Source organism: Pirellulales bacterium, from assembly GCA_035546535.1.
Classification (GTDB): domain Bacteria; phylum Planctomycetota; class Planctomycetia; order Pirellulales; family JACPPG01; genus JACPPG01.
Genome location: DASZWQ010000144.1, coordinates 1 through 50064, shown reverse-complemented (window position 1 = coordinate 50064; position 50064 = coordinate 1). Strand labels below are relative to the sequence as shown.

Annotated in this window: 43 protein-coding genes; 22 read left to right on the top strand and 21 right to left on the bottom strand. The window is 63.1% G+C overall.

The window, feature by feature from the left end:
• Positions 1-322 precede the first annotated feature (322 nt).
• The 4 genes from VHD36_17330 to VHD36_17315 all read left to right on the top strand — a co-directional run bounded on the left by VHD36_17330 (position 323) and on the right by VHD36_17315 (position 5589).
• Positions 323-1645, top strand: a complete 1323-nt coding sequence (locus tag VHD36_17330) for a formylmethanofuran dehydrogenase subunit B (protein ID HVU89090.1) — start codon at positions 323-325, stop codon at positions 1643-1645.
• Between the two features lie 138 nt (positions 1646-1783).
• Positions 1784-2641 carry a cyclase family protein gene (locus VHD36_17325; protein HVU89089.1) on the top strand — a complete coding sequence of 286 codons (858 nt, stop codon included), beginning with the start codon at positions 1784-1786 and terminating at the stop codon, positions 2639-2641.
• 53 nt (positions 2642-2694) lie between these two features.
• Positions 2695-3081, top strand: a complete 387-nt coding sequence (locus VHD36_17320; GenBank protein HVU89088.1) for a hypothetical protein — start codon at positions 2695-2697, stop codon at positions 3079-3081.
• A gap of 210 nt (positions 3082-3291) precedes the next feature.
• The gene (locus VHD36_17315) at positions 3292-5589 is read left to right on the top strand and encodes a redoxin domain-containing protein (protein HVU89087.1); all 2298 of its coding nucleotides are present in this window, start codon (positions 3292-3294) and stop codon (positions 5587-5589) included.
• A gap of 55 nt (positions 5590-5644) precedes the next feature.
• On the opposite strand, the gene VHD36_17310 is transcribed toward VHD36_17315, so the two are convergent.
• The 11 genes from VHD36_17310 to VHD36_17260 form a co-directional block, all read right to left on the bottom strand.
• Positions 5645-6748, bottom strand: coding sequence for a tetratricopeptide repeat protein (locus VHD36_17310; GenBank protein HVU89086.1), 1104 nt, complete (start codon positions 6746-6748; stop codon positions 5645-5647).
• A gap of 401 nt (positions 6749-7149) precedes the next feature.
• Complete coding sequence (locus VHD36_17305) at positions 7150-7716, bottom strand: hypothetical protein (protein ID HVU89085.1); 567 nt, start codon at positions 7714-7716, stop codon at positions 7150-7152.
• Between the two features lie 221 nt (positions 7717-7937).
• On the bottom strand, positions 7938-8933 hold the full coding sequence (locus VHD36_17300; protein HVU89084.1) for a type II secretion system F family protein: 996 nt from the start codon (positions 8931-8933) through the stop codon (positions 7938-7940).
• Between the two features lie 3 nt (positions 8934-8936).
• The gene (locus tag VHD36_17295) at positions 8937-9908 is read right to left on the bottom strand and encodes a type II secretion system F family protein (GenBank protein HVU89083.1); all 972 of its coding nucleotides are present in this window, start codon (positions 9906-9908) and stop codon (positions 8937-8939) included.
• A 19-nt stretch (positions 9909-9927) separates the two neighbouring features.
• Entirely contained in the window at positions 9928-11244 is a 1317-nt protein-coding gene (locus tag VHD36_17290) for a CpaF family protein (GenBank protein ID HVU89082.1), read from the bottom strand.
• A 265-nt stretch (positions 11245-11509) separates the two neighbouring features.
• Entirely contained in the window at positions 11510-12736 is a 1227-nt protein-coding gene (locus VHD36_17285; protein ID HVU89081.1) for a response regulator, read from the bottom strand.
• A gap of 82 nt (positions 12737-12818) precedes the next feature.
• On the bottom strand, positions 12819-14642 hold the full coding sequence (locus VHD36_17280; GenBank protein HVU89080.1) for a pilus assembly protein N-terminal domain-containing protein: 1824 nt from the start codon (positions 14640-14642) through the stop codon (positions 12819-12821).
• A gap of 170 nt (positions 14643-14812) precedes the next feature.
• Positions 14813-15865, bottom strand: coding sequence for a Flp pilus assembly protein CpaB (gene cpaB / locus VHD36_17275; GenBank protein HVU89079.1), 1053 nt, complete (start codon positions 15863-15865; stop codon positions 14813-14815).
• 59 nt (positions 15866-15924) lie between these two features.
• Positions 15925-16299, bottom strand: a complete 375-nt coding sequence (locus tag VHD36_17270) for a TadE/TadG family type IV pilus assembly protein (protein HVU89078.1) — start codon at positions 16297-16299, stop codon at positions 15925-15927.
• 131 nt (positions 16300-16430) lie between these two features.
• Entirely contained in the window at positions 16431-16988 is a 558-nt protein-coding gene (locus tag VHD36_17265) for a prepilin peptidase (protein ID HVU89077.1), read from the bottom strand.
• A gap of 583 nt (positions 16989-17571) precedes the next feature.
• A complete protein-coding gene (locus VHD36_17260) occupies positions 17572-17757 on the bottom strand; it encodes a Flp family type IVb pilin (GenBank protein HVU89076.1) in 186 nt (61 codons plus the stop codon).
• A gap of 625 nt (positions 17758-18382) precedes the next feature.
• Between VHD36_17260 and VHD36_17255 the strand changes: the two genes are divergently transcribed.
• Both VHD36_17255 and VHD36_17250 read left to right on the top strand, forming a co-directional pair.
• On the top strand, positions 18383-19297 hold the full coding sequence (locus tag VHD36_17255) for a hypothetical protein (GenBank protein ID HVU89075.1): 915 nt from the start codon (positions 18383-18385) through the stop codon (positions 19295-19297).
• Positions 19287-20339 carry a DUF362 domain-containing protein gene (locus tag VHD36_17250; protein HVU89074.1) on the top strand — a complete coding sequence of 351 codons (1053 nt, stop codon included), beginning with the start codon at positions 19287-19289 and terminating at the stop codon, positions 20337-20339. Before VHD36_17255 ends, VHD36_17250 begins: the two co-directional genes overlap by 11 nt.
• Here VHD36_17250 and VHD36_17245 read toward each other — a convergent pair whose 3' ends face one another.
• Entirely contained in the window at positions 20340-21920 is a 1581-nt protein-coding gene (locus tag VHD36_17245) for an aldehyde dehydrogenase (NADP(+)) (protein HVU89073.1), read from the bottom strand.
• Positions 21921-22145: 225 nt separating this feature from the next.
• On the opposite strand from VHD36_17245, the gene VHD36_17240 reads away from it, so the two are divergent.
• Both VHD36_17240 and VHD36_17235 read left to right on the top strand, forming a co-directional pair.
• Positions 22146-22871, top strand: a complete 726-nt coding sequence (locus tag VHD36_17240) for a lysophospholipid acyltransferase family protein (GenBank protein HVU89072.1) — start codon at positions 22146-22148, stop codon at positions 22869-22871.
• A complete protein-coding gene (locus VHD36_17235; GenBank protein ID HVU89071.1) occupies positions 22868-23809 on the top strand; it encodes a phosphatidate cytidylyltransferase in 942 nt (313 codons plus the stop codon). Before VHD36_17240 ends, VHD36_17235 begins: the two co-directional genes overlap by 4 nt.
• Positions 23810-23907: 98 nt before the next feature.
• Here the strand turns inward: VHD36_17235 and VHD36_17230 are convergent, their stop codons facing one another.
• The 3 genes from VHD36_17230 to VHD36_17220 all read right to left on the bottom strand — a co-directional run bounded on the left by VHD36_17230 (position 23908) and on the right by VHD36_17220 (position 27120).
• Complete coding sequence (locus tag VHD36_17230) at positions 23908-25137, bottom strand: hypothetical protein (GenBank protein HVU89070.1); 1230 nt, start codon at positions 25135-25137, stop codon at positions 23908-23910.
• Between the two features lie 338 nt (positions 25138-25475).
• A complete protein-coding gene (locus VHD36_17225; GenBank protein ID HVU89069.1) occupies positions 25476-25898 on the bottom strand; it encodes a (deoxy)nucleoside triphosphate pyrophosphohydrolase in 423 nt (140 codons plus the stop codon).
• 25 nt (positions 25899-25923) lie between these two features.
• On the bottom strand, positions 25924-27120 hold the full coding sequence (locus VHD36_17220; protein HVU89068.1) for a Gfo/Idh/MocA family oxidoreductase: 1197 nt from the start codon (positions 27118-27120) through the stop codon (positions 25924-25926).
• A gap of 238 nt (positions 27121-27358) precedes the next feature.
• On the opposite strand from VHD36_17220, the gene VHD36_17215 reads away from it, so the two are divergent.
• The 5 genes from VHD36_17215 to VHD36_17195 all read left to right on the top strand — a co-directional run bounded on the left by VHD36_17215 (position 27359) and on the right by VHD36_17195 (position 32377).
• A complete protein-coding gene (locus VHD36_17215) occupies positions 27359-27877 on the top strand; it encodes a hypothetical protein (protein HVU89067.1) in 519 nt (172 codons plus the stop codon).
• 59 nt (positions 27878-27936) lie between these two features.
• Positions 27937-28203, top strand: coding sequence for a sulfur carrier protein ThiS (gene thiS, locus VHD36_17210; protein ID HVU89066.1), 267 nt, complete (start codon positions 27937-27939; stop codon positions 28201-28203).
• A gap of 4 nt (positions 28204-28207) precedes the next feature.
• A complete protein-coding gene (locus VHD36_17205) occupies positions 28208-29086 on the top strand; it encodes a thiazole synthase (GenBank protein ID HVU89065.1) in 879 nt (292 codons plus the stop codon).
• Positions 29087-29131: 45 nt separating this feature from the next.
• Positions 29132-31114: a helicase C-terminal domain-containing protein gene (locus VHD36_17200; GenBank protein HVU89064.1), complete on the top strand. Its 1983-nt coding sequence runs from the start codon at positions 29132-29134 to the stop codon at positions 31112-31114.
• A 339-nt stretch (positions 31115-31453) separates the two neighbouring features.
• The gene (locus VHD36_17195) at positions 31454-32377 is read left to right on the top strand and encodes a hypothetical protein (GenBank protein HVU89063.1); all 924 of its coding nucleotides are present in this window, start codon (positions 31454-31456) and stop codon (positions 32375-32377) included.
• 103 nt (positions 32378-32480) lie between these two features.
• Here the strand turns inward: VHD36_17195 and VHD36_17190 are convergent, their stop codons facing one another.
• Positions 32481-32759 carry a hypothetical protein gene (locus tag VHD36_17190; protein ID HVU89062.1) on the bottom strand — a complete coding sequence of 93 codons (279 nt, stop codon included), beginning with the start codon at positions 32757-32759 and terminating at the stop codon, positions 32481-32483.
• A gap of 429 nt (positions 32760-33188) precedes the next feature.
• On the opposite strand from VHD36_17190, the gene hisF reads away from it, so the two are divergent.
• From hisF to serC, 6 genes are all read left to right on the top strand, one after another.
• Entirely contained in the window at positions 33189-33962 is a 774-nt protein-coding gene (hisF, locus tag VHD36_17185; GenBank protein ID HVU89061.1) for an imidazole glycerol phosphate synthase subunit HisF, read from the top strand.
• A 42-nt stretch (positions 33963-34004) separates the two neighbouring features.
• Positions 34005-35153: a PilT/PilU family type 4a pilus ATPase gene (locus tag VHD36_17180; protein ID HVU89060.1), complete on the top strand. Its 1149-nt coding sequence runs from the start codon at positions 34005-34007 to the stop codon at positions 35151-35153.
• Positions 35153-36913, top strand: a complete 1761-nt coding sequence (locus VHD36_17175) for an ATPase, T2SS/T4P/T4SS family (GenBank protein ID HVU89059.1) — start codon at positions 35153-35155, stop codon at positions 36911-36913. Before VHD36_17180 ends, VHD36_17175 begins: the two co-directional genes overlap by 1 nt.
• 4 nt (positions 36914-36917) lie before the next feature.
• Entirely contained in the window at positions 36918-37541 is a 624-nt protein-coding gene (locus tag VHD36_17170; protein HVU89058.1) for a hypothetical protein, read from the top strand.
• A 127-nt stretch (positions 37542-37668) separates the two neighbouring features.
• Positions 37669-38415 carry a hypothetical protein gene (locus VHD36_17165; protein ID HVU89057.1) on the top strand — a complete coding sequence of 249 codons (747 nt, stop codon included), beginning with the start codon at positions 37669-37671 and terminating at the stop codon, positions 38413-38415.
• A gap of 229 nt (positions 38416-38644) precedes the next feature.
• On the top strand, positions 38645-39730 hold the full coding sequence (gene serC / locus VHD36_17160) for a 3-phosphoserine/phosphohydroxythreonine transaminase (GenBank protein HVU89056.1): 1086 nt from the start codon (positions 38645-38647) through the stop codon (positions 39728-39730).
• Positions 39731-39905: 175 nt separating this feature from the next.
• On the opposite strand, the gene VHD36_17155 is transcribed toward serC, so the two are convergent.
• The 4 genes from VHD36_17155 to VHD36_17140 all read right to left on the bottom strand — a co-directional run bounded on the left by VHD36_17155 (position 39906) and on the right by VHD36_17140 (position 44683).
• A complete protein-coding gene (locus tag VHD36_17155) occupies positions 39906-40961 on the bottom strand; it encodes a nucleoside hydrolase (protein HVU89055.1) in 1056 nt (351 codons plus the stop codon).
• Complete coding sequence (locus VHD36_17150) at positions 40958-41995, bottom strand: ABC transporter permease (GenBank protein HVU89054.1); 1038 nt, start codon at positions 41993-41995, stop codon at positions 40958-40960. Before VHD36_17150 ends, VHD36_17155 begins: the two co-directional genes overlap by 4 nt.
• A 62-nt stretch (positions 41996-42057) precedes the next feature.
• Entirely contained in the window at positions 42058-43575 is a 1518-nt protein-coding gene (locus VHD36_17145) for a sugar ABC transporter ATP-binding protein (GenBank protein ID HVU89053.1), read from the bottom strand.
• A gap of 61 nt (positions 43576-43636) precedes the next feature.
• On the bottom strand, positions 43637-44683 hold the full coding sequence (locus VHD36_17140; protein ID HVU89052.1) for a sugar ABC transporter substrate-binding protein: 1047 nt from the start codon (positions 44681-44683) through the stop codon (positions 43637-43639).
• A 375-nt stretch (positions 44684-45058) separates the two neighbouring features.
• Between VHD36_17140 and VHD36_17135 the strand changes: the two genes are divergently transcribed.
• Positions 45059-46006 carry an SMP-30/gluconolactonase/LRE family protein gene (locus VHD36_17135; protein ID HVU89051.1) on the top strand — a complete coding sequence of 316 codons (948 nt, stop codon included), beginning with the start codon at positions 45059-45061 and terminating at the stop codon, positions 46004-46006.
• Positions 46007-46024: 18 nt separating this feature from the next.
• Here VHD36_17135 and VHD36_17130 read toward each other — a convergent pair whose 3' ends face one another.
• Positions 46025-46933, bottom strand: a complete 909-nt coding sequence (locus VHD36_17130; protein HVU89050.1) for a hypothetical protein — start codon at positions 46931-46933, stop codon at positions 46025-46027.
• Positions 46934-47189: 256 nt separating this feature from the next.
• Between VHD36_17130 and larC the strand changes: the two genes are divergently transcribed.
• A complete protein-coding gene (gene larC, locus VHD36_17125; GenBank protein ID HVU89049.1) occupies positions 47190-48365 on the top strand; it encodes a nickel pincer cofactor biosynthesis protein LarC in 1176 nt (391 codons plus the stop codon).
• Positions 48366-48417: 52 nt separating this feature from the next.
• Complete coding sequence (locus tag VHD36_17120) at positions 48418-49773, top strand: nicotinate phosphoribosyltransferase (GenBank protein HVU89048.1); 1356 nt, start codon at positions 48418-48420, stop codon at positions 49771-49773.
• Positions 49774-50064: the final 291 nt, after the last annotated feature.

The following is a 50064-nucleotide window of genomic DNA, read 5'->3' as shown; positions in this document are numbered from 1 at the left end:
GAAATACTTGAAACCCTGCAACTTCCCCGCAACCACCGCCGGCGTCGACCTCCGTGTCATTGCAAGCCCTCCCTCGGTTGAGATGGCTTCAACAAATAACACACCCACCCATGGCGCAAAAAGCGTGCCGAACAGTATTGGCCCTCTCCCGAAGGGAGAGGGATTCGCGGCGCGCGGGAGAAAGCCTGCACACATTAATCACCCATAACCGACGCGAGGTGTCTTCGGCGTTTGCTCGTCATCTTCGCCCGCATCGGTTCACCATCACTTGGCGCTCGTTCCGATCGGGCGTTTAATGGCCGGAAGAATTGAGGAGATGCCGATGCAAATTTCCGACGCGGTTTGCACCGCGTGCGGCTGCCTGTGCGACGATATTGAGGTCACCGTCGATGGCCGCCAGATCGTCGCGGCGGAGCATGCCTGCCCCTTGGGACGCGAATGGTTTCTGCGCGGGCCTTCCGCGCTGCCGGTGGCCACCAAGGCTGGCGAAACCGTTCCTGTTGAGCAGGCCATCGAAGATGCTGCGCAACTCCTGGCCGGCGCGCGCTACCCGCTTGTGTTCGGACTCAGCCATGCCACGTGCGAAGCGCAACGCGTGGCCATCGCCATCGCCGATTGGCTCGGCGGCTGCGTCGATTCGGTGACGAGCATCCATCACGGACTGTCGGGCACTTCGTTCGCGGGCGTCGGCGAGGTGACCTGCACCCTGGGCGAAGTACGCCATCGTGGCGACCTGGTCATCTTCTGGGGCACCGACCCGGCGGTTTCCCATCCGCGGCACGCCGAGCGATACAGCCTGCTGCCGCCTGGCATGTTTGTGCCCGGTGGGCGCGCGGACCGCACCTGCGTGGTGGTCGACGTGCGGAAAACTGAAACCGCCGCGGCCGCCGACTTGTTTCTCGAGATCAAGCCAGGGGCCGATTTCGAGGCGCTGTGGGTTCTCCGCGCGCTCGCGCAGCAGGTTCCTCTTGATGCGGAACAGGTGGCCGCCACGACTGGAGTCGAACTGGCAGCTTGGCAAGGCTTGCTGGAGCGGATGAAGCAGGCCCGGTTCGGCGTAGTGTTTTACGGCGCAGGGCTCGGCGCTACGCGTGGCCGTTATGTGAACGCCGACGCCGTGATGGCGCTGGTGCGCGACATGAACGTCTTCACGCGATTCGTCTGCCTGCCGATGCGCGGACGTGGAAACGTAGCGGGCGCCGACGAGGCGCTCTTGTGGGCCACCGGTTATCCGTTCGGCGTGAACCTGTCGCGAGGATATCCGCGCTTCGCACTCGGCGAGTTCACCGCGGCCGAGGTGCTGTCGTGTGGCGAGCCGGACGCGGCGTTAGTCGTCGGCGGCGAGCTCGTGTACGACTTGCCAGACGCGGCCCGCGCGCACCTGGCCGCGATTCCGACGGTCGTGCTCGATCATGGCGAGGCTGCCTTCCCTTACGCGCAAATCGTCTTTCGCACTGCGCCGCCAGGGCTCAGTGCCGCCGGCACGATGTACCGCACGGACGACGTGCCGCTGCCGGCACGATCTCTTGTTTCAGCGCCGTACCCAAGCGACGTCGAGATCCTCGCGGCGCTCGAAGCGCGGATCAAGCAGCTCCGGCGTTACGGCCGGCCGTTGGTTGCCAAAGAGCGATCCCGCCGCGTCTGATGCGCTGGGCGAAAAACGCCACCTTCTTGTCGGCGTTTGTACAGCGAATCGCGTGACGTACACTTCTGTACGCGCCGCGCGGCGAGATATGGCCGGCGCCAGAGTGCGCAAGAAGGGCGTTTCTTGGCGAGGGACAACATGCTACGAGTTGCCGGCTTCGCGTCATTAGGCGCCCTTTTGTTATTTGCCGGAACCCGGCTCTCCGGAGGCGCGGGCCAGCGCGCGTCGGACCGTGCGAACGACACCGCCGCTGAATCGACGGTTGTCCTCGACCAGAAAGTGCGCGCCGTCGATCTCACGCATCGCTTCGACGAGCAGAACGTCTATTGGCCGACCGAGATCCCGTTTCATCTCGAGCGTGGTCCGTTCGGCGTGACACCCGGCGGCTGGTTCTACAGCGCCAATCGTTTTCGCACCGCCGAGCACAGCGGAACGCACATCGACGCGCCGATTCACTTCAGTAAGGATGCACACACCGTCGATCAGGTACCGCTTGATCGATTGATGGGGCCCGGCGCGCTGATTGATGTTTCGGGCGCTTGCCGGCAGGACGCAGATTACCTGGTGACGATTGCCGATTTTGAAGCCTGGGAAGAGCGCCACCGGCGCCGGCTCGACGAACGGATCGTACTCGTCCGCACCGGCTGGGCGCAGTTCTGGCCCGATCGCGCGAAGTACCTGGGCACCGCCGAAACCGGCAAGGAAGCGGTCGCCAAGCTGCACTTTCCGGGCATCGATCCCGCGGCCGCCACGTGGCTGGTCGAGAAGCGCCATATCCGGGCCATCGCCATCGACACGGCGAGCATCGATCGCGGGCAATCGCCCAACTTCGCCACGCATGTGGTTCTCTGCTCTCACAATACTCCGGCCTTTGAAAACGTGGCCGACCTGGCGGAACTGCCTGCGACCGGCTTTACCGTTGTCGCACTGCCGATGAAAATCGCGGGGGGGAGCGGTGGCCCTTTGCGCATCGTGGCGCTGGTCCCGCAAAAGTGATGTCAGCGACGGCCGGGTTGGCGAGTATCGGCATGCCTCTCGTACGATTTCGAATGCGCACCGTGCTTTTCGCGATCGCGCTTTTGGCGGCGGCCCTGGGCTGGTGGCTGCGGCCGCAAGTTATCGACCTATTGCGCGATGACGGGACGCTGGCGGCCCGCTTTCACGTGCAGCGCAATTGGCGCGGGCAACTTGTGGCCCGCGGCATGCAAGAATGGTTCCTGCCCGACGGACAATGCTTTCGCCGTCAGGAAATCGACGGGCCACGATTAGTGGACGGGCAGTTTTTGGGAAAAGGCCGCTTTGGCGAACCGGTTTACCCATCGCACATTCCGCCCGATCCCCCGTCGGCCGAATACGTCGGCTGGCTCCGCCACGACAATGTGCCGATCTCGACCGATTTGCCGAGCACGGCGGGCGAGCGGTTTTCGTATCCCTAGGGGTATCTCCGCGGGCGGCCCCTCCCCTGCCCTTTCCGGTGATTCACAAAATCCGAACTCGCCATTCGCTGCGGTTTGGGTTATCTTAGCCGGTGGCAATGTCCGGCCGATCGGTCGGGCTGGCGGTAACAAGTTGACACAAACAGGCCGCGTCCGGCGTTCTTCATCTTGCCGGCGCGGTTGTTACGCGCCCTCACAGGAGATTTCGCGATGCGACTGTCTTCGTTCGTTGCGTGCCTGGCACTTTTGGCGGCCACAACGGTCACTGCGGCTGATTCGCCGATTGGCAAGGAAGTGAAAGATTTCAAGGCGCGCGACTATCGCGGTCGTGAAACCTCGCTGGCCGAATTCGCCGACAGCAAGGCGATCGTCGTGGCCTTTCTGGGCACGGAATGTCCGCTGGCCAAGATGTACGGCCCGCGCCTGGAAGAATTGGCCGCCGAGTACAAGTCGCAGGGGGTCGCGTTCATCGCCATCGACTCGAACCGGCAGGACTCGATCGCCGAGATTGCCAATTACGCCCGCGTTCACGGCGTCACGTTTCCCATTCTGAAGGACGTGGGCAACACGATCGCCGACCAATTCGGTGCTCGGCGCACGCCCGAGGTGTTCCTGCTCGACAAGGATCGCGTGGTGCGCTACGCCGGCCGCATCGACGATCAATACGGTCTGGGCAATAGCTCAGCATACGCCCAGGCGAAGGTTCGTCACCGCCACCTTGTGACGGCCCTTGACGAGCTCTTGGCCGGCAAAACCATCAGCCAGCCGCGCAGCGAAACGCCGGGCTGCCTGATCGGCCGCGTGCGCGAGCCGGATTCCAAGTCCGCGGTTACCTACAGCAAACAGGTCGCGCGCATTCTGCAGAAGAATTGCGTCGAATGCCATCGCCCGGGTCAGATCGCCCCCTTTGCGCTGACCAATTACGAAGAAGTCTCGGGCTGGGCCGACATGATCGAGGAAGTCGTGCGTGACCAGCGCATGCCCCCGTGGCACGCCGATCCCAAGATCGGCAAATTCCACAACGATCGCAGCATGAGCGACGCGGACAAAGAGACGTTGTACGCCTGGGTGAAGGCCGGCGCGCCCGAAGGCAATCCGGCCGACGTGCCGGCGCCGATCGAATATCCCGAAACCTGGCAGCTCGGCAAGCCGGACCAGGTCGTCTATATGAATGACAAGCCGTACGACATTCCGGCCGAAGGCACGGTTGAGTACGAGTATTTCATGGCCGATCCTGGCTGGACCGAGGATCATTGGATCAAGTCGAACGAGTGCCTGCTTGGCAACCGCTCCGTGGTGCATCATATTTTTGTGTTCGCCATCGACCCCTCGAACCCGCTGGCCCAGCGCCATGGTCCGCTGGGCACCGGGATTCAACCCGGGCTCGGCGATAATTCCGTCCGCTTGATCGCGGGAGCCGCGCCCGGCACTCCGCCGGCCACCGGGCCGGAAGGCGCTGCCACGCTGGTGAAGGCAGGCACCAAGCTTCTGTTCCAGATGCACTACACGCCCAATGGCAGCCCGCAGCAGGACCGCACGTGCGTGGGCTTCTACTTTGCCAAGCCCGAGGAAGTGACCCGGGCCGTCGACGTGCAGATGGCGATCAATCCGTCGTTTACGATTCCGGCGCAAGCCGACAATTACCCGGTGAAGTCGGCGCATAAGTTCGGCAAAGACGCGATGCTGATCAACCTGACGCCGCACATGCACCTGCGCGGCAAATCGTTCCGCTACGACTTGAAGTATCCCGACGGCAAGGTCGAGACGATCCTCAACGTGCCGCACTACGATTTCAATTGGCAGGTGACGTACCTGCTCGAGACGCCGAAGTTCGTGCCGGCCGGCACCGAGATGCAATGCCTGGCACATTTCGACAATTCGGATACGAACCTGGCGAATCCCGATCCCAATTCGTCGGTCTCGTGGGGCGACCAGACCTGGGAAGAGATGATGATCGGCTGGTTTACCGAGACCGATGACGTCTATCCCAGCGATGTCAGCCCCGACCAGACGCGTGCGGCCCGGTTCGTGGCCATGCTGGGAGCGAATCCGCCGAAGCTGAGCAAAATCTTGTCGCGCGCGGCCGAGGGATCGCTCAAGTCGGACGCGGCGATGGAGAAATTTCTCGACCGCTTGAACCGCGAGCTGCCGCAGGTCGACCGCGTGTGCGTCAGCAAGATCGACGACGGCAAAGTTCACTTCCTGGCCGTGGCACAGCCGGCGGTCCTTGACTACCCGTTAGGCCGTGGCGACCGGACTTTTGCCGCCGCTGATGCGACGCTGGCCCGTTATATCGAAGGGGGCAAGCTGGTCACGAATGCGGCGCTGCCGGACGCCGGGGCGGACATGGCCGCCATGCGCCGAGCGCTCGGATCGAGCATCCATGTGCCGATCACGGTTAACGGAGCGCCGGCCGTCGTCAGCTATTGGAGCAAAGAGAAGGAGGCGTTCCCGCCGGCCGCCGTCGCGTTCCTGACGGATGTCAGCAAGAAGATCGGCGCACCCTGATCGACGGTGAATCGTCTCTTCACTGCCGTCTGCCTACTGCCCTCTGCCCGCTAAATTAGTACCGGCTGGGCGGGACATAGCCCGACGGCGACGCAGGGATGGTCTGCATGTCGACCGCCGGCGTGACGGCCGCAGGCTCGCTGGCCTGGGCCGTGGGTTGCTGCGCCGGCGAATCGACCGGCTTGGGTGGAACGTAGGCTTCCTGCCGCGAGGCGGCGCCTTGCTTCGGAAGTGCGGCCACGCGAGAGCCACGGCGGCTCGATTTGGCGTCCGCTCGCTCGCCATCAATTCGCTCGGTCTGCGCGGCCGGGCGAACCGAGCTCTCGACCGACTCGTCTTCGACCATCTGCGCGCTTGCCAACTGTTCGCGCGGGGCTTCGGCGTTGAGCCGGTCCAGCCACTCGCGGGCTTCCTCCATCGCCGGATCCTGCTGAATCGCGATGGCGAATTGCCGGATCGCCTGCTCAGGCCTGCGCTGGTGGTTCAACAATACGCCCACGTTGTAATGCGCGATCGGCTCGCCATAAACGGCCGCGATCTGTTGCACGGCTTCGTCCGGGCGGCCGATTTCGACCAGGACCGTGGCAATGTTGTTGCGATACAGTTCACGATCGGGCTGCAGCGAAACGGCCTTATCCAGGTATTCGAGCGCTAACTCGTATTTCCCCTGACGTGCGTAGCACAGGCCCAAATCGTTCGCCGCCGACGCATCCTGCGGGTGGGCCTTCACCGCGCGGACATAATATTCCGTTGCTTTCACCTTCTGGCCTTGCCCATCAAGCATGTGGGCATAGCTTACCAAGGCGTCCAGGTGATTCTTGTCCAGTGCGAGCGCCTTCTCGTATTGCGCCGCGGCCATGTCATGTTCGCCGGTTTGCTCGTGGACGCGCGCCAGCGCCACGAAGAACTCGGGGGTTGGCGGTGGATCCTTCTTTTTCACCGGCCACCAGCCGCCCGCGGAATCGCGCTTGGCGACTTCCTCGGATTTGGGCTTGGGCTTCAGCGATTGGCTGACTTTATCCGTGCCCGCCTTTACCGACTTGCTGACCGATTGCCCGATGGCGCTGGGGCTGAGCGCCGCCAACCCGGTGGGTTGCTGCCCGTAGTCTGCGTCGCCCGGCTTCGGGCTGACGCAGCCAACGAGGCTGAAACCGGCCATGGCGAGAGCGATCGACAAGGCACATAACGGCCCAGCGGTGCGGCGTCGCACACATTCAGAACGTCGCACTCGACGCTTGAAGATTTGGTAAACCATCGCAGTTATTCCGAGGAGAACGCTCTCGCGGTGTCGCAATATTGATCGGCCGACGACAATCATCGGCTGCATAGGAAGTGGCAGATTGGCGAACACGTAACACACGTAACAGGGGTGTGGGTTAGGCGGGGAGGACCAGGCAAATCGCGGCAGCCCTGGCAGATTTCCACGTGCTAGCAATCGTCGCGAGCAACGCGCGGCTCCGCCGTGAGGACGCCGAAGCTTGCTGCGCGTGTCGCTTTGCCCCGTGATATTGGCGGCCCTGTGTGGAAAGCAGGGCGTGAAAGGTTTCCAACCGCTGGCCCCTACTGCCCGCTGCTGCCGCTGCCACTACCGCCGCTGTAACCCGAGGACATCGAACTACTGCTGTCGTCCTCAGGCAAGCGCGGATCGGGAATCGTGGCCTGATAGCGGCGCGTCACCTCGTCGACATAAAAAGCGGGTGTGCCGCGCGGCTTGTCGTACGTCTCGAAGATCGGTACCGGCGGACGGTCGCCGACGACCGCGGCGATTTGTTCTTGCACGGCCACCACGCGGCCGGCGGTCTTTTCCGGATCCTCGTCGCGCAACAGGAAAACCGCTCGATAGCAGAGCGGAGTCTGGGCAATGATGGCAGCAATCTTCAGGCGCCCCGCCTCGGTCAATTCCGTGCCGTCATCGACGAAGTGGTGATCGCCGAGCGTGTTTTGCACGCGCCAGCCATTGGCGGTCGCTAAGTCGAAATGGATGCGCGTGTTCGCGCGATCCGCCGTTACGAACGGGTCGGGCCAATTGTTGTTTCGCTTGAAGTCGCGGCAGACCGAATACCACGCGCGTTTGAAGAAGTTCGGCTCGGGCTTGGCCGAATCCTCGGTGACCACATCACAGTTCATGTTGGCGTTCTGTGCCAACACGGACGCAGGCACAAGCGCGCACCCGGCGAAAGCGGCCAGCAGCAAGCATCGCATCGATCGATCCCCAGTCGTGGTCCGCGCGGCCATCGGCATCCCGTGCCGGGCTCGGGCGCGCATTTCGGCCCCTATCCCGGTATCGGACGGTAGCCGCCGAATTCCTGGCACCGGAACGAGGAACCGCCAGGGCTTGCGCAATCGCCTCAGCTTCCGGCTCCGGGCCCGCCCCCGGCCCCGGCCATCAGCGGGAACATTTCGCGGACCATGGTGATGGCGGCCGGCCCGACGAGCACGACGAAAATGCCCGGGAAGATGAAGATCACGAGCGGGAAAATCAGCTTTACCGCGGTCTTGGCGGCTTTTTCCTCGGCCAATTGCCGCCGCCGCGTGCGCATCGAGTCGCTTTGCACGCGCAGGGCTTGCGCGATGCTGGAGCCGAATTTATCGGCTTGAATCAAGATCGACGCAAGGCTGCGCAAATCATCGACGCCGGTGCGCACCCCGAGCTCGTGCAGCACGTCAGTGCGCGAGCGACCCACTTGCAATTGAAAGTTCGACAGCGCGAACTCTTCGGAGATCACCTTGTAGATCCGCTTCATCTCGTCCGAAACGCGGCGCATCGCCTGGTCCAGACCCAGCCCCGCCTCGACGCACACCACCATCAGGTCGAGCGCATCAGGCAGGCCCAGGAAGATCGCTTCCTTGCGTTTGCTGACGATCAGCTTCAGCACCAGGTCGGGCAGGTAAAACAAGGCGCCGGCGACGAACAGCGACGTCATGGTCGATTTCTGGCTGAAATTGCCGAGGATCATCATCGTCGTGCCGCTGCCGAACAGGCCGATGATCAGACCCAGGAATTTCAGACCCAGGAAGATCGTCGGCGCCGACTCGCCGCGGAAGCCACCGTTGGAAAGCTTCATTTTCAGCTTGCTGACTTCCAGCTCGCTTTTCGGTTGCAAGGGCGCGGCCAGAGCAGGCGAAGCCGCTTCCAGCACCTTGGTCATCGCGTCCTGCTTCTTGGTCAACGACGCCGCTTCACGGCGTCGCAGCGCAGGATTCTTGATTTCGTCCAGCCGCTGCAAAGTGCGCGGCCGCCCCGTCGCCACCAGATCCAACAGCCACCAGGCGGCCACGGCAAACAAGCCGAATACGGCCAGCGGCAGAATCTGCGTGAAGTCGATCAAGTCGGCAAGGATCACGACTTACACCTTGATATTGATGATTTTGCGAATGACCAGCGCGCCGAGCACCTGCAGGATGACCGCTCCGGCGAGCATCTTTTTGCCCATCGGGTCGGTGAACAGCATCATGATGTAATCGGGGTTCAGCCGGTACACGGCGAGAAACAGGACCGGCGGCAACCCCAACAGCACCACGCCCGACAAACGGCCTTCGCCCGTCAGCGCCTGCACCTGGCCCCAGATTTTGAATCGCTCGCGAATGATGTAGCCGATTTTGTCGAGAATCTCGGCCAGGTCACCGCCCGTCTGCCGTTGCAGGACGATGGCCGTGGCGAAGAACTTCAGGTCCAGGTTGGGGACGCGTTCGGTCATGTTCGACAGCGAATCGTCCATCGAAATGCCCAGGTTCTGCTCTTCGAAGACCCGGCCGAATTCCTTGGAAATCGGCGGCGCCATCTCTTCGCGTACCAGGTTGAAGCCCGACGCCAGGCTATGACCGGCGCGCAGCGCGCGGGCCGTTAGCTCCAGCGCGTCGGGCAATTGCACGGCAAAGGCCTTCATCCGTTTGCCGCGGCGAAACATCAGCCACAACAGCGGCAGCGTTGCCATCGCCAGCGCCCCCAAGGGCGTCATCGGCGCAGGAAAGCCCGCCACCATCGAGGCCAACGCACCGACCACGGCCAGCCCGGCCGAGATGCCGAAAAACCGCGAAATGGTGAGCGTCGTATCGGCCTGCTCGAATAACAGACTCAGCTTGTGATAACGGGCGACGAGTCCTTCGAGGATGCCGGGCTTTTCATTCAAGGGCGCGCTGAGCACGCTCCCTTTGAGCAGGTTCTCCTTGACGTTGCTGGCCGTGCTCAGCCCGGTCAGCACGTCCAGCCGCTGCTCGATGCCCTTGTCGCTTTTCTCGCGCAGGAACATGGCGATGCCGCCGACCAGCGCCGCCACGCCGACGAAGGCCGCGATCGAGATGAGCAGAGTCGGGTTCATGGTCGTATGGTCTCGGGGACTAATCCTCTAACATCACGCGCTGGCGGAAGGCGCTCGCCGGCAGACGGACGCCGGCAGCCTCGAGGCGGTCCATGAAGGCGGGGCGAATGCCGGTCGACAGAAAGCGGCCGCGCGCCCGGCCATTTTCATCAACGCCGTCCTTCGTGAAGTGATAGATGTCCTGCATCACGATCGTGTCTTGTTCCATTCCCAGGATTTCGGTGATGTGCGTGATCTTGCGCGGCCCCCCCTGCAAGCGGTTGGCCTGAATGATCAGGTCCACGGCGCTGGCGATTTGTTGCCGCATGGCCTTCAATGGCAGTTCGAAGCCGGCCATCGTGATCATGGTTTCGATACGGGCCACGGCGTCGCGCGGCGTATTAGCGTGAATCGTGGTCAGCGAACCTTCATGACCGGTATTCATCGCTTGCAACATGTCGAGCGTCTCGGCGCCGCGGCATTCGCCGATGATGATGCGCTCGGGCCGCATACGCAGGGCGTTCTTTACCAGGTCGGTAGCGGTAATGGCTCCCTTGCCTTCGATGTTCGGCGGCCGCGTTTCCAGCCGTACCACGTGATCTTGCTGCAATTGCAGTTCGGCCGCGTCCTCGATCGTGACGATGCGGTCCGCGTTGGAAATGAAGCTCGACAGTGTGTTCAACAGCGTCGTCTTGCCCGAGCCCGTACCGCCCGAAATGACGATGTTCAAGCGGGCCTTGATCGCGCCCTCGAGCAGCATCACCATCTCGGGCGTAAAGGCCTTGTAGTTCAACAAGTCTTCGAGTTTGAGTGGATTGGCGCCGAAGCGGCGAATCGAGACGGCCGCGCCATCCAGGGCCAAGGGAGGAATAATCGCGTTCACGCGGGAACCGTCCGGCAAGCGGGCGTCGACCATCGGGCAGACTTCGTCGACGCGCCGTCCTACCTTCGACACGATGCGATCGATGATCTGCATCAGGTGACCATTGTCACGAAACGTGACGTTGGTCTTTTCCATCTTTCCTTTGCGCTCGCAATAGATGTTCTTCGGGCCGTTGATCAGGATATCGCTGATCGTCGGGTCCTTGAGCAATAGTTCGAGCGGGCCCAGCCCGAATGTCTCGTCGAGCACCTCGTCGACCAGCCGCTCGCGCTCGCTGCGATTGAGGAGCGTGTCCTCGGTGTCGCAAAGATGCTCGACGACGAGCCGGATCTCGCGCCGCAAAACATCGCCAGCCAGGTCGCCGACGCGCGTCAGGTCGAGCTTGTCGACGAGCTTGCCGTGGATGCGGCGCTTCAGTTCTTCGAAGTCGTTCTCTTGCGTCTTCTCGCGCGTTGCCGTCAAAGGGGGTTTCACGATTGTGTGCCTGCGGTCTTTTCAGAGGAGTCGGTTACAGCGCCGGGATTGCCCAAGTCGGCCGAATGCCTGCGGCGCCGGCGGATCGCGATTAATTTCCACAAAAAGGATAGCTCACGCCGGCGCGACTCAGGCTGCCGAAACAGGCTTTCCCCGAGGGCTTGGAATGCCCCGGGACCGCGTGGTGCGATTACCCCAAAGGGATGGCCTGCCCGCGGGCGTCCGGAACGAAGACGCATGCAGCGGCCGGCGGAAGGCGGGCGCGTTACTTCGTCGGCGTGGGATTGTTCTTCGGCCAGAAGTTGAACAACCGTGTGAGGGCCGTGCGGCTGGTATCGCCCGCGTCCCCGTCAGTGCTTGGGCCGCCCGTAAGCGCGATGGCCAGGTTGACGATGGCCTGCGTGACGGCCGCCTTGGGCGCTTGATCCGTGAGCGGAACGCCGTTGTTGCGCACCTCGATCATCGTGCGATAGTCGTTGGGCACCTGCCAGAAGACTTCGCGGCCGATCGTTTCCTGCGCCTTTTTCAAACTGATGTGACCGCAATCCAGCCCGACGCGGTTGAGCACGATCTTGACCTTGTCGGACAATCCCTGATTGGCATGGAACGAGGTCATCAGCCGCACCACGTTCCGCAGGCAGGGCAGATCGAGTTGCGTCACCAGGAGCACGTGGTCGGCCATCTCCAGCGCCACCTGGTCGAGCGCGTTGTAGGACTTCGACAGGTCCAGCACCAGGTGCGTGAACGTGGCCTTCAAGAGACCGATCACGCGCTGCAAATCGTCGGGGGCGATGTGCGAGATGTCCTCCATCTGCACCGGGCGCGGCAGCAAAAATACGCCCGAGGAATGCTTCGTCAACGAGCGTTTCAGCAAGGCAAAATCGAGCCGTGTGATGTTTTGGGCCACATCCAAGAGCGTGTAGTCGGGTATCGTATCCAACAGCACGTCCGCGTCGCCCAGGCACAGGTCCAGATCGACGATCGCGACCGAGTTCTTCTCATTGGCCGCTAGCGCGCAACCCAGATTCACGGCCAGGCTCGTCGCGCCGACGCCTCCCGTGGCGCCGGCGACGGCAACCACCGTACTGCTGCGTGCTTTGGCCTCGCCGCGGCCGAACCGCCGTTCGCTAATCCGGCCCAACGCCTCGAGCAAGTCCTCGATCTTCACGGGCCGCGTTAAAAACTCCTTCGCCCCAGCCCGCATCGCTTTCAAGATCAAGCTGCCATCGGTCGAACTGCTGACGACCAGGATGCTGCACTCGGGCGTCTCTTCGCCCAGCCGCGCGATCAGGCGCAGCGCTTTCTCGGGATCCTGGTCCAGTGACACCAGGCCCATATCGGGATGCGTTTGCAGCACGACATCGGCGAAGAATTCGTAGCGCGAGCATTCGGCCTCGAGCCAGACGAGATCAAGTCCCAACAGCATCGACTTGATGGCGTCGCGCGTGGCGTCGTTGGGATCGACGACCGCTAGACGTAACACGTTGGCCATGGTGAATGAATCGAGCGCGGTGGATCGTGCGATTGGTGCGGACCGTCAGCCGTCCCGGCAACCGGGAAGGCAATTCTCCGCCTTAATTTTTTACGTCATATCCCACGGGCCCGACGATTCCCGGCGGGGATTGCGATCCGTTGCGTTGCGCTGTGGTTGGCCGCGATGTCCGATTGTTCGGTCTGTAAGAGGCGGAGCGATTATCGCCGTTGTAGCTCGCCGGCACCTGCCGCGCTCGGGGCACTGCTTCGCCGGTCTGCGACGTCGAACGTGGCCGGGCCGCGGCCGACGGGGGCGATCGCAGCAGCGTGTTGCGACGCGACGCCGAGCCAGGCTCGGGGGCGGGCGCCTCGATCACTTCGTCAGAGCCCTCCTGCGGAGCGAGCGCCGGCCCCGACGGATCGCCCGGGGGCCCACCGCCGCCCTTCGGCCGGGAGAATTCGTACAACGAGCCAGGCGATAGCGACGGACGGCAGGCATCGTCGGCCGGGCAGCGCGGTACCTCGATGTGGCCCTTGAAGTACATCTGGAAATCGGTCGGGCTCGAGGTCACCGTACCCGGGCCTTCCGTAGGCACGTCGCAAGGATCGAGCGCCTCGACCAGCTCTGGCGTCACCATGATCAACAGCTCGATTTCCTCATCCTGGCCTGTTTCGTTGCGAAACAAAGCTCCCACGTAGGGAATCTCGCCTAACAGCGGCACGGCACGCTTCGCGTAATCGCGCCGGTTCTGAATCAAGCCGGCGATCGCCAGGGTCTGTCCGGCGCGCATCTCGACGCCCGTATTGGCCTCGCGAATCTTCAGGGCCGGCACGGTCTGACCGTTGATCACGGCGGCATGGGTCTCGTCGATTTCCGTCACGCGCGGAAAGACTTCCAGGCGAATGGCGTTGCTCCCCAGGACGATCGGCACGAAATCGACCTGCGTGCCGTAGGTCTTCCATTGGACCGAGATCGTACCCAAGCTCTGCGGCACCGGCACCGGGAACTGACCGCCGGAGGAAAAGCTGGCCGGGCGGCCGCTGTAAGCCGTCAGGTTGGGTTCAGCCAGAATCGTCGCCAGTTGTTGCTTCTCGAGCGCGTCCAGGAAGCCCAAAAATGCGCTGTTCTGGTTCACGATGCCGAAGCTGAGGTGCAGCGTATCCGAGGAAGCCGTGGAAATCAGGCCGGGAATGGGGCCGGGTGGGGGTGTAAACTGCCCCGACGACGAACCCAAGATCTGGCTGATCGCCGATTGAAAAAAGCTTTGGCCACTTTGCGCCCGGAAGTCAAAGCCCAGTTGCCGCAACTTCGTGCGCGAAACTTCCAGCACCTTGACCTTTAACAGCACTTGTTGCACGCCCGCGATGGTGATGTTGTTGATCACCTTCGGGTAATAATCTTCGGCGATGGCGACGATGCGGCTGATCTGGTTCGGGTCGTCGACGTGTCCCGACAAAATCACGCTGTTGGCCGTCGGCACGACGCGCAGCGCCGTCGTGGGGAACTGCGACTGCAAGAGCATCGCCAGCTCCCGCGCATCGGGGAAGATGATGACATCGATCGTGTGAACCTTCTTTTCCTCGTCCCACAAGTTGACCTGGGTGACGCCGGCCTTCTTTGCCAGCAGTTGCACCTGCGTGGCCGATAGCGGCGTCAGCTCGACGAGGTCCTGATTCGCGGCCTGCACCTGCGGAATCTTCTGGTCCATGGTGAGGATGCGGCTGGAGTTGACGACCATCTCCAGACGCTCGTTGGTGTTTTGCACCTTGAAGACGACGGCCTGAGCCTGCGGCGGCTCCACGGCGGCCGTCGCGGCAGGTGGCGATGGCGGCAGAACAAGCGCCGCGATGACGGCCCAAAGGACCGCCTTTCGCGCCAAGACGCGCAGCGGCGCCGCACGTCGTCGTAAAGCCCGAATAGTCATCCGTGAACTTCCTTGCTTCGAATCGAACTCGGCGACCCATCCTTGGTCCCGCTGTCATCCTTGCACAGCGGTTTGCCCTTTGCCGAGACGGTGTCGGTGCTTCAGATTGTTTGCCTTAAGGCCGGCGGGTGTGGAAAACCGCGGGCCAGTGTGTCATGTTTCGTCGTGGCCTACGGGCCGTCGCCCGGAGCCGGTGTATAGGGTGGCGTGCTGGTGGTCGTTGTGGTCGCTCCCAGCGGCAGCGTTCCGGAGGCTCCTGCCGATGTCGAGCCAACTCCTGCGCTTAGCTGCCGCACTTGAATGGGTCCGCCCACGCGATCGCCATCTTCGAACTCGACCTCATCGACCGCGTCACCCTTGATCACGACCATCTTCCAGACGTTCGTGGGAGGCGCGGCGGGTTCCTCGGGAGGCGGCTCCTTGGGCTTTGCCGGCTCGATGATTTTCATCAGGGTTTCTGCCGCCGCCTGCTTATGAGACGTGGCGTGGTCGCCTCCGGTGAACAATTCGCTCTGCGTCACGCCGCCCGTCTCGTCATGCGCTTCGTCGTCGGCGCTGCGCATCACGAGCCGGATCTTCCCCATCTCGTTGGCCAGCGTCACGAGTTCCGCCTGTTGCGGCGTCACGAGCAACGAGATGGTCTTGGCCGTGATGGCTTCGGTGCCGTTGGCTTCGCGGCTGTAGACGTTATTGACGGCGAACACCTTCACGTTTTGCAGAAAGGTGTGCGTGCTGGAACGGTTTCCCTCGGAACCCGCCGCGGCGCTATTGTCCGCCAGGTGGACCAGTGCGTCGACGCGGTCGCCAGGCAGGATCAAACCGCTACCGCTGACGTCGTCGACTTTCACCGACACGACGCGAAAGCCCTTGGGGATCAAGTCCGTCGCGCCTGATCCCTGGTCGCCTTTGGCGAACAGCTTAGCTTCGATGATTGGTTCGCCGGCGTAGAACTTGGTGCGCGCGCGCCGGCCCTCGACATCTTCCAGATGCAGCAAGGCGCCGGGTGGCACTTTCATTTTCGGCCATTCCTCGAGTTTCAAGACTTGCGGCGTGAGCGGGTCGCCCAGCCCGATGTCCATGAGGGCCACGAAGATCGGTACGGTTTCTCCCATGTCCGGCGCCTGATCGACGGGGCGATTCGCCAGCACCTGGTTGATGCCGATGGCGGCCGCCAGTCCGCAGGTCAGTGCCAGGGCCAGAAGTATCAACGATTTCGGACGCATGATCCCCCCACGCCACTCCTGTTGCCGGCTGCGCGCTTACGTTTCACGGCGCAGCACCATCACTGGATGCCTTCGCGTTGCATGGTCGTGCTAGCGGTTAACGTCGCGCCATTAAGGAAGATTGGCGATGGCGACCAACTCACTTGACTGAAAGGTACGGATACCGTAACGGTCACCGGTCCGGAATATCCTGATGATGTAGGCAAAGAGGGGGAGTAGGTCACGGTTGTTCCTGCTGCGCTCACCGAAGCCGAGTTCAGATAGTTCGTAATAAAAGTCGTGACGGCGCTTTGTGTTGCGCCATCCAGCACCGCTTGCCGAGCTCCCTCACGCGAGGCCGTTGTCAGAATTTGCTGCACCATGACTCCGCGTCCCACCTCGATCATTCCCAAGGTGAAGGCGAAAAAAACCGGCGCCACGACGGCAAACTCCACGACAGCGGAGCCTCGTCGGTTCTTTCGGCACAACCGGTAGAGTCTCTGTAGTTTGAGCGACTTCGTTCGTCGCTTTCTCATCAGGGGGGCAGAGTTCTGATCTAGCAGTGCTGGCAAATCTTGGTGGCCCTTCATAGCAGCATCCCCTCCCAAGCGAAGTACAAAATCGTGCCGATGGCGATGGGAATTCCATACGGCAAGAGCAACATGCTGCTCTTGCGATCGGCCGCGATCGCCGACAACTGGTTCGGATCGCGCACGGTGAATATCTCGTGGAAGATCATCCAGAATTGCGCCTGGTGTTTGAACCAATCGCGCCGCACAAGCACCATCAACACCGCGATCACGGCGCCGACCACGGCCGACACGCAAAACGCGTAGAACGTCGTGGTCGCGCCGACCCAGGCGCCGACGCCCGCCAGTAGCTTCACGTCCCCGGCGCCCATGCCGCCGATGGCATACAGCGGTAACAGCAGGGCCAGGCCCGCGGCCGTTCCGGCCAGGCTCCAGCCGAGCCCTTCCCAGCCGAAGAACGCCGTGCTGTAGACCCAGCCGGCAATGATCATCGGAAAGGTCAGCCAGTTGGGAACCTTCAGTTTCCAGCCGTCGATGACCGCGGCCATCACGAGCAAGAACGTCACGACCCAACTGGGCCAGTTCGCGATGAAGCCGGTGCGTAGCGTTTCCATGTCAATCACGTTCGTTTCTCCGTGTGCGCGTGCGAGGGGAAATCGTGTTCCGCGGCCGAACGAAAGCGAGGTGTGCGAGATCTCTGCTCGCCTGTCGTCGCGTCCGCTGAAGGGCTCATGAGTTCCAAAATTCCAGGAGCGGTCCCATCGAGTAGTTCGATGGGCAACCCTCAACTCAATCGTATGTCAAAAAACTCAGGGAGGCGGTCGCCAGAGTGGCAGGCGCATTCGCAAGAATCGTGGCGGCCTGGAAGGTAACAATTTGCGCGCCTGCAGAAGCCAGCCGCCGCGCGGTGTCCGTTCGGCGGCACGGCGCACCGTCAAGTGCGCATGCAGAAGAGCAGGCACACGCTGGCCATGATGATCGCCAGGATGGCCGAGAGCGCCTCGGCACAAACGAATTCGAAGGGAATGCCAGGGTACATGGCTGTATCTCTTTGGTGCCGCTGGGCTGCTTGCCCTTGGAAACTCTAGGTCACAAAAAAACCCCCGGAAGCCGCCGGCGGCGGATTCCGAGGGTTGGGAGCAAAGCCGGCGGGAATCGGACGCGCAAGCGCCGCGATCCCCGCGCGATGCGATTCGATTACGAACCACCGCCACCGAGCTTGCCGGCGACGTTATTGAAAGTCGCGTTGGCGTTCGTGCCGATCGATTGAATCGCCGTCAAGCAGACGATCACGATCAACGCCAGCATCACCGCGTATTCCACGGCAGTTGGGCCATCTTCGGACGTGAGGAAACGTTGCACCTTCAAAGCGAGCGATTTCATGAGAATCCTCCATTCCTGTTGGTCGCCCTTGGCTACGAATCGTGTGTGGCCGAAATCAGGGCGAGCCGATTGCCAAAGGTGGTCGACAATCGCGACGGGCATCGACCACTGGGCTGTTTGTGCAGGCCCGCAGCCGATTACGTTCCGACGCGCTCGCAATGACTTGAACCTTTCAGCGTAAAGCACACGCAACTTACGTGATGCCCACGCTGGACCGGCAGCAAGTGTCGTGACGCTGCCCTTCGACGCTTTAGATTCGTTCTAGACGCGGAGAATATCCATTCAAGAAGGGAACGTCGGAATGGTCGCGAGACCCATTCCACGTGCAGGGTTGCGCGGTTGCGTTCACCCATGCACTGCAAACCTAGGTTGCTTTTTCAGGATGTCAAATTCTCGCGATCGCCCGGGTCCTCCGTGCCTTGTCCCCCGCGCGCATTAGCAGCGGATGCGCTCACAGCCGCCGGGGTTTCCGGTTATGTCGAGTCGCGCGGAGACAACCCCCCGGCGGCGCGCATCACGACGTAGGCTTGCGCGCCGTGGAAGCGTTATCGCTGCGCGCCTCCGAAACAGAGGTGGCCCGACGCAACGCTTACAAAGTGCGAAATGAGTTTTCGAAGAGCTTCATATGAACCCGCTTGCGATCGCGCTCGACGTTCTGGAATGTCAGTCCGCCTGGTGCTATCGCCCCGGGACGGCGCCGGCTGCGGAGCCCACGGCTTGGGCTGCGCTGGCGCTTGCGGCGCACAACCGTCATGATGCCGCCGATGTCGCGCGCAGGTGGCTACTGATCGCGCAGAACGCCGACGGCAGCGTAGGCATCCGGCAGGATGAACCGGCTCCCGGCTGGCCCACGGCACTGGCCGTGTTGGCCTGGAACTTGCCAGGCGAGCATGGTCCGGAAGACACGGCACGCGAAGCAAGCCGCAGGGCCATCGATTGGCTGTTGCGAAGCGCCGGCGATACGTCGGAAACTCGTCCCCTCGTCGAGCACGATCCGACCATCCCTGGGTGGCCGTGGGTTCTCGGTACTCACTCGTGGGTTGAGCCAACGGCGCTTGGCCTCTTGGCTCTGTGCAGCGTCGGGCTGGCCTCGCATTCGCGCGCCATCGATGCCGCAAGGTTGCTCGATGACCGGCTCCTGCCGTCGGGCGGCTGCAATTATGGCAACACCATCGTTCTTGGCCAGACTTTGCTTCCCCACGTCGAGCCGACGGGGCTCACGCTTCTAGCACTCTGCGGTCAGGCCGACGCGCACGGCCGCATCGCGGCGGCCGTTGATTACTTGCTCGCGGCCATTGGCCCCGATACGGCGCCAGCCTCGTTGGCTTACGGAATTCTCGGGCTGTCGGCTCATGGGCGCGAACTGCCACGGTCCGAAGAATGGTTGGCGAACGCCTTTGCCCGGGCCTACCGGCGCGAGTCGTCGCTGGAGTTGGCTTTGCTCGCGCTGGCGGCCCTCAAAGAAGACTGCCCCTTGATCACACAGATTGCCGTCCCTCAAGCGGCCTGGAAAGCACTCACGCGCATCGATGACCATTGAGCTGCAAACCTCGCCGGAGCGAGCCCCCGCCTGCCAGGTGAAACCTGCGCAGTTCGATCGCCGCGCGCTGTTGGTTGGCGCGGGCGCCGTGACGGCCGGCGCGCTCGCATTTCCGCTCGTCCGCGATGCCTTAACGACACCGCGGCCGGTTTTCCTGGCTCGCCATCAGCGCTACGACGGCCCCCTCGTGCAGTCGATTCGCGACGGATTGCTGGCCGTTGGTTTCGATCCCGCCACGATCCGTGGCCGGCTCGTGCTTTTGAAACCCAACCTGGTCGAACCCTCGAAAGCGCGCCCCCATATGACCACGCATCCGGCGGTCGTCGTGGCGGCAGCCGACGTGTTTCGCCGCTGGGGCGCCCTGGTCACCGTGGGCGAGGCGCCCGGCCACGTCCGCGATTCGCAGATGGCGCTTTTTGAATCGGGCCTGGGCGAGGCTTTGGATTCCGAGCGGCTCGAATTTGCGGATCTCAATTACGATGATCTCGCCTGGACCGACAACGCCGGACGCGCCTCGCCGCTGTCGAAAATCTGTTTTCCCCGAAGCGTCGCCGAGGCTGACCTCGTCGTCTCGCTCCCCAAGCTGAAGACGCATCATTGGGTGGGCATGACCGCAGCCATGAAAAACATGTACGGCGTGCTGCCCGGGATCGTTTACGGATGGCCGAAGAATGTGTTGCACCACGCCGGCATTCCGCAAACGGTGGTCGACATCAACGCTTCGCTCCCCAAGACGATCGCTATCGTCGATGCCATTGATTGCATGGAAGGAGACGGGCCAATTCTCGGCAGTCCGAAATCGCTCGGCGTGATCGCGATTGGGCTCAATCCAACGGCTGTCGACGCGACGTGCGCGCGCATGATCGGCCTCGAACCGCGCCGGATCAGCTATTTGAAGCTGGCACGCCGCCTCGGCCCTCTTGATGCGCGGCACATTCCACAGCGTGGCGAATCGTGGGAAAGCGTCGCCTCGCCGTTTCAGATCCTGGACGTCCCGCACCTGCAAGAGTTGCGCGTCCAGCAAAGCGTCAAAGTGACCTGATCAACTGCCGACGTCGGCCCGCGTCCAAGCGCCGTCGATGAAACGCCACGCGCCGGCCGCGTTCTTGTCCTGCAAAAGCCCAGGCAAGCGCGCCGACCGCACGTTGTCAAAGCAGGCCAGCATCGCAAAGCGGCGCAGAGCCGCCGGAATGCCCACGGCCGTGAAGCCGGGATGCCCGGTCGCCGGATAGGGCCCGCCATGATTCATGGCCTCGCTGACGGCGACACCCGTCGGCATCTTATCGTTCAATAGCCGACCGACCTTGGGGCGCAAATGCTCGGCCAGTTGGGTATACAAGGCGTCGTCGCTGCCACGCGTGTCGGAATAAATGCAGCCGGTGAGATTTCCTTCCAAATGGTCGAGCACCGCGCTGGCTTCGCTCGCATCGCGGGCCACAACCAGCAGCGATTCGTTGCCGAAGGCCTCGGTCTGCAGCTTTTCCGGCGCTTGCAGGAACTGTCCGCCGGAAACCCTCAAAAGCGTGTTCGCGTAACGATAGCCGCCCGTGTTGTCCGCGACCCCGCCGACAACGATATCCGCGCCGGCGCCCGCCAGTTCTTTGATTCCCTGCGCCAGGTTTCGCGCGACCGATGCCGAGAGCAGCACTCCCGCCGGTGCCGCCGTGAATCGTTGCGAGATGTCGACGATGAATTTCTCGGTCGCCGGGCCGGCCAAAAGCAGGACCAGGCCCGGATTGGTGCAGAACTGGCCGGTGTCCATCAGGCAGCTTCCAGCGAATTCTTCGGCGATCTTGTCGCCTCGCTCGGCGAGCGCGCCCGGCAGAATCACCACCGGATTGATACTCGATAGCTCGAGGTAAATGGGCTTGCCGGCCGCGTCGGCCGCCCGCTTCAGTGCCAGGCCCGCTTGCCGGCTGCCCGTGTATCCGGTCGCCGCCAGGCGCGGATCGGCCACCAATCGCTCGCCGTCGGCATGGCTGGTGCGATACAAAAGCTGCACGGTCGCCGGCGGCAGTTCGCATTCCGCCACGGCCTGCGCCGCCTCTTCGGCCAACAGCCGGGTCGTGCCCGGATGCGACGTGTTCGCCTTGGCGATCACCGGATTGCCGGCGGCGATGGCGGCGGCAAAATCTCCCCCAGCCACGCTGTTGAAGGCGAACGGAAAATTGTTGGGACCGAAGACCGCCACCGGCCCAAGCGGCATATAACAGGAACGGATGCTCAATTTCGTGTCGATCGTCGGCAGGGCCCACGAACCTTCGCGGGCTGCCGTGGCCGCCTGGCGTAGTTGACTGGTGGTACGGGGCAATTCGACATCCGCCAGGCGAGGTTTTCGTGGCAGGGCCGTTTCTTGATGGGCCATTTCGACCAGTTCACCGGCGCGCTGTTCGATGCGTTCGGCGAATCGATCCAGAAAGGCCGCCAACTTTGCCGTGGGCACACGCCTCAGTGCCGTGGCCGCGCTCGCCGCCGCCGCAAGGGCCCGTTCGCAGTCCTGCCAGCCGCTCACCGGATAAACGTCTGGAAGCGGTTGTCCCGTTGCCGGGTTGTCGGCCTGAAAGGTTGCCGACGTCGGGACGGTCTCCCATTTACCGGCGATCAAGATCGGTTGCACGCCCATCAAACGACAACTCCCACGAGAAACGGACAGGTGATTTAAAGGTCCTATACTGTAATATCCGCGGCATCCTAACATAGGAGACGCCCGGCCGCTGGGGCGGGAGCCTGGAACGATCACCGGCGGACCTTGAACGAGGCGCGACCAGGCGGACATCTGGACGTCGCCGGAGCGGCGACGATTTTACGCGCTCGGCAACCATTACAGGCTCGACAGGACGGGCCGACTTTGCGATCGTCTGAGGATTTCGACACCATCGCCATGCTGCATCGCAACCTTCAACCCGCTTCGGGCAGCGCCGCCGACGCCTCCGCGTCTGGCTGGGGAGATAATGTCGACCTGAAGACCGAAGGGATGCGCACGTCACTCGCCGCGCTCGCGCGGCTGATCAGCGGGGCGAGCGTGCGCTGGATCGATTGCCAGCCCGACACCTGCCAGCGCGTCTACTTCGCCAACCATACGAGCCATCTGGACGTGCTCGTGCTCTGGGCGTCGCTGCCGCGCAAGGTGCGCAACCTGACCCGGCCCGTGGCGGCCAAAGATTATTGGGAAAAGGGGTTCGTGCGGCGTTTCATCGCCATGAATATTTTCGACGCGCTGTTGATCGACCGTAAGGAAATCAAGGTCCATCAGAGCCCGGTCGATCTGATGCTCAAGAGCATGGGGGACCGGTATTCATTGATCGTTTTTCCCGAGGGGCACCGCAATACCGGACCGGACCTCGACGAGTTCAAGAGTGGGCTTTATTACCTGGCCAAAAAACGGCCCGACCTGGAGCTGGTGCCGGTGCATATCGACAATGTCAATCGCGTCCTGCCGCGCGGCGAGTTTTTGCCGGTTCCCTTGTTGAGCTGCATTACCTTTGGCCCGCCCATGTGGCTGGAAAACCAGGAACCGAAGATGGACTTCCTGCGCCGTGCCCGCAACGCCGTACGCCGGCTGAAGGATCTATGAGCAGCCTGATCAACGACGCGGTTACCTGGGGCCTGGTGCTGGGCGTGATCGGCCTGTTGGCCGTTGCGACCGGCGTGGGGCAGATTCTGCGCCGGCAGACCGACCCGCGCTTCGATCCGGCGGTGATCGAGCAGTTCAATCTGCGCGTCCGCGCCTGGTGGCTGATGTGCTCGGTGCTGGCGGCCGCCTTCCTGCTTGGGCAGACAGCCACCGTGATCCTGTTCTTTTTTCTGTCGTTTTGGGCGCTGCGCGAATTCATTACGCTCACGCCGACGCGGATCGCCGACCACCGCGCGCTGTTTTGGATTTTTCTTTTCTCGCCCGTCCAATACATCCTGGTCGGGATGGATTTGTACGGCCTGTACAGCATTTTCATCCCGGTCTACGCGTTCTTATTCGTGCCGGTCCGGGTGGCTCTGGCCGGCGACTTCAAACGCTACCTGGAACGCTGCGCCAAGATCCAGTTCGGGCTGATGATCTGCGTCTACTGCTTAAGCTACGCACCGGCGCTATTGAACCTGAAGCTACCGACCGGCGAGAACGCCAGCCTGCTCATGTTCTTCATCCTGGTCGTGACGATGGGCGACGCATTCCATTTCGCCGCCGAATACCTGGTCGGCCGCCGCGTCATTGCCCCGGCGATCAGCGCTAACCGCACCTGGGAGGGTTTTCTGGCCGGCGTCGCCTGCAGCTCGTTGTTTGGCGCCGCGCTTTATTGGGCCACCCCCTTCAATCCGCTGCAAGCCGCGGGCATGTCGCTGTTGATCACGACCATGGGCTTCTTCGGCGGCCTGACGATGTCGGCCATCAAACGCGATCGTGGCGTGCAAGACTACGGCACGCTGGTCACCGGTCACGGCGGCGTGCTCGACCGTATCGACTCGATCTGCTTCGCCGCGCCGATTTTTTTCCACGTCACGCGCTACGTGCTGCCGTGACGGGATCGGCAAGACTCGTGTCAGGGGAAACCATTGGCAGCATGCTTATCCGCCTTTGGCGAAAAAGCATGGCACAGCTGGTCCCGATTGATCGCGCTCTACGGCGCGGCCAGCGGCTGATTCGTGCGCGGCGCGTAAACCGAGGCGCCTGCCGGGCCACCCGTCGCGGTACCGGACGATCCTCCGACCGCTCGCTGGTTATTACTGGCGTCGTTGCCCCATTCGAGCAACACGTGCCGATTGGCGTCACCGCCCGGCGCTCGTTGGAACGGATCGCGCGATTGGCTGGCACGCTGCACCGCGTCTTCCATTTGCTGCCAAGAGGCCGGGCCAGGGAGCCGCGTGTTAGCCGCCAGCGTCATCTCGGGGGCTGGCCCGTTGTTGCGGGCGCCCAGCGGCCGCGTCACCGGGACGAGATTGCCGGCTAGATTATTGAGCGGGGCCTTCGTCACGCCAGAAGCATGGTTCGCAGCAGGCGCCGGCGCGGCGTCATCGCTGTCGCTGCTCTGACCGCGGACGATCAAGTTCGGCTCGGGCCGCGGGCGCGGCGCGTTCGCGGCCAGTTGCGTATCCGCCGACGGGTTCGGCGCGCTGATGGCCGGGCTGCCTTTGCGCACCCAGTCGAGCCATGAATTCTGCAAAGCGGCCAGGTTCGCGAAGCCGTAATTCTGCTGCACCGCCGCGGGCCATTGCTCGCCTTGCAGTCCGGCGGCGACGAAATTCAAGAATTTCTGCCGGCCTCCCTGCTGGATCAGGAACGACGCCAGCGAATGCCCCTGCGCGTACAGCGGCAGCACGTCGGCCGGGTACTCCTTCATGGCGAACATCGAATGAAACGGAATGCCGCGATTGGTGCGCAAAAACTGGATCAACATCTGCTGCTGCTTGCCGCGCTCGCTGGCATGTTCGACCGTGGTGCAGGCCCCTTCGTCGGCCCACCGCGGCAACGGACGGCGGAAATGACTGGCAAAGATCGTGTGCGTCACTTCGTGCGGCAGCACCGAGTCGAGAATCCGTTCGAGCGAGCCTTGGATCGTCATGGTCCAGCCGAAGACTTCGCCATGATCGAACATGAAGCTCGTTGCGCCGCCCGCTCCCAGATGCTCGGCGACTTGCGCCGTGATCGGGCAGGGTTGGGCCCAGTTGGGGAGCGGCTTGCCAAGCCAGAGAACAGCCAAATCGCGTCGATAGGTCTCGGCTTGTTGGCCGATCTGGGTCGCGATGTCTTGCGTCGGGGCGTTGACCACGAAGTTGGGCGTGCGGTAGCTGGCGCCTAACGACACCAGCGCAGCGACCATAACGGCCGCGCGGACGAGGCGAGCATCCATGCTCTGATCTCCTCAATGGTCTGCGGTTGCAGCTCTTGCCACATCCCTGGGTCTTGGCAAGGCTGTCGGCCGTGACGCAAATCGCGAGCCGAAATCCGCTGCCGTCGCGATGCACTGGTGGGCAAAAGCGCCGAAAGCCTTGCGTGGCTTCGTTGCTACGCGCGAATCAACGTTGCGGGACGTCCGCGCTTCCACCAGGCAACGTTGTAAAGTTTGCAAAATCTACCCAAGATGGCGCGCGCGGCCAATACCGTTTTCGCTTGGCGCCGCGAATTGTGCATTGCTAGCACGTGTGCGGCCTGGGGAGTTGATCGTCTGGCGACCAACTGCGTGAGGGTTTAGGCAGGCGACGATGACGAGGCGCCCGCGACGAGCTTCCGGACGAGCGCATGGTTTGCCGCCGGGAATTCGAAGTTTCCGATCTCCGCGGCCGGCACCCAGAGAAACGGCGCGCGCGGCTCGCGCGATTCTCCCGCGAGTTGGCAGGCGACGAACGTTACTTCGACCGTGCCGTGATCGTACGTCTTCGTGACCGTTTCGTGCTCGCCAATCGCGCGAACCGCGACCCCTGTTTCCTCCAGCGTTTCGCGTTCGGCGGCCTGCGCGGCCGATTCCCCGGGACGCCGTTTGCCGCCGGGAAACTCCCATAAACCGGCCAGCGGCACGCCCGGCGGACGTTGCCCGATCAGGTAACAGCCGCGATCTTCGACCACGGCCACCGCCACGAACACCGGTTTCGCAGCACGAGCATTTGTGTCCATCCGTGTATTCCGAACCGACGGGAGTTTAGCGCCGTGCCCGCGGATGTTTCAGCGGCAGCCAGGCGCCGTTCTGCTGGCTGCTGGCCACGGATTGCTGAATGAAGAACATCCCTTCGACGCCGTCGTTGACGTTGGGATAGATGGTGTCGCGTCGCTCGAAGTCTTTTCCCGTCGCCCGCAGCGCCATGTTGTCGTAGGCGAATCGATAGACGTTGGCAAAGGCTTCGAAGAACGCTTCGGGATGCCCACCTGGAAGGCGGCTGGCCGCATTCCCTGCTTCGTTCATGAAGGGCGCGCCGGGATTGCGCGTGTAGACGTTCAGCGGATGGCCGTTGCGGCGGTAGAGCATCTTGTTCGGTTCTTCCTGATGCCATTCGAGCGAGCCCTTGGTGCCGTCGACTTCGATGAACAAATCGTTCTCACGGCCGTGGCTGATTTGCGATGCCGTGACCGTGCCCAATGCGCCATTTTCGAAGCGTACGACCGCGTGACCGTAATCGTCGAGCTTGCGTCCCGGCGCGAACGTCTGCAGGTTGCAGCTGATGCTCTCGGGCAACAAGCCCGTGATAAATCGAGCCAGATTGTAGGCGTGCGTGCCGATATCGCCGAAGCAGCCGGCCGCGCCGCTCTTCGAGGGATCGGTCCGCCATGAGGCTTGCTTCTGCGATTCGCTTTCGATGCGCGTCCGCAGCCAGCCCTGGATATAATTCGAGCGCACCGCGTTGATCTCGCCCAGCTCGCCCGACAGCACCATTTCGCGCGCCTGGCGCACCAGTGGATAGCCGGTGTAGTTGTGCGAAACGGCGAACACCACGCCCGATCGGTCCACGGTCTCGGCCAGGTCCTCGGCTTGCTTCAGGTCGAACGTCATGGGCTTGTCGCAAATGACGTTGAAGCCCGCCTCGACGGCCGCCTTGGCAATCTCGTAATGCGTATGGTTGGGCGTGGCGACCGACAGGAAATCGATGCGCTCGTCGGCTGGGCGCTTCTTTTCGCCTTCGATCAGCTCGCGGACCGAGCCATAGGCCCGATCCGCGGGAATGTCGTAATCGGGGGCCGAGGCCTTGGCTTTTTCCGGGTTGCTCGACAGGGCACCGGCCACCAGGGCGGCGCGATTGTCCAGCACGGCCGCGGTGCAGTGGACGCGCCCGATGAAGGCCCCCTGCCCTCCTCCGACCAGCGCCATGCGCAGTTTTCGATTCAAGGGACCGTTCGTCGACATGTCAGCATCTCCTGCGATGGGCGTGCGCGAGCGCTACGATGGCCCTGGCGCGCGTGCGGCAGGGCTGGCCGCCACAGTTTACCGTTCGTGACGGCGGATTGTAGTGCCGCGCGGGGGGCAAAACCCACGGTAAAGCCAATCTGGTGTGGTTTTGGCAAGCGCGGTAGCATGCGCTTCAGTGGGGGATGCGGGCCGCGGCAGGGAACGCTGGCGCATCGCTTATTCGGGAGAGGCAATCATGGCGCCGTCGCTGGGCCGTAAATCGGTCGCGTGGCTGGTGGTGGGGCTGGTCGTGGGACTCGTCGCAGGAGGATTCTTCCCTCACGCGCCGATGCACGCTGTGGCCACGGACCACACCGACAACTTCTCGATCGCCACGGGCTGGGTCGATGACGAACTCGAAGCGCTATTCTTGCTCGATTTCATCACGGGCAGTTTGAAGTGCGCCGTGCTGAGCACGACGACCGGCAAATTCACCTGCGCCTTCGAAGCCTCGGTCATGGAAGATCTGGGCCTGAAGGCCAATCAGAACCCGAAGTTCATGATGGTCACCGGTGGCGCGGGCCTGCGCCGCCAGGGAGGCCAGATGCAGCCCGGCAATTCGGTGGTCTATGTCGCCGACACCAGCAGCGGTCGCGTCGTGGCCTACGCGGTTCCCTGGACGCGCGGCCTCGCGACCAGCGTGATGCAGTTCAAGGGACAACTCTTCCGGCTCGACGTCCTGCAGTTCCGCACGCAGGCAATCCGCGGCCAGTAATGCGGCACGACAGCTCGCGCCGCTTGACCGCCCGCGCGCAGCGGCTCTAAAATGCCGCTGTGACCAAGCATCCTGCTGCCCCGGCATCCTCGAATTCGACGAGCCGCGCACCCTCGTCTGGCGCCGTAACGATCGTCTGTAACGGCGAGCCGCGCTCTCTCGGGCCGGCCACGACCTTGGCCGCGCTGGTCGACGAGCTTGGCCTGCCGCCGCGACAAATCGCCGTCGAAGTCAACTTGCAACTGATCCCCCGCGGGCAGCATGCCCAACACGTGCTCGCCGACGGTGATCGCGTGGAGATTGTCTCGCTCGTGGGAGGAGGATAAACGAATGGGCCCCACCGCCACGCGCAGTAGCACGCCTGCTTTGCCTGACGAGCAAGATCCGTCGGGCGACGGTTTTCTCCTGGGCAGTCATCGCCTGGCCAGCCGGCTGATCGTCGGCACCGGCAAGTACGCAAGCTATGAGTTGATGGCCCAGGCCCTGGAGCTTTCGGGCACCGATTGCATCACGGTCGCCGTGCGCCGCGAGCGCCTGGTCGATGCCGCCGGCCGCAACATCCTCGATTACATCGATACCAGCCGCTACGTGCTGTTGCCGAACACGGCCGGCTGCTTTTCGGCCGATGATGCCGTTCGCGTGGCCCGGCTGGGGCGCGAGATTCTGCTGGGGATCGAAAACCCGGGCGCCGATTGGGTCAAGCTCGAAGTGCTGGGCGACGCGAAGACGCTGTTGCCCGACCCGATCGCCACGGTGGCTGCCACCGAAAAGCTGGTGGCCGAGGGCTTTCAGGTGCTGTGCTACACGACTGACGACCCGATCACGGCGCGGCGGCTGAAAGAGGCCGGCGCCACGAGCGTGATGCCGGCCGGCAGCCCGATCGGCTCGGGACAGGGCATCCTCAACCCGAACAACATCCGCATCTGTCTGGAATACCTCAAGGAGGGCGACCCGGACTATCCCGTAATCGTCGATGCCGGCGTGGGCACGGCCAGTGACGTGACGATCGCCATGGAACTGGGCGTGGACGGCGTGCTCTTGAACACCGGCATCGCGCATGCGGCTGACCCATTGGCCATGGCCCGAGCGATGCGCGCGGCGACCGAAGCGGGTCGGCTGGCGTATCTCGCTGGGCGCATTCCCAAGAAGCTGTACGCCACGGCAAGTAGTCCGGAAGTAGGCACGATCGCGCCGGCCCGGCCTCGCTAGGGCGCGATTCGCACGGAGCACGGAAGCACCCCGCGGCGCATTCGGATGAACCTCACACCTGCCGAGATTCTGGGACCCGAGGGACGGATCGCGGCCCGCTTGCCGCGCTATGAAGATCGGCCGCAGCAGTTGCGCATGGCCGAGGCCGTCTGGCAGGCGCTTGGCAATCGACAGCACCTGGTGGTCGAAGCCGGGACGGGCGTCGGCAAGAGCTTTGCCTATCTCGTGCCCGCGATTCTGGCGACTGCCGCCGGCGACGAGCCGATCGCCCGGCGGATCGTTATCTCGACGTACACGATCAGCCTGCAAGAACAGTTGATCACGAAGGACCTGCCGCTACTGAACGCCGTGATCCCGCTCGAATTCTCGGCGGTGCTCGTTAAGGGCCGGCACAATTATCTGAGCCGCCGCCGGTTGCGCGGCGCGGCTGGCCGCGCCGGCTCGATCTTTCGCGAAGAGGCCGAATTCGACGCGCTGCGCAAGCTCATTAAATGGTCCGAAGTGACGACCGATGGCTCGCTCGCCGATCTTGATTATCGGCCGCTTCCCCAGGTCTGGGACGAGGCGCAAAGCGATCACGGCAATTGCATGGGGCGCGATTGCCCGACGTACGGCGAGTGCTTTTACTACCAGGCACGGCGGCGCGTGCAGGGCGCCCAGATTTTGATCGTGAATCACGCCCTGTTCTTCAGCGACCTGGCGCTGCGTCGCCAGGGAGCCAGCATTCTGCCTGATTACGACGCCGTGGTTTTCGACGAAGCCCATAACATAGAGACCGTGGCCAGCGACCACCTGGGCATGGAGCTGCGCTCGGGCAATATCGAGTACGCGCTCAACAAGTTGTACAACGACCGCACGAATCGGGGCCTGCTGGTCGAGCGCAAACTGGCCGACGCCCAGCGGCAGGTGCTGGAATGCCGCTTTGCGGCCGACGAATTCTTCGACACGGTGCGCACGTGGCGCGATTTCAACGGCGGCTCGGGAGGCCGCGTGGAGCGGCCCGGCATCGTGCAGAACCCGCTCAGCCCCGCCCTCATGAAACTATCCCGCATGGTGCGCAGCCAGGGGGATTTCGCGGTCGAGCGCGAGGAGCGGCAGGATTTTCTAGCCGCGGCCGACCGGTTGACGGCGCTGGCCGGTCAAGCCGACGATTGGATCGAGCAACGCCTGGACCGCAACGTGTACTGGGTCGAGGTCACCGGGGGCCGCCACCCGCGCGTGTCGCTGGCCGCGGCGCCGATCGACGTCGGTCCCGACTTGCGGGAGCAATTGTTCGATAAGGTCGGTAGCGTGATCATGACCAGCGCCACGCTGGCGATCGGAAACGAATCATCGTTCGACTACTTCAAGTCGCGCGTCGGGCTGACGCGCGTCCCGACGCTGTCGGTGGGCAGCCCTTTCGACTACCAGCGCCAGGCCGAGTTGGTGTTGGTCGACGGCATGCCCGACCCGAACGCGCAGCGCGACGCCTTTGAACGGGCGAGCCTGGCAATGATCGAGCGCTATGTCGAGCGCAGTGACGGTCACGCCTTCGTGCTCTTCACCAGTTACGACATGCTGCGCCGGGCCGCGGCCGAGCTCACACCCTGGCTGGCCGCTCGCAACCTGGCGCTCTACTCGCAAGCCGATGGCGGCTCGCGCACGGCACTGGTCGAGCGCTTCAAGGCCGACCCGCGCGGCGTGCTCTTGGGCACCGACAGTTTCTGGCAAGGGGTCGACGTGCCGGGAGAAGCCCTGCGGACGGTGATCATCCCGAAACTGCCGTTCACGGTGCCCGATCGCCCGCTGCTTTCAGCCCGGACCGAAGCGATCAAAGCGGCCGGCGGCGACCCGTTCCGCAGTTATCAGCTTCCCGAGGCCGCGCTGCGGCTGAAGCAGGGTTTCGGCCGTTTGATACGCACGCAGTCCGACACGGGGACGGTCGTCATCCTCGACTCGCGGGTGATTCATAAACCGTACGGCCAGGTTTTCTTGGGCTCTCTGCCTAACTGCCGCCGGGTCATCGAGCGTGCTCCCGCCCACGCTTGATCGCGGGCCGTTTTCGTCAGTTTTCTGGCCCTGATTTTCGGGCAGTTTTCAGGCCCTTTCGACGCCCTCTCCCATGTCGCAACACGCGGCAAAGCGTGCTTAAAGCCCAGGCAAGAGAGCGCTGGTTATGCCGCCGGACGGCGCTCGCCGGAAATAAAAAGATTGTCGTAAGTCGCTACCCATGAATGGCATCGGAATGGTCATGGTGTACCCCTTTGCACCTCCTGGCACAGCGTTTGTTTTAAGCGTCCGGGCGAACAGGAAGGACCATGGTCAAGTGGTCGCTCGATGGAGCAAGGAAGCCGCCTGTTCGACTCCCCTGACGCCGATGGAACGCCGATGCGACGAAGCTGCTGCGGACTGCTCGTTCTGGCCTCTCTGTTCTGTGCCCCGCGGGCTTACGGCGCTTCGCCAACCGAAGGGTGCGCGGCCTGCGATGCCGGATGCGCGGCGACCGCCGTCCAGCCAACCGTGCGCCGCTCGGGCTCGTGGATCATCGAAGATACCGAGAATTTCTCGATCTGCCGGCCGGCGAATTATCAGTCGCGTCCTGATCTGGCCGCGGCTGTCGAAAAGGTCCGAGCCGAGCTGTGCAAGTCGTGGCTTTGCGAAGAGGATCGCAAGGCGTGGAACCCTCGCTGCCAGATCGTGATTCACGGCCGGCTGGAAGGGTACATCAAGGAAGTTGGGCCCGGCGCGCGGCAAACGACCGGTTCATCGCTGATCGATTTTGACAAAGACCAGGTGGTGCTGCGGCGGATCGACATTCGCGGCGATCGTGCCGACTGGTTTACCGAAGCCCTGCCGCATGAGATGACCCACGTGGTGCTGGCCGACCGCTTTACCCACGTGCAGATTCCCCACTGGGCTGACGAAGGTATGGCCATCCAGGCCGATCCGGTCGCCAAGCAGCGTTTGCACGGTCGCGACTTGCGGGCCGCCGTGGCCGCGGGCGGCGAGTTCCGCCTGGCCGAGCTTTTGACGCTCGACAGCTATCCGCATCCCTCGCGGATGGGCGCCTTCTATGGCCAGAGCGCGTCGCTCGTGGACTTTCTGATGCGCGTCGGTTCCAAAGAGCAACTCGTCACGTTCGTGCTGACGGCAACCGATCAGGGCTACGACGTGGCGCTGCGCGAGGTTTATGACATTGCCGGCGTGGGGGCACTCGAGCAGCAGTGGCGGCGTCATCTGCGCGGCCTGCCCGTGGAGCGGGAGATCTCGACGAGCGAGGCGCCGAGCCAGGCCGTCGCTTCCATGGAATGAGCCAGGCTAAGTTGGCTCGACAGTGCCGAACCGAGATAAAAAAAGGCCAGGCGAATGTCGCCTGGCCCTTTCGTTTTCCAGGAGTTTCGCTGCGTTTCGTCGTTTAGTAAGGAGCCGGTCCGTAGCGGAACTTCACCTTCGAGTCGGCCCGCTGCCAGGTCGGTGACGACGCCCGCACCGAGATGTCCCCGCCGCGCGAGGGCTCGTACGAGTAGGCACGATAGTTACGGCGCTGCTGCGCCGTCGTGCGAGCCGTGGTCCGCGGCTGCTGGTTCTGGACCGATGAGCTCGTCGTGTTCTGAGCGCCAGCCGGGACAGAAAGGGCGCCCAGCGTAAGCAACGCTGCCCCGGACAGGATCGACAGACGCTTCACGAATTTCATGGAACACCTCCGCCGTGTTGAGAAATTGGACCCGCCGTACGCGGGCTGGGGGCAATAGGTCTCTACGCCGCCTGCCGTAGAGGGGATCGTAAAAATAGCGAGACTTTGACTTTCAGGGAACGTCGAGCCCGCGTCCTTGGAAGCAGGGGACGGCCTATCAAGTCCTAATTCGGCCGTTTTGTAACGAAGGCTGAGCGAGGCGCGCAGCCAAAACTCTCAATCGACCCGCCGGCAAGGCTCCTAAGGAGTATCCGGCGTGTGGTAGGCGTCGGACACAAAGTCTCTCCTCATTTGAGGATGTCTTCGATATGAGGGTTCGCGGTTGGACGTTGACCATCGGCCGTGGGTGGCGCAAAATGACCTTTTCCGGGGTGCTGGCGGGCGGCGTGCAGTCGCTCCCCCCATTCGGAGGAACAGGTAGACGTGAAAATGCTCGCCAAGCGGGTCATCCCCTGCCTTGATGTCGACCGCGGTCGCGTGGTGAAAGGGACCCGGTTTCTCGACCTGCGCGACGCCGGCGACCCGGTGGAAGTTGCCGCCCGTTACGAGGCCGAAGGAGCCGACGAACTGGTCTTTTTGGACATTACAGCCAGTCACGAAGGGCGCGACATCATGCTCGACGTGGTGCGCCGCACGGCGGAAGTGGTGTTCATGCCACTGTGCGTGGGGGGCGGTATTCGCACGCTCGAGGACATTCGCCAACTGCTCAACGCGGGCTGCGACAAGGTGTCGATCAACTCGGCCGCCCCGCGCGACCCGGAATTCGTCCGCCAGGCGGCACGCCGATTCGGCAGCCAGTGCATCGTGGTAAACATCGACCCCAAGCGTGTCCAGAGGGACGGACGCGAGCTATTCGAAGTACACATCAACGGGGGTCGGGTCAGCACGGGTCTGGAAGCCGTCCCCTGGGCGCAGCAGGTCGAAGAGTTGGGGGCGGGCGAGATTGTCCTGACGTCGATGGACGCCGACGGCACGCAAAACGGCTACGATCTGCCGATCACGGCCGCCGTAAGCGAGGCGGTGAGGATTCCGGTCGTCGCCAGCGGCGGGGCCGGCCATCCCGATCATCTGGCTGACGCCATCCAGTTCGGCAAGGCCGACGCGGCTTTGGCCGCCAGCATCTTTCACTTCCGCCAGTATAGTATTGGTGAGACAAAGCGCATGATGCACGCGCGCGGCGTCCCGGTGCGGCTCTCCGCGTAATCGGGTCCGGAAATCGGGCGAACAGAGGAAGTCGAGGCACGCATGGCAACCGCAGCACCCCCCAATGCAGACAGGTTTCTCGGCCGCCGCGAGGAATACGAGATCGACAAGTTGTTCCGCGCGCTCGTCAAGCTGAGCGGAAGCGACCTGCACCTGAAGGTCGATCGCGCCCCCATCGTGCGCGTCAACGGCACGCTGCGTCCGATGAATCGCGGTCCGATCAACGACGAGGAGATGGTCCGCCTGTGCATGCCCCTGTTGAACGAGCGCAACCGCCGCATTTTCGATGAAACCGGCGGCGCGGACTTCGCCCACACCGTCGAGGTCGACGGCAAACTATGGCGCTTTCGCGTCAACATGTTGCAGCAGCTTGGGCACATGGGCATGGTGGCTCGGCGCGTCAACAACTTCGTGCCCGACTTCGAAGGCTTGTACCTTCCGCCGGTCATGGAAGAGTTGTGCAAGTTCCATCAAGGCATGGTGCTGCTGGCCGGCGTGACGGGCTCGGGAAAAAGCACGACCATCGCCTCGATGCTCAACTGGATCAATCGCAACTACCGCAAGCACATTCTCACGCTCGAAGACCCGGTCGAGTTCGTCTTCACCGAAGACAAGTGCCTGATCAACCAGCGCGAGATTGGACTGGACGTCAAGGATTTCAGTATCGCCATGAAGCACGCCGTCCGCGAAGACCCGGACGTGATGCTGGTGGGCGAAATGCGTGACGAGGAGACGTTCCTCACGGCCATTCACGCCGCCGAGACCGGGCACCTGGTGTTCGGTACGATCCACGCATCGAGCGCTCCCTCGACGATCGGCCGTATCCTCGACCTCTTCCCCCAGAACATGCACGCCGCTCTCCGCAGCGCCATCGCCATGAATATGAAGGGGATCGTCGCGCAGAAACTGCTGCCCTCGATCAAGCCCGGCGTCGGCCGCGTGCCGACGGTCGAGATCATGACCTTCAACCCGACGATTCGTAAATTGCTGCTGGAAGGACATGACGAAAAGCTCGCCGACGCGATCGTGATGTGCGAGAAGGAAGGGATGCAGGACTTCACCATGAGTCTCAAGGGGCTCGTCGATAGAGAACTCATCGATCGAGCCACGGCCTTCGAAGTGGCACCGAACGTCGACGCGCTGCGGATGGCGCTCAAAGGAATTAGCGTCCGCGCGCCTGGAATTCTCTGATGCACCGCTTGTTCATTCTGGTTCTGGCGGTGCTCTGGTCCTTGGCCGATGCGCAACGCGCGTCGGCCCAGGATTTCGGTACGTTTCCGAGCTATCCCGGGCTGGATGCCAATAACATCACGACCTTTCCGGTCGGGCCGGGCTTTTACCTCAGCTGGATCAAGATCCTGGTCTGCTGGGTGATCTTTTTGCTCTGGGTTCGTTCCACGGATTGGATGAGCCGCGACGCGACCACGCTGCGGCTCGATTACAAGCGCTGGAACCTGGTGGCTTTCTTCACGTTCGTCGCGGCGCTCATTCTCTTGTGGACGCTGCCGTGGTTTTGGCTGGATATGCCGCTCATGCTGGTGGCCTGGGCGGCGCCATTTTTCGCCTACGTCGCGCATCGGAATTCCAAGGTCACGATTGACGAGACGGTTTTCACGCCCGGCCATATTCGCTTTTGGCTGTCCGAGAATCTGAAGGTCGTGGGCATCAAGATCGCCGCCGAAAGCACCCGGCGCGGCAAAGGGCCTCCGGTCGATCTGAAGCCGCAGGGCAAGGACGAACGCACGAACACGGCCAACCTGCTCTTGGCCCGGCAGACGATCGGCTATCCGTTGACGCAGGCGCTGGTCGCGGAGGTCATCGGCAAGCGCGTGGACGGCGTGTTGATGGACTTCACGCAAGCCTCGGTCGCCATGCGCTACCAGATCGACGGCGTGTGGCACGATGCCGAGGCCCGCGATCGCGAGTCCGGCGACGCCATGCTGGCCGTGATGAAAACGATCGCCGGGCTCGACGCCAAGCAGCGCGTCAAACGCCAGGAGGGGACGTTCGGCGCCGAGTTCGAGAAAGTCAAATACACCTGCAAGGTGCTCAGCCAAGGGACCAAAACGGGCGAGCGGGCTCTGCTGCAATTACAGGGACGCAAGCAAAAGCTCGAACGGCTGGTCGACCTCGACATGCGTCCCAAGCTGATCGAGGACCTCAAGGCAGTTCTTTCGCAGCCGCAGGGAATGATCGTCGTGTCGACGCCGCCGGCCGGCGGGTTGTCGACTTTGTTTCCCGCCACGATCCGCGAGATGGACCGCTTTGTCCGTGGCTTCGTCGGCATCGAATCCGCGGCGACCAAGGAACTCGACGTCGAAAACGTCGTCGTCACGTTGTTCGACCCCGCGGCCGGGCAGAATCCGGCGGCCGTCCTGCCGAAAATCATTCGCGAGCATCCCGACGTGTACGTCGTGCCCGACATGGTCGACGCCGAAAGCGCCACCATGCTATGCGAACAGGTCCAAAACGAGAATCGCATGGTGGTAACCAGCGTGCGCGCCAAGGAAGTGGCCGATTCGCTGCTGCAGGTGCTGCGACTGAAGGTTCCGCCGGCCCAGTTCGGGCCTGCCGTCGTCGCGGCGGTCAACCAGCGATTGATTCGCAAGCTGTGCCCGAAGTGTAAAGAGGCCTTTGCGCCGACCGCTCAGTTGCTCGAGCAATTGGGCATCCCTGCCGGACGCATCGAGGCCTTGTATCGTACGCCCCAGCAGCCGGAAGAAGTGTGCACCGAGTGCCAAGGTATCGGCTACATCGGGCGTACCGGGATCTTCGAAGTGTTGATCGTCGACGACAACGTCCGGCAGGCGTTAACGACAAACCCGCAATTGGCGGCGGTGCGCCAGGCGGCGCGGCGCGCCGGCATGCGCACGCTGCAAGAAGAGGGGATCGTGCTGGTGGCCAAGGGAATCACGTCGCTGCAAGAGTTGATGCGCGTGCTCAAGGAATAGCCTTATGGAACTGATCCTGCCTGGCGTCTTCGCCCTGATCGTCATCATCACCATTGCCAGCTTGGGCAATGAGGGGATGTGGAGCAATGCCATCGTGCTGTTCAACGTGGTCACGGCGGCGCTGTTGGCGACCAATTTTTGGGAGCCGCTGGTGCGCAAATGTCTGTCGTCACAACCCAACGGCGTGTACGTCTTCGACTTTCCCGTGATCTGGCTGCTGTTCGCGGGCTTTTACCTGTCTTTGCGCATCGTGACCGATTCGATTTCGCGCGTGCGCGTCAGGTTTCCCGCCATGGTCGACAAGATCGGCAGTTTCTTCTTCGCGGGTTGGGTCGGTTGGGTCCTGGTCTGCTTCATCGCCATGACCCTGCACATGGCTCCGCTGTCGAAGAACTTCCTGTTCGGCGGCTTCAAGCCCGAGGAGCGGATGTTCTTCGGCCTGGCACCCGATCGGCAATGGTTGGGTTTCATGCAAAAGATGTCGCTTGGAACGTTTTCACGCAGCGCCCCGGCCGATAATCCGGACGCGCACGTGTTCGATCCCGAAGGCCAGTTCATGGTGAAGTACGCCGCGCGGCGGACGATCATGCAAAAGGGCGTGCAAGTCTGGGTTTCCAAGCGTAAATAGCGATCTGCACGCGATGCCAAGTTGCGGTACGTGCGTTGCTTGACAGCGCCCGCCGCGCCCGGCTACCGTCGATTTTCGGTACTTCCTCGAAATTGCGAGCCAATGCGACGGTTGGAGTGTTGTCAGCATGCCAGGTTTAGAGCAACAGCACGCGGCCGATCGTCACTACCAAGAGTCGGAGCTGCACGAGTACCGAGCGGTCAGTGCCAGCGCGGTCTTCGGTTTTGTCGCGTCACTCATTTCTGCGACGGCCCTTATTCATCCTGTACTTTGGACGCTGCCTTGCGTGGCAGCGATCATCAACCTGGTGTCGCTGGCGCGGATTCACTCGCAGGCGCCGCGGCTGGTCGGCCGCACCTTGGCGCTTGTGGGCCTGTCGTTGTCATTGGTCGTGGCTGCGGCCGCCCCGACCAACTACCTTGCTTCGAACCTGCGCACCCGTTACGAGGCACGGCATGTCATGCAGGCCTGGCTGGACGACGTGCGTCAGCACAGGCTCGAAGCGGCCGTGGAACTGATGCTCCCCCCGGCAACACGTCTGCCTCCCGGCGACGACCCTGTCCAGTACTACCGCGACGAGCCACGGGCGCTCAAGGCGCTGCGTGAGCTGGCCGAGCGGCCGCTCGTGCAAGCGATCGAAAAGATCGGCATGAATTCCCAGGTCCGCTATCTGGAAACGCAGGGCCACAATTACAACCCCTTCAAGGAGCGCATCGTTTCCGTGTGGGCCGTGACCTACAAGGAACACGATGAACTCAAAACGGTCCTGGTTCGCGCCTCGCTGGAACGCGACGCCCGCGGACCCCGCGGGACGGACTTCTGGTGGATTACCAAAGTCGATCTCGTAACGAGTCCGCCGGACTGGCTGAAATGATTCAGGGCGCTCGGATCTGAGCTACCTCGTGCGCTCCGGGCCTGTTGGCCGATTTTCCAATTCGCTAGAATCTCTCCAGCGCAAGGCCAAGAAGCATCGCGAACCGCGGCCTGTAGGATCCGTGTCTAAGAGGCGCCGGGGCGGTGGGTAGGCCGGGCTGTGAGTCGCCTCCTGCGCGTCCGCCATGCGGGCCTTCGCCCTAAGTGTCCCATTCATCGGAGGAAGTCGAATGCAGCGCGTCTATAACTTTTCCCCAGGGCCGGCCGTGCTGCCGCTGCCGGTTCTCGAAGAGGTTCAGCGTGACATGCTCGCGCTGCCGGGCCAGGGCGTCTCGGTGCTCGAGATCGGTCATCGCACGAAGTGGTTCGAAGGCGTCCTCGACACCACGATCCAGAATCTCCGCCGGCTGCTGGCGCTGCCCGAGAACTACCAGGTTGTCTTCCTCCAAGGGGGTTCGCGTCTGCAGTTTTCGATGATCCCCATGAACCTGCTCGCAGCGGGGCGTGCCGCCGATTACATCGTAACCGGCACCTGGGGACAGACGGCCGAAAAAGAAGCACGCCGCGAGGGCGAGGTGCGCGTCGCGTACAGCTCGAAGGAAACAAACTTCGATCGATTGCCGGCCGCCGGCGAACTGAAGCTCAATCCGCAGGCGTCGTACGTCCACATCACATCGAACGAGACGATCCAAGGCGTGCAATTCCTCGACGAGCCCGACGTCGGCAAGGTGCCGCTGGTGTGCGACGCGTCGAGCGATTTTCTCTGCCGCCCATTGCCGATGGACAAGTACGGGCTCTTGTACGCGTGCGCCCAGAAGAACGCGGGACCGGCAGGCGTCACGGTGGCCATCCTTCGCGACGACGTGCTGGCCGCCTGCACGGAAAACGTGCCGACGATGCTCAGCTTCCGCCAACTGGCCGAGAATAACTCGCTGCTCAACACGCCCCCGGTGTTCGCCGTTTACGTCGTCATGCTCGTCACCCGCTGGCTGCTGGACGACATTGGCGGGCTGGCCAAGATGCGCGCGCTGAACGAACAGAAGGCCAGGCTTCTGTACGACGTCATCGACGAGAGCCGCGGCTTCTACCAAGGACACGCCCAGCCGGCTTGCCGCTCGCTGATGAACGTCACGTACCGACTTCCGAATGACGAAGTCGAAACCGCCTTCCTGGCCGAAGCCAAAGAGCGCGGCCTGTGGTACCTGAAGGGGCACCGCTCCGTGGGCGGTATTCGCGCCAGTATCTACAACGCCATGCCGTTAGCCGGCGTCGAGCTGCTCGCCCAGTTCATGAGCGAGTTCCGCAAGAAGCACTAGCGGTCCGTCGTGCATTCGTTGCGGGATCTGGGTGCCATGGCCACGCTCGCCGTGGCCATGCTGTACTCGAGAGGTTTGTAGCCACATGCTCACGCGAGCGTGAGCATGGCACCCCCTAATCTTCACTCTGACAGAACACTTGTCTAGGGTGGCTGCGCACAAGTACGGGCTGCGATCATTTCGCGGAAGCCGGCTTGGCGCACGTATCAGGCGGTTGGCTGGCCAATATTACCAGCGCCTCGCGCACCCGCGCAATCTGTTCCGCGTCGACTTTCAGAAACCGGTGTTTACCGGCGGCCGACGGGGCGAATCGAGAGATGTTCTTCTCGTCGACCGTGATCGTGCCCGGCTCGGAAAGCGTGAAGTAACCCCGGTCGGGCCGCACCGCGTACAGCACGCTCGTCAGGTCCCACGTCTCGCGATCGTACGGCATTTTCATGTAGAGGGCATACGCCTCCGAGAGCGGGTGGTGCGGCACATAGGCAAAGTCACGCTCGATGCTCACGGCTGGGTACTTGATCGCCAGGCCGATCTCAAATCCGCTCGCCACGATCTCCGTGGGCCACTCAGCGTATACCTTTCGCGCCGCCGGCACGTCGACGTGTACGTTGTACTCCGGCACCGGCATCGCGCCGAAGTTGCCGGCCATGATCGATAACAGCCGACACTTCTTGGCCACCAGCTCCTTGCCCGATAGGGGAGAAACCTGATCGCCGGGCGAGTCGAGCAGCCGCGCAATGTTGGTCGAGAACCCGACTACGATCATCACCACCGAGCCATCGAGCTCCTTCGCGAGCGTCTGCCGCAGCAACGCCACGGCCTCGGGCGCGTCGCGGCCGCTTTGCAGCTTGTGTGGAAAACGCACCTGGTCGCCGTCCCTTGCTTCGACCGGTCCACGCAAGTAATTGCCATCCTCGGGCGTCTTGCCGTCACGCACGACGCCGATCGGGATATCGCCGCGTCCGTAGAACGTGTTCACCAGGTCAATGAAGGGGGCACAGAGCGGATTATCCTTGCTGATCGTCACCGCCGCCAACCGGCACTCGCCGCGACTGGCCAAGGCGTGGATCACGCCCAGCGCCAGCGCGTCGTCGATATCGTTGCCGATATCCGTGTCGAAAATCACCGGAATCGGCCGGGCGCGCTCGGCGGCGCGTGCAGCAGCAATCATCGAGAGCGCCGAACACGCCGCGACAAAAAGCAGCGAGATCCTTCCAAAGGTGCGCATCATGTTTTTTCTTTCGAGAGCAAGCCGTTAACGACCAAAGCCACCAAGAGCACCAATCCCATCAAGAGCGGTCGGGCCAGGTCATTGATCCAAGTCACCTGGTTCAGCCCGACCTTGAGCACGCTGAATGTAAGAACGCCGATCACGGTGCGGCCCATCCCGCCCGAGCCGCCGAACAGGCTGGTTCCGCCCAGCACCACGCAGGCCACGGCGCTCAACAGCAAGTCGGCATTTTGATCGAGACTGACGCTGTTCAGCCGCCCCGCATTGACCAGTCCGCCCACGCCCGCCGTAACGGCCGAGATCGCCAGGCAGGCAATCACGATGCGCCCCGTGCGCACGCCGGCCAGGCGCGCCGCCTCGCGATTACCGCCGGTCATATACACGTAACGTCCGAAGCGCGTGTGTTGCAGCACGACGTGCCCGATCAGAAAAACCACGGCAGCCAGCATAGCACTGTAGGGCAGCTCCAGGCGATCGGTGATCTCGATGCCACGATTGCCGATCGTTTTCAAAACAGCCGGCACCGCCAGCTTTTCGCTCTTGGTCAGCCAGCGCGACATGCCGTCGGCAATGTTCATCATGGCCAGCGAAATGATGAAGCTGGGGAGCCGCGACCACACCGTGAGCGCTCCCGACACGAGCCCCAATAACAGGCTCGTCAACAAGGGCGCCGCGATCACGAAAGCCACGATCAATGCCGACGTTTCACCCGCCCCCGATTTGCCGGCGGCGAAGGGGCGCTCGAAGAGCCAACCGCACAGACACGCGGTCCACAGGGCCACCATGCCCACGGCCAGATCGATCTCGGCGCACAACAGCACGTACGTGAGACCGACCGACACGATGGCCAATACCGACCCTTGCTTGAGAATTTGCACCACCGTCGACGGCTTCAAGAACGTGCCGGCCGGTGTCGCCAGCGCGAAAAACAGCACCAGCACCGCCAGGCTGACCAGCGGCGCAATATCCTGCGCCTCGAATCGCCCTGGCAGGCGTCGCCAAAACGGTTTGGATTCATCAGCAGGGCGCGACATGTGCGAAGTTCGCTTCCAAGGACGATTTGCAGGGAATTAGATCATGATCTTGCAGCAGCTACTCATGCATGGCGCAGCAGCGACGGTTTATCGACGCTTTCGCCGGCGAACTCCTTGCTGATCCGCCCGCGGCTCATCACCGCGATCCGGTCGGCGTGCGCAAGCACGATCTCCGGCTCGGTCGAAGCCAGCACGATCGCGGCGCCGGCTTGTTTTTGCTGTGCCACGAGACGCATGACCTCCTCTTTGGCGCCCACGTCCATACCGCGCGTCGGCTCATCGAGCACGAGTACACGAATCGGGCCCAAGAGCCACTTGGCCATCACGACTTTCTGTTGATTGCCCCCCGACAAGTTACGCGCCCGCAACAACGGCGCCACGGGCCGGCAGCCGACTTGCCGCAGCACGGGCTCGGCGATCGCGATCTCGCGACCGCGAGTCAGCCAGTTTCCGGCCCGGCGTTTCAAATGGGCCAGGGTCACGTTCTTATAGATCTCGGCATCCTGCACCAGCGTCTGTCCACGGTCCGAGGCGACCAGCACCACCCCCTGCCCGACGGCCTGTTGCGTGTTGCCGGGCGAAAGCCTTGCTCCGCCGACCAAAATGCGCCCGCTATCGACGCACCGCGCGGCGGCCAGGCAATGCGCCAGCTCTTGATGCCCCGAGCCTACGAAGCCATAGATTCCCAGGCACTCGCCGGGCGCGACGGCGAGATCGATGTCGTGAAAGGCGCCGGCCAGTGACAGCTTCTCAGCGACCAGTCGCGGCGGCGCGGCCGCGCGTCGTGGCAGCACGACGCCCTCCTCGTAGCCCACTTCGCGGGCGTCGAGCCGGTGTCCCAACATGCTTTGAATGACAAAATGCTTGTCGAGCTCGCCCGCGGGGCGCGTCTCGACCACGCGCCCGCCGCGCAAAATCGTCACCCGATCGCAGATTTCCAGCACGTCCTCGATGAAATGACTGATGAACACCAGGGCCACGCCGCGCTCGCGCAGCCGTGCGAGCAACGCGAACAGCCGCCGCGTCTCGGGCGGGCTCAAGGCGCTCGTCGGCTCGTCGAGGATCAGTACACGAGCGCCGCTGTGCAAGCCACGCGCGATCTCGACCATTTGCCGCACGACCAGAGGGCACCTGGCCAGTCGGCGATCGACATCGATGTCGATTTCCAACTCGGCCAGTTGTTCCGCCGCCTGCCGGCGCATCTTGGCCCAATCGATGCGGCCCAACGTCGTCGTCGGCTGTCGCCCCAGGAACAGGTTCTCGGCGACCGACAATTGTCCAATGCCCGATAGTTCCTGGTAGACCATCGCGATGCCATGTCGCAGCGCCGCCTGGGGGCTGGAAAGATCCACCACGCGGCCGTCGAGGGTCACGCTTCCCTCGTGATCCGGTAGCGCGCCGGCGAGGATCTTCATCAACGTGCTTTTGCCGGCGCCGTTGCTGCCGACCAGGCCATGAATCTCGCCGCTTGCAAGCGAGAAATCGACGCCGTCCAAGGCGGCTTCCCCGCCGAAATGCTTGCGAATGCCACGACATTCCAAGAGCGGTGCGGCGGCGGGTGAACTGGTCGAGCTATTCACGATCGTCGTCGCACTGCGAAGGACCAGGAGAGAAAGATACGCATTCCCCGTCGCGCTCACGTCATACCAGGCAGTGCCGCGGATCGGCCAGGTACAGCATCGCGTCCAGATTGTTCGTCTCGAGCGACACGAGTGGCCCCGGCGTGATGATCTCCAGCGGGACATTCTCGACCGATTCCTTGTTGCGAGCGATAAACTGCCCGAGGGCGAGCGCCGTCATGTGAATCAAGCAGACCGGGTTGACGGTCGTGGCGGCCAGTTTGCCGTCGCGGATCGCGGCCAGCCCCTCTTTTTGGCCGTCGACGGCGGTGACGACCATTTTCGAATGCCGCGTCCCTTCCAGGGCCGGCAGGCAAGCCAGCGCCATGTCGTCGCTATGAAAAAAAGCCCCGGCGATCGGTTCCTGGCTCTGGTCCAGCAGCGTTTCGAACGTGTCCCGGGCCGTCTGCTTTTCCCAGTCGCACCAGCGCACGCCACCGCCGACCACTTCGACATCCGGGTAATCGGCCAGCGCCTTTTCAAAGCCGTCGCGGCGCCCGATGGCGCCCGAGTGCGCGCTCAATCCGCCGATGTGGATCACCTTGCCGCGTCCGCCAATCTTCTTCAGCAAGTAGCGCGTGCTGCTTTCGCCCATGAATTCCTGGTTAGGCGTGACTTCGCACCATACGCCGACCTCGCGCATGCGGTCACGATCCACGAGCATCGTATCCATCGAGATCACCGGCACGCCGCGCTTTTTCAGTTGGCGAACCGGCTCTTCCAGCGAATCGATTTGCACGGCCTGAAAGCAGCAAAAATCCCAATCGCCGTCGACCATCAAGTCGAGCTTGTTGCGCTGCTTTTGCGGATCGAATTCGCCATCGAACCACACGATTTCCACGCCCAGCAGATCGCCCCACAACTCGGCCGTGTCTTTGCCGAGCTTACACCAGGTGCTTTGCAGGCCGGCGTTCCCCATGGCGGCCTTCAGCTTTTTCCGCCCCCCCTGCTCTGCCGCCGGTCCGGATGACGCACAGCCGGCCAATAGCGGCGCGAGGCCCACACCCGCCGCGGCCGTAGCTTGCAAGAAACCGCGGCGCGAACTTGCATTGGCTTTACTGAAAGTCACGACAGAACTCCTTGCGATGCGCTGGCGACGGCAAACGCTTGAGCTCGCGGGCGCGCGAGAACAGCGCGCGGCGCGACGAAGCGTTCCGAGGAGCGATTTTTGAGCGAAGGCGTACGTTCTTCCCGCGGCGAACAACGTCGAGACCCGTTACTCTAAACCGAGCGCCGCAGGCCCACAAGCCGCCGTTTGCGCCGCAAATGAAGCCCCGCGTCGCCGGCGTGAAGCGATCCCAAATCTGCCGACGCGCCGCTTGCGGTCCAGTGCCCTCTCGCCTAGCCTGAACGCATGCCGCGTGGGGCCGCGCTGCGCCGCTTCGGGGTCCCCTCCTGGCAGTTCTGCACCCAAGATTTCCTCCCTGATCGCTAGACGGTAACTATGCCCCGACGATTGATCTTCCTTGTGCTGCTTACCCTGCCGGTTTTGGCAGCGACTCGCACTTCGGTCGCCGATGACACCCTGGCCCCCAAGGCCGAGAAACTCTTCGAAGTGCCCCACTATTGCGAGGGCGTCGTCTTCGACCATGCCGACCAAGGCTACATTAGCGAAGGGGACACGATCGTCCAGTTTTCGCCCGACGGCACGCACCGCAACTGGGCCGTGACCGGCGCGCCCAACGGCCACAAGGTATTGGCCGACGGCACTCACCTGGTTTGCGATGCCAGCCGCCACGCGGTCTTGCACCTGGCGGCCGACGGCAAGCTGCTCGATCCGGCATCGACCGAATGCGACGGCGCCGCGCTGCGCGGGCCGAACGACCTCACGCTCGATACGCCGCACGGCGGCTTTTACTTCACCGATCCCGGCGAATCGAGTGCCGAGAAGCCCATCGGCACGGTCCACTATGTCGACGCCCAGGGCAAGACTCACCTCTGCGATAGCGGCTTAGCCTTCCCGAACGGCATCGCGCTCACGGCCGATGGCAAGCTGCTGTACGTCGGCGAAAGCCAGAAAAACCGCGTACACGTTTACCAGGTCGACGGCGCTGGCCGGCTCTCGAATCGCCGTGTGCTCGCCGACTTGCCGAAAAAGGACGAGGCCAAGGGGCAGATCGATAACCAGCCCGACGGCATGTGCCTCGATGCGGCGGGGAACCTGTACGTGGCCCACTACGGAATGCGTGAGGTGCAAGTGCTCAACCCCGAAGGGAAGCTGATCGCTCGCTATCCCGGCGGCAACCTGACCACGAGCAACGTGGCCTTTGGCGGTCCCAAAATGGACCAGCTATTCGTCACCGGCGGTCTAGGGCCCGAAGCAGGCGGCGGCGGATTGTTCCGCCTCGATCTGGGCGTGCCGGGGCTTGTGATCCTGCCGGCGAAGAAGTGAAACGTAGCGCCGCGCGGCTCACGCTGCCCGCTGCCGATACGCCTCGCAAAGTTGCGCGCCGATCTCGAGCGCCAACAGGTCCGCCCGATTCATCACGTGCCGGGCACTGCGATTTCCCAGCCCCTTGAGCAGGCTTTCCAGGGCGTTGAGGTGCAGCTCGAGCGTCTGGGCGGGCGAAATATTGGCCGCTGCCAACAGTTGGGCAAGAGCACGCATCTCGACCGATAGGTTGCCCGATCCCATCAGAACGTACGTCCGGAGCAACTCGCGATAATGCGCTTCCAGTTGCGGCGGCAGCGGGGCACGCGGCGCCGGAAAATCGTCGACGGTCGAGGACTCGTCGAAGGCTCCGCTTCGTGCGGCCGCTTGCGTATCCAACTCTCGGATCAGGCCGCGCTGCTCGGTCAGCAGTTGCGCGGCGTCACCATGCTCGAGTTCCAGGCGGTGCTGATCGGCTTGCGTCAAGCGCCGGTTCTCGCGCAGCAGGAAATGCCGCTCGATGGCCCGAGCCACGACCCAGATCAACGTGCGGGTGGTGGTATCCTGGATGCGCAGGTACGCATCCGCATTGGCTTCCAAACACAGGGCGGTCATCTCGCTCTCGTCGTCTTCGCCCAGTACGACCAGCGGCTCCTCACAGCCGGCCGTACGCAGTGCCTCGGCCAGGGCCAGTGCATCGAGCTCGCCCGGTTGATGGCCGACCAGCACGGCGTCGAACACTTCATCGCGCAAGCGGGCCAGGCCGGCGGCAAAGCCGTTGGCCTCTTCCAGCACAACGTCCGAGGCGCTGTCGGCGGCCAACGCGTCGGCCAGCCAGCCGCCGGTGCGCGCGTACGTCGTCACGTACAGGACGCGCATCCGCGCGGGAAGCGCTCCGGGTCGCGGCACGAATTTGTTTTTCGCCGAGCCTTTGAGAGCAGATGCCACGCAAGGTATCCTGGTGACGGATTTCGGACAGGAAATAGCCAGCTGCCGCCAGACGGACAACCATTCCCGTAGCTAGCGGCAGGGAACTGTAGTCGTCCCGGGAAAATGCGTCAATCGCAGCCGCAGCCGGGCCGACCGACCCATCCGCGCGATTGCGGCCGGGTGGGCGAAACAACGAGCATGCTCGCCCGAAGACCGTTTTAGAATTGAGATTACGAGCGGCGTTCAAGGCCGCGAATCTAGAAAGATTTTTGTCGTGAAAATTGCTTATCTCGATTTGATGAGTGGCATCAGTGGAGACATGACGCTGGGGGCACTCGTCGATGCCGGCGTCGACCTGGCAGCCTTGAACGAGGCGGTCCGATCGCTGGGCATTGCCGGCTGCCAACTCGTCGCTACCGAAGTCAAAAAGAACGGCTTCCGCGCCACCCAGGTCACGGTCGAGCACCAGCCCGAGCATGCCCACCGCCATCTGCATCACATTACCGACATGATCGACGCCAGCGGCCTCAGCGAGCGGCAGAAAGATGTCGCCAAGCGCATCTTTACGCGGCTGGGCGAGGCCGAAGCGAAGGTCCACGGCACCACAATCCGCAAAGTTCATTTTCACGAAGTGGGCGCCGTCGATTCGATCGCCGATATCGTCGGCGCCGCCGTTGCCTGGGACCTGCTCGCGGTCGATCGCATTCACGCTTCGCCGGTGCCGACCGGGCAGGGAAGCATCGAGATCGCGCATGGCCGCGTGAGCATCCCCGCACCGGCCACCGCGGAACTGCTGCAAGGAATTCCGCTGGCGACGTCCCACGTGGCCGCTGAGCTCACCACGCCCACCGGCGCGGCCATACTGGCCACGCTGGTCGATACGTTCGGGCCGCTGCCGACCATGACGGTCGAGCGCGTCGGCTACGGCGCAGGCCAGCGCGATCTGGCGGACCAGGCAAACTTGCTGCGCGTCTTCGTCGGCGAGGCGGCCGATCCGCTCAGCAGCGACCAGGTCTGGGTTCTGGAAACCAATCTCGACGATACGACGGGCGAAGTCATCGGCTACTGCACGACCAGGCTGTGGGAAGCCGGCGCACTGGACGTGTACACGACGTCGATCCAGATGAAAAAGAACCGGCCCGGCGTCATGCTCTCGGTCCTTTGCCCCCCCGAGAAGATCGAAAAGATCGAGCGGATTCTATTTCGCGAGACGAACACGCTGGGCGTGCGGCGCTGGCCCGTCAGCCGGCACAAGCTCGAACGGCGGCAACACACGGTCGAGACCGAATGGGGGCCGATCGAAGGCAAGCTCGGCTGGATTGCCGGGCAGCCCCCGAGCTTCTCGCCCGAGTTCGAAGCATGCCAGCGCGTGGCCAACGAAAAGGGAGTGCCGCTGAAGGCCGTCTTCGAGGCCGCACAGAAAGCGTTCGAGGCGGCGGCCCGTGCTTAGTCGCGGTCGACGGTAATCTTTCAGCCAAGAAAACCGCCAGAGGCACGCTTCCATGCAACCGATTTCCAACGCCCTGGCCACGGACCTTTACCAGTTGACCATGCTGCAATGCTACCATCGCGCCGGCTTGCGCGATGTGGCTGTGTTCGACCTCTTCGTGCGCCGGTTGCCGCACAGTCGAAATTTCCTCATTGCCGCAGGTTTGGAGCAAGCGCTCGAACTGCTGGAGTCTTTGCGATTCAGCCGAGAGGAGTTGGATTGGCTCGCCAAGTGCGGACATTTGCAGTCCGAATTCGTCGAGCGTCTGGCCGATTGGCGCTTCACCGGCGACGTCGACGCCCTGCCCGAGGGAACGATTTTTTTCGCAGACGAGCCGGTGTTGCGTGTCACGGCGCCGATCGAACAGGCACAATTCGTCGAGTCGCGGCTCTTGAACCTCGTACACTTTCAGACGTTGATCGCCTCGAAAGCCGTGCGCTCCGTGCTGGCCGCGCAAGGAAAGCCGCTCGTTGATTTTGGTTTTCGCCGCTCGCACGGCGCCGAGGCGGGCATTCTGGCCGCGCGCGCCGCGTATATCGCAGGCTTTGCCGGCACGGCCACCGTCGCCGCCGGGCGCGATTTCGAGATTCCGCTTTTCGGCACGATGGCTCATTCGCTGGTGCAGGCCATTGGTGACGATGCCAGTGCGCTTGTGACCTTTGCCCGCTCCTTGCCGCGGCAGGTCACGTATCTCCTCGACACCTACGACACCGAAGAGGCCGCTCGCGTGTGTGTGCGCCTCGCGCCGGTGCTCGCCCGGGAAGGGATCGAGCTGCGCAGCGTGCGCATCGACAGCGGAGACCTGGCCGCCCATGCCCGCGACGTGCGCCGGATCCTCGACGAAGGAGGGCTGAATCGCGTGACGATCTTTGCCAGTGGCGGCCTCGACGAGTTCAAGCTGGCCGAGCTGATCGCCACGGCCGCGCCGATCGACGCTTTTGGCGTCGGCACCGCCAGCGACGTATCGGCCGACGCCCCGTATCTCGACTTCGTCTACAAGCTGGCCGAATACGCAGGCCGCCCCACGCGCAAACACTCGGAAGGAAAGGCGACCTGGCCCGGCCGCAAGCAGATTTATCGCTCGCTCGACAACGCGGGCAAGCTCGACCACGACGTGGTCACGACCGAAGCCGCGTCCGCCGCGGGGGAGCCTTTGCTAGTTCCCGTGATGCGCGGCGGTAAGCGTCTCGCGCCACCCGAAAGCCTGGCAATGATTCGTGAGCGCGTTGCGACTCAATTGAAGATGCTACCGGCCCGACTGCGAGAACTGGATGAGGCAGAGCCTTACCGGGTCGAGATTTCGCCCGCACTCCACGCCCTCGCCGCCGAGGCGGACCGGCAGCTTGCGGCGCTGCGGCAGGCGAAATAAAGCCTAGCCTTCCTACTTTAAGCTGTAAGCGTTCGAACACCCGATCGTACCACCGGTCTGTCCGCAAACTCCCTCTCCCTCCGGGAGAGGGCCGGGGTGAGGGGATCGGCCATCGGCTTCGACGTTGAATAGCCCTCACCCTAACCCTCCCCCAATAGTGTTCGGTTCAAGATTTGCTACGGGGGTTTCGCTGTGGCGTGATGTTTGGCGATAGCTTGCTCAAGTTCGTCGAGTGTGGCCCAGCCGCTGAGGTAGTGGCAGAGCATTTCGTAGAGTCGTTTGTTGGGTTTG

Coding starts and splice junctions, on each gene's coding strand:
- VHD36_17165 (HVU89057.1), top strand. CDS start 37,669: ATGCCAGGTTTAGAGCAACAGCACGCGGCCGATCGTCACTACCAAGAG.
- VHD36_17220 (HVU89068.1), bottom strand. CDS start 27,120: ATGTCGACGAACGGTCCCTTGAATCGAAAACTGCGCATGGCGCTGGTC.
- VHD36_17180 (HVU89060.1), top strand. CDS start 34,005: ATGGCAACCGCAGCACCCCCCAATGCAGACAGGTTTCTCGGCCGCCGC.
- VHD36_17225 (HVU89069.1), bottom strand. CDS start 25,898: ATGGACACAAATGCTCGTGCTGCGAAACCGGTGTTCGTGGCGGTGGCC.
- VHD36_17325 (HVU89089.1), top strand. CDS start 1,784: ATGCTACGAGTTGCCGGCTTCGCGTCATTAGGCGCCCTTTTGTTATTT.
- VHD36_17320 (HVU89088.1), top strand. CDS start 2,695: ATGCGCACCGTGCTTTTCGCGATCGCGCTTTTGGCGGCGGCCCTGGGC.
- VHD36_17150 (HVU89054.1), bottom strand. CDS start 41,995: ATGTCGCGCCCTGCTGATGAATCCAAACCGTTTTGGCGACGCCTGCCA.
- VHD36_17295 (HVU89083.1), bottom strand. CDS start 9,908: ATGAACCCGACTCTGCTCATCTCGATCGCGGCCTTCGTCGGCGTGGCG.
- VHD36_17155 (HVU89055.1), bottom strand. CDS start 40,961: ATGATGCGCACCTTTGGAAGGATCTCGCTGCTTTTTGTCGCGGCGTGT.
- VHD36_17255 (HVU89075.1), top strand. CDS start 18,383: ATGAACCCGCTTGCGATCGCGCTCGACGTTCTGGAATGTCAGTCCGCC.
- VHD36_17260 (HVU89076.1), bottom strand. CDS start 17,757: ATGAAATCGCTCGCTTTGAAGGTGCAACGTTTCCTCACGTCCGAAGAT.
- VHD36_17250 (HVU89074.1), top strand. CDS start 19,287: ATGACCATTGAGCTGCAAACCTCGCCGGAGCGAGCCCCCGCCTGCCAG.
- VHD36_17170 (HVU89058.1), top strand. CDS start 36,918: ATGGAACTGATCCTGCCTGGCGTCTTCGCCCTGATCGTCATCATCACC.
- VHD36_17135 (HVU89051.1), top strand. CDS start 45,059: ATGCCCCGACGATTGATCTTCCTTGTGCTGCTTACCCTGCCGGTTTTG.
- VHD36_17265 (HVU89077.1), bottom strand. CDS start 16,988: ATGGAAACGCTACGCACCGGCTTCATCGCGAACTGGCCCAGTTGGGTC.
- VHD36_17215 (HVU89067.1), top strand. CDS start 27,359: ATGGCGCCGTCGCTGGGCCGTAAATCGGTCGCGTGGCTGGTGGTGGGG.
- VHD36_17120 (HVU89048.1), top strand. CDS start 48,418: ATGCAACCGATTTCCAACGCCCTGGCCACGGACCTTTACCAGTTGACC.
- hisF (HVU89061.1), top strand. CDS start 33,189: ATGCTCGCCAAGCGGGTCATCCCCTGCCTTGATGTCGACCGCGGTCGC.
- VHD36_17175 (HVU89059.1), top strand. CDS start 35,153: ATGCACCGCTTGTTCATTCTGGTTCTGGCGGTGCTCTGGTCCTTGGCC.
- serC (HVU89056.1), top strand. CDS start 38,645: ATGCAGCGCGTCTATAACTTTTCCCCAGGGCCGGCCGTGCTGCCGCTG.
- VHD36_17205 (HVU89065.1), top strand. CDS start 28,208: ATGGGCCCCACCGCCACGCGCAGTAGCACGCCTGCTTTGCCTGACGAG.
- VHD36_17195 (HVU89063.1), top strand. CDS start 31,454: ATGCGACGAAGCTGCTGCGGACTGCTCGTTCTGGCCTCTCTGTTCTGT.
- VHD36_17310 (HVU89086.1), bottom strand. CDS start 6,748: ATGGCCGGTTTCAGCCTCGTTGGCTGCGTCAGCCCGAAGCCGGGCGAC.
- VHD36_17200 (HVU89064.1), top strand. CDS start 29,132: ATGAACCTCACACCTGCCGAGATTCTGGGACCCGAGGGACGGATCGCG.
- VHD36_17245 (HVU89073.1), bottom strand. CDS start 21,920: ATGGGCGTGCAACCGATCTTGATCGCCGGTAAATGGGAGACCGTCCCG.
- VHD36_17280 (HVU89080.1), bottom strand. CDS start 14,642: ATGACTATTCGGGCTTTACGACGACGTGCGGCGCCGCTGCGCGTCTTG.
- VHD36_17190 (HVU89062.1), bottom strand. CDS start 32,759: ATGAAATTCGTGAAGCGTCTGTCGATCCTGTCCGGGGCAGCGTTGCTT.
- cpaB (HVU89079.1), bottom strand. CDS start 15,865: ATGCGTCCGAAATCGTTGATACTTCTGGCCCTGGCACTGACCTGCGGA.
- VHD36_17330 (HVU89090.1), top strand. CDS start 323: ATGCAAATTTCCGACGCGGTTTGCACCGCGTGCGGCTGCCTGTGCGAC.
- VHD36_17285 (HVU89081.1), bottom strand. CDS start 12,736: ATGGCCAACGTGTTACGTCTAGCGGTCGTCGATCCCAACGACGCCACG.
- VHD36_17305 (HVU89085.1), bottom strand. CDS start 7,716: ATGAACTGTGATGTGGTCACCGAGGATTCGGCCAAGCCCGAGCCGAAC.
- VHD36_17230 (HVU89070.1), bottom strand. CDS start 25,137: ATGGATGCTCGCCTCGTCCGCGCGGCCGTTATGGTCGCTGCGCTGGTG.
- VHD36_17315 (HVU89087.1), top strand. CDS start 3,292: ATGCGACTGTCTTCGTTCGTTGCGTGCCTGGCACTTTTGGCGGCCACA.
- VHD36_17235 (HVU89071.1), top strand. CDS start 22,868: ATGAGCAGCCTGATCAACGACGCGGTTACCTGGGGCCTGGTGCTGGGC.